We start from the raw sequence: 49,877 nt of genomic DNA, 5'->3' as shown, positions 1-49,877 counted from the left end.
GGCGGCGGAACGGCAATCGCCCGCCTTGCGGCCAAGCGCCGCCGGGTCTAGACCCGCCGCCATCTTCCCCTTTTCGCAATCGCAACACGACCCGGAGACACCCCATGGCTCGCGCGAAGATCGCCCTCATCGGCGCCGGTATGATCGGCGGCACCCTGGCCCACATCTGTGCGCGCGAGGCGCTGGGCGACGTGATCCTGTTCGACATCGCCGAGGGCACGCCCCAGGGCAAGGCGCTGGACATCGCCGAGGCCACCGCCGTGATCGGGACCGACGTGGCCCTGAAGGGCGCCAATGACTATGCCGACATCGCCGGGGCCGACGTCTGCATCGTGACGGCGGGCGTGCCGCGCAAGCCGGGCATGAGCCGCGACGACCTGATCGGCATCAATCTGAAGGTCATGAAGGCCGTGGGCGAGGGCATCAAGGCGCACGCCCCCAACGCCTTCGTCATCTGCATCACCAACCCGCTGGACGCCATGGTCTGGGCCTTGCAGAAGTTTTCGGGCCTGCCGAAGGAAAAGGTCGTCGGCATGGCCGGGGTGCTGGACTCGGCCCGCTTCGCCTATTTCCTGGCCGAGAAGACCGGCGTGTCGGTGCAGGACATCCACGCCTGGACCCTGGGCGGTCACGGCGACGACATGGTGCCGATGGTGCGCCACTCGACCATCGGCGGCCTGCCCCTGCCCGACGCGGTCGCCGCGGGCCTGATGAGCCAGGCCGAGCTGGACGCCATCGTCGACCGCACCCGCAAGGGCGGCGGCGAGATCGTGGCCCTGCTGAAGACCGGTTCGGCCTTCTACGCCCCGGCGGAATCGGCCGTGGCCATGGCCCGCTCCTACCTGCTGGACCAGAAGCGCGTCCTGCCGTGCGCCGTCTGGGTGTCGGGCGAATACGGCCTGAACGACCTCTATGTCGGCGTGCCCGCCCTGATCGGCGCCTCGGGCGTGGAGAAGGTGATCGAATTCACCACAAACGCCGACGAGAAGGCCATGCTGGCCAAGTCGGTGGACTCGGTGAAGGGGCTGATCGAGGCCTGCAAACAGGCCGACCCGTCGCTGGCCTGACCGGCCGCGAGGATCGAACGGATCGGGGGCCGCGGCGACGCGGCCCCTTTTTCGTGCGCGGTTACTGCGCCGGGGCCGGGGCGGGCGCGGCCGTCGGGGCGGCGGTGGAGAAGCCCATGGCGTTGGCGAACTTGTCCAACTGATTGGCCCAGGTCGCGGTGGGGTCGTTGATCTGCTCGACGCCGGTGGTGGTCAGAAGAACGTCGTACTGGGCCACCGCGCGGGCCGGGGTGTCGCCGACGGGGGCGATGTAGAAGGCCTTGATGAAGCGATTGTCGCGGTTCCAGTCGTTGATCTTCTCCGGGGTGATCTGGGCGCTGGTGAAGATGCTGGAGAACTGGATGTCGTCGCACAGCTCGGCCCCGCAGGTGTAGAACCACAGGGTCCAGTCCAGGCGGCCGTCATTGACGGGGATGAAGCGGCGGCCGGCGACTTCCTGGGTTTCGCCGACGATGGCGCCGATGCTTTTCAACCAGTCCGAGGCGGCCGAGGGCGCGACGCCGATGCCGGCCGCCTGGGCGGGCGCGGGGGCGGCGGGGGTCTCTTGCGCCAGGGCGGGCGCAGCGAGGATCGACAGGGCGGCGGCGAGGGGGATCAGGCGCATTCTGAAGGACTCCGGTTTCACGTCGTTTCTAACCCTCAAGCGGCCGGGTGCGCCAGCCAGTCGGCGCCTGACATTTCCGCCAGCCGGGACGCGGTGCGTTCAAACTCGAAGGCGCCGACGCCGCTGGGATACAGGGCGTCCGGCGCGGTCTCGGCCAGGACCACCAGCCGGGTCTTGGCCTCGTACAGGGCGTCGATCAGGGTGACGAGGCGGCGCGCCTCATGGTGGCTGGCGGGCGACAGGCGCGGAACCCCGTCCAGGAACAGGGTGTGAAAGCGCGCGGCGATCGCCAGATAGTCGCGCGGTCCCAGCGGCCGGGCGCACAGTTCGGCGAAGGTCGCGCGGGCCAGGCCGCCGACGGTGCGCGCGATGACGACGTCGCGGCCCATGACGGCCAGGTGGGCGGCCTCTTCGGTCTCTTCGCCCTTCAGTTCGGACCACAGGGATTCAAAGGTGGCGCGGTGGTCGGCGTCGTCGGGGCTGAACCAGACCCGGCGGCCCTGAAGCCGCTCGCGGCGCCAGTCGCGCTCTCCGGCCACGGCCACGACCTCGCACTTGTCGCGGATCAGATCGATGAAGGGCAGGAAGAGCTGGCGGTTGATGCCGTCGCGATACAGGTCGCCCGGCTCGCGGTTCGAGGTCACGGCCAGCACCACCCCCTGCTCGAACAGGGCCTGGAACAGCCGGCCCAGGATCATGGCGTCGGCGATGTCGGTGACCTGAAGCTCGTCGAAACACAGCAGGCGCGATTCCGAGGCGATCAGGGCGGCGACGGGGGCGATGGGGTCGTCGCCCTTGGATTGGCCGAAGACCGCCTGGCGGGTCTTTCTGTCGCCCTTGCGCCACTGGCCGATCAGGTCGTGGACGCGGGCCATGAAGGCGTGGAAATGGGCGCGGGACTTGTTCGGTTCGGGCGCGCAGGCGAAGAATAGGTCCATCAGCATGGACTTGCCGCGCCCCGGCGGTCCCCACAGATAGACGCCGCGCACATCGGGCCGGGCGCCGAACAGGCCCTTCTTCGTCAGGTCGGCCTCCAGCCGCTCCAACGCGCCCAGCGCCGCCGTCTGGGCCGGGTCCAGGCTGAGGCGCCCGTCTTTCAGACGCTGATCGAAGGCGCGGCGGATGCGGGAGGGCATATCCTTCGCATTAAAGGCGCCCGCGCGGGCTGAAAAGCGATTGCTTCGCGCCTGCGAAGGCCTACATCGAAAGCCTCACATTCATCGCGTTCAAGCCGCAAGGGACCGCGTCCCGAGCGGCAGCGCGTCCGAAGGACCAGCAAAGATGAGCTATCGCGTCGCCGTCGTGGGCGCCACCGGCAATGTCGGCCAGGAGATGATGAACATCCTGGAGGAGGTGCGTTTCCCGGTGTCGGAAATGCACGCCATCGCCTCGCGCAAGTCCAAGGGCGTCGAGGTGGCCTTCGGCGACCGGACCCTGAAATGCCAGGACCTGGAAAGCTTCGACTTCTCCACGGTCGACATCGTGCTGATGAGCGCGGGCAAGGAGGTGTCCAAGGCCTGGTCCGAGAAGATCGGCAAGGCTGGTCCCATCGTCATCGACAACTCTTCGGCCTTCCGCATGGACCCGGATGTGCCGCTGATCGTGCCCGAGGTGAACCCGGACGCGGTCAAGGACGCGACCAAGAAGAACATCATCGCCAATCCGAACTGCTCGACCATCCAACTGGTCGTGGCGATGAAGCCGCTGCATGACGCGGCCGGGATCAAGCGGGCGGTGGTCTCGACCTATCAATCGGTCTCGGGCGCCGGCAAGGCGGGGATGGACGAGCTGTGGACCCAGACCAAGGCCATCTACGGCCTGGGCGACGCCACGCCGAAGAAATTCCCCAAACAGATCGCCTTCAACGTCATCCCCTACATCGGCGACTTCCGCGACGACGGCTACACCGACGAAGAAGCCAAGATGTGGGCCGAAACCCACAAGATGCTGGACCCGAACATCAAGCTGACGGTGACCTGCGTGCGCGTGCCGGTGTTCGTCGGCCATTCGGAGGCGGTGACGCTGGAATTCGACCGCCCGATCGCGCCGGACGAGGCGCGGGCCATCCTGCGCGATGCGCCGGGGGTGCAGGTGATCGACAAGCAGGAGCACGACGGCTACGTCACCCCGATCGACGCGGCCGGCGAATTCGCCGTCTATGTCAGCCGCATCCGCAAGGACCCGACGGTCGAGCACGGCCTGTCGCTGTGGGTGGTGTCGGACAATCTGCGCAAGGGCGCGGCCCTGAACGCGGTGCAGATCGCCCAACTGCTGGATGAGACCGGGGTCATCAAGCCCGCCGACGGCTATCGCTCGATCGCGGTGTGATGTCGCGTCCTTCTCCCCTTCGGGGGAGAAGGTGGGCGCCGGAGGCGCTCGGATGAGGGGGCTGGTCGCCGCCCACCTCGTCCAGAGAAGAGGTCGCGACCGGCATCCCCCTCATCCGTCATGCGCCGCATGACACCTTCTCCCCCGAGGGGAGAAGGAGCCGAAGCTTTAGACAGTCGATGACCGCTTCTCCGTCCGACAATCCTCGCGCCGCCCTGTTCTCGGCCTTCGGCTGCTATGTGCTGTGGGGGCTGATGCCTCTGTTGTTCATGGGTCAGCACGCGGCCGGGTTCGACGCGCTGGAGATCCTGGCCCATCGCACGGTGTGGGCGGCGCCGGTGGCGGCCCTGCTGGTGCTGGCGGCCAGGCAGGGCGGACAGGTCGCGGCGGTGTTCCGCGATCCGAGGACGCTGGGCTGGCTGGCCCTGTCGACGGTGCTGATCGGGACCAACTGGGGCGTCTATGTCTGGGCCACGACGCATCAGGCGACGCTGGAGGCCAGCCTGGGCTATTACATCAACCCGCTGCTCAACATGGTGGTGGGGCTGTGGCTGTTCCGCGAGCGGATCGACCGGTTCGGCTGGATCGCCGTAGGCCTGGCGGCGGTCGGGGTGCTGTTGCAGGCCCTGGCCCTGGGGCGGCCGCCATGGATCTCGCTGATCCTGGCGGTGTCGTTCGCCACCTATGGCGTGATCCGAAAACGCGTGCCGGTCGAGGCCCAGGCCGGACTGCTGGTGGAATGCCTGTTGCTGGCGCCGTTCGGGGTGGTGTGGCTGTTGTGGCTGGCCCAGACCGGCCAGGGCGTGGCCTTCGACGATCCGGTCCATTGGCTGTGGGCGCTGGCCAACGGCCCGGCGACGGTTCTGCCCCTGGCCCTGTTCGCCTGGGCGGCGCGGCGGATGCCCCTGTCGACCCTGGGCTTCATCCAGTTCCTGGCTCCGACGCTGCAATTCGCCGTCGGCGTCTGGGCGGGCGAGGCGCTGACGCCGCTGAGGGTCGTCAGCTTCGCCTTCATCTGGGGCGGGGCGGCGGTGTTCGCGGCGGGCGCCCTGTGGCGTCGTCGGGCCGAGCGGCGGGCGCTGGCGGCCAGCGCGGAGCCGATCTAGCTAGAGCGCGGCGTACAGGGCGTCGATCAACCGCTGCGCCCTGGGGTCGCCGATCAGGTGGGGCGACTGGCGGGTCATGACATAGGCGGCCGAGACGCCCGTCGTCGGATCGGCGAAGGCGCAGGACCCGCCCCAGCCGCAGTGGCCCAGCGCGCCGTCGTTCGGGCCGAAGATGTCCAACCCCCGGTTCATCGTCCACCCGGCGGTCCAGCCCATGACGAAGGGCAGCACCCTGTCCTGGCCGTGGATGCGTTCGCGCCTGGCGGCGTCCAGCGCCGCTTCGGACAGGACCCGGCGCCCCTCGAAGGTCCCGTCGGTCAGCACCGCCAGGATGCGGGCCAGGTCCAACGCCGTGCCGTGCAGATTGGCCGAGGGGATCTCCATCATCCGCCATTCGGTCGAGCCGCGCCCGCCGGGGGCCGAGCCGCGATCCAGGAAGGCGGCCTTCTTGATGGGGTCGATGACGCCCAGGTCGGGCGCGGCCGAGGGCTTGCGAAGCTGGGCCACGCGGCCGTGTTCCGCCTCGGGCAGGCCGATCCACAGGTCCAGGCCGGGGAAGTCCTGACGCAGGGCCGTCCCCATGGTGCGGCCGTCGACGATGCGGAACAGTTCGCCCGCCAGATAGCCGATGGTGATGGGGTGATAGCCGCTGGCGGTTCCGGGCGGCCACATCGGCGCCTGGGCGGCGAGGGCGTCCAGCACCGCCTGGCGGTCGAACCAGATGGTCGGCTCGACCCCGTCGGAAAAGCCCGGCAGGCCCGACTGGTGCGACATCAACTGGCCGACCGTCAGCCGGTCTTTTCCGGCCTGGCCGAAGGCGGGCCAATAGGCGGCGACGGGCGTGTCGTAGTCCAGCAGGCTGCGCTCGACCGCCGTGGCGATCAGCAGGCTCATCACCGCCTTGCCGGTCGAAAAGACCGGGACCAGGGTGTGTTCGGTGAAGGGCTGGGTCTTGGCCGTGTCGGCGTGACCGGCCCACAGGTCCAGCACCGGTTCGCCGTCGATGCGGACGGAGAACCGCGCGGCCAGCTCGTTCAGACCCTCGGGCGCATCGGTGAAATTGGCGGCGAAGGCGGCCTTCACCGGGGCCAGCTTGGGGGGGCAGACGCCTTGGATTTCCATAGCCGTCTCCATACCCCATCCCTCTCCCGTTGGGAGAGGGCTTGAACGCCCAAGAGCCTGCAAAGGCGATTGGCGGCGTGAAAGGGTGAGGGTCGACTGGTGGGGGATGATCGGCGAACAGCCGACCCTCACCCTTTCGGCTGGCGCATCGCTATGCTCCGCGAGCCTCAAGCCCTCTCCCACCGGGAGAGGGGTCGGGTTGTTGGACCAGCCAGTCCAACGCCCCCGCCGCCGCGACGGCGCCCGAGGCGAAGGCGGCCTGGAGCAGATAGCCGCCGGTCGGGGCCTCCCAGTCCAGCATTTCGCCGGCCGCGAAGACGCCGGGCAGGGCGTTCAGCATCAACCGCGCATCGACCTGGTCCAGCCGTACCCCCCCGGCCGAGGAGATGGCGCGATCCAGCCCCTGCACGCCGATGATCGTCAGCCGCACGGCCTTGATGCGGCGGGCCAGCTTGTCGGCGCCGGCCGGGATGTCGCCGGGGATTTCGCGCAGCAGGGCGGCGGCGGCGGGCGACAGGCCGCCCGCCTTCCTCAGCCAGTTGGAGACGCTGTCCTTGCCGCGCGGTTTCGCCAGGCGGGCCGCCAGCGCCTCGACCGTCAGGTCCGGCCGCAGGTCGATCGTCAGGGCGGCCGCGCCGTCGCGGGCCACGGCTTGGCGCAGATCGGCCGACAGGGCGTAGATCGCCCCGCCCTCAAGCCCATAGCGGGTCACAATGGTCTCGCCGCGCACGGTGCGCGCGCCGTGGCTCAAGGCGACGGTCTTCAGCGGCAGGCCCGCGAACCGTTCGACCAGCACCGGCGACCAGGCGATGTCGAAGCCGACGTTGGATGGGGCGAAGGGGGCGACGGCCACGCCTCGTTCCTCCAGCCAGGGGCGCCAGCCGCCGTCGGAGCCGAGGCGCGGCCAGGCGCCGCCGCCCAGGGCCAGGATCACCGCCTCGGGACGCTCCAACCGTTCGCCGTCCGGCGTCTGAAAGACCAGGGCGCCGTCGCGCCAGCCCGCCCAGCGCGAGCGGACGCGGATCTCGACCCCCTGTTCGGCCAGCCGCGCCAGCCAGGCGCGCAGCAGGGGCGAGGCCTTCATGGCCTTGGGAAACACCCGGCCCGAAGAGCCGACGAAGGTCTCGGCGCCCAGGCCGTCGGCCCAGGCGCGCAGATCGGCGGCGGAAAAGGCGTCCAACCAGGCCGCCACGACCCCTCGCGCCTCGCCGTAACGGCCGAGGAAGCGTTCCGGCGGCTCGGAATGGGTCAGGTTCAATCCGCCGCGGCCGGCCATCAGGAATTTGCGCGCGACCGAGGGCATGGCGTCGTGAACCACGACGCGCGCGCCGCCGTGCGCCAGCCGTTCGGCCGCCATCAGCCCGGCGGGACCGGCGCCGACGACATGGACGGTGGGGGCGGGGGCGTTCATGCCCCTCTCCTAGAGCCTGATCGGTTAAGGAGGAAACGCGAAGCGTTTCCGCCGACGCCGTGAATCAGGCTCTCGCATGATGCGGGACCGAAATCTGAGCCGAGTTGGACGGCGTCCAACTCGGCCGATTTCGGTCTGGCCTGGAACGGTGCGCAACGGCATAGACTGTCGCCCATGAGCGTCGCCTTCACACGCGAAGAGGATCTGGAGGCCACGGCGGCGGACCTGCCGGATCGGCCCGTCTCGACGCATCCGAACCTGGTCACGGCCGAGGGGCTGGCGGCCATCGAGGCGGAGCTGGCGTCCGCGCGGGCGGCCTATGCGGCGGCCCAGGCCAAGGGGTCGATCGAGACGGACCGCACGGCCATGGCCCGGGCCACGCGCGATCTGCGCTATTGGTCGGCGCGCCGGGCCTCGGCGCAGTTGATCGAGACCCAGCCGGATGGCCGGGTGCGTTTCGGCGGCTCGGTGACCCTCTTACGCGAGGACGGCCGCACCCAGACCTGGCGCATTGTCGGCGAGGATCAGGCCGATCCGGCCAAGGGCAGCGTCAGCCACGTCTCGCCCCTGGCCCGCGCCCTGATGGGCAGACAGGTCGGGGACGAGACCCTGGTGGCGGGCCAGGCGGTCGAGATCACCGCCGTCGACTGAGACCGCTCAGCGTCCGCCCGCACCCTCGCCGCGCGGGATCGGGGTCCAGTCGCGCACGAACCGGTCCAGCAGCCGCACGCTGAAACCGGCCGAACCGGCGGGCTTCCAGTCGTTGGGACCGCCATAGGCCATGCCGGCGATGTCCAGGTGCGCCCAGGGCGTGTCGGGCCGCACGAAATTGCTGATGAACCAGCCGGCGGTGCCCGCGCCGGGACCGTCGCTGGAGTTCTTGATGTCGGCGATGGTCGAGCTGATGTCCGAGGCGTAGCTGGGGTGCAGCGGCAGGCGCCACAGGTTCTCGCCCGTCGTCCGGCCCGCCGCCGTGAGCTGGTCGGCCAGGGCGTCGTGGCGGGTCAGAAGCCCGGCGTAGTCGTCGCCCAGCGCCCCGACCACCGACCCGGTCAGGGTGGCGACGTCGACGATGGCGGCGGGCTGAAGGTTGGCCTCGGCCCAAGACAGGGCGTCGGCCAGGACCAAGCGGCCCTCCGCGTCGGTGGACAGGACCTCGATGGTCTTGCCGTTCATCGCCGTCAGCACGTCGCCGTTCCTGAAGGCGGCGCCGTCGGGCATGTTCTCGGCCAGGGCGGAAATGGCGACGACGTTCACCGGGGCGCCCGATTTGGCCAGGGCCAGCACCGCGCCGGTGACGCTGGCGGCGCCGGACATGTCCATCTTCATGTTCGCCATGCCCGCCGTCGGCTTGATCGACAGGCCGCCGGAATCGAAGGTGATGCCCTTGCCCACCAGGGCGATGGGGGGACCCTCGGGCGCGCCCTGGCCGCGATAGCGCACGATCAGCATGCGCGGCGGACGCGGCGAACCCTGGCCGACGCCCAGGATGGCGCCCATGCCCAGCCGCTCCATGGCCGGGACGTCCAACACTTCGATGGTCACGCCGGGCACGCCGCGAAAGGCGGCCTGGGCGCGTTCGACGAAGGTCTCGGGATAGACGATGTTGGCGGGTTCGTTGGAGATGTCGCGCGCCCAGGTCATGGCTTCGACCAGGGCCGCGCCGCGCCGCGCATACAGGGCCTGGGCCGCCGTCGCCTGGCCGGTGACCATCAGCACGGGACCGCGCTCGGCCGTGTCGCGCCCGCCGGTGCGGTACAGGTCCGACCGATAGTCGCCGATGCCCAGGCCGGCGGCGAAGTCCGAGGCTTGGGCGGGGGTCAGCCCCTCGGCCAGGACCGCGACCTGGCCCGCGTCGGACTGGACCGCGCGCCCGGCGACGGCGCCCGACATCTGAACGTCGTTCTCGGTCGGGGTCGCGCCTAGGCCGACGACCAGCACCCTGTCCCATTCGCCGACGCCGCGCAGCGACAGGGTCTGGCGCGCGCCATAGCCGAAACGGGCCGAGGTCAGGGCGCGGCCCAGGGCGGCGCGCCCTTCGGCGGTCAGGACGGCGCCGCGCGTCTCAAGCTCCGCCGCCGCCGACAGGGGCAGGACCAGGACGCCGCCCACGATCGGGGCGTCGGCGGCGAAGCGCACCGGCCGCTGGGCCGGAGCGGCGGCCACGCGCGCGTCGGCGACGACGGGAACCGGGCCGCGGCGAGCCTGGGCCTCGGCGGACGGCGCGGCCAGGACCAGGGCGAAGGCGGCGGGCGCGGCGGCGAAGGCCAGGCGGCGCAGGGCGACGGTCATGTTGAAACTCCCCTCGAAAATGAAACGGATCGGACTATGGCCAAGGTCGATGGCCGGGGGCAATGCGACCATCCGCGCCGATCAAATGCGACGGCGGCGGCGTTCACCGCGCATCCACCTTCGCCGTGCCTTGATGCGGGCCATGAGTTGGTTTTCGTCTGATCGCCCCGAACGCCGCGCCGAGCCGCGACGCGGCGCCAATCTGGCCGGGGTGGTGGTCGCCTCGGGGCTGGAGGTCGGCTGCGTGATCGTGGACGTGTCCGACAACGGCATGCGGGTCCGTCTGAGCCGCAACCTGTCGCTGCCCGAACAGGTGACGGTGGTCGAGATCGGCGCGGGCCTGGCGCACGAGGCGCGGGTGATCCGACGCGACGGCCATGAGGCGGGGCTGAAACGCCAGGGCCAGACGCGCCTGGGCGGCCTGGTCCCGGCCCGGCTGACGGCGGCGCGCGAAGCCTGGATCAGGGCGGGCGGCCGCTAGACGCAGCCCATCCTCCCCCGCGAGGCGGGAGAGGATGTCGCGGCCGGATCTGAACCGATCAGATCTTAGGGGTTCAGGGTCTGGGCCAGGAAGGCGACCACCTTGGGCCAAGCGTCCTGACGGGCGGCGGCGTTGGCTTCGGGGGTCCCGCCGCTGCGGTGGGCGTCGCGCGGCCCGCCGTCGCCGATCAGGTCGTGACCGGCCTCGGGATAGATCAGGGCGACGGTCGCGCGGCCCGCCGCCGCGCGCGACGCGACGATGTTCTGGGCCTGGCGAACCGAGTTCCACTGGGCGTCCTGGCCGCCCGCGATCAGCATCAGGGCGCCGCAATAGGCTTCGACCGGAATGCGGGCCTCGGCCTCTTTTTCGGGATGATCGGCGCGGCCGTTCTCATGGATGGCGCGCAGGTCGGCGGCGGGACCGGCCAACAGCCCCTCGACGAAGCCGCGATAGGGCATGAAGGGCAGGGCCTGGCCGTCGAACGCGAACGAGGAGCGCGTGCCCTCGGCCTCGACCGTCTCCAGACCCCAGCCCTCCCAGACGACGTCCGAGGGCGTATAGGCGACGACGGCGTCGATCCAGTCGTAACGACTGGCCGCGATCAGGGCGAATTCGGACCCCTTGGAGCCGGCGAACAGGCCGAACCGTTCGACGTCGGCGCCGGGCATGGCGGCCACGGTCTGGCGCAGGCGGGCCAGTTGATCGACCGGAATGTCGACGAAGCTGCCGGCCAGTTCGGGCAGGGCCTTGGGCGGGCCGTACTGGCCCCAGTCGGGCGAATAATAGGGCAGGCCGACCGCGACATAGCCCAGCCGCGCCAGGATCGGGCCGAACCGTTCGCCCGCTTCGGTCCCGCCGTCGGCGCCGTGCAGGATGACCACCACCGGCCGCGACCGGTCGTCGTCCAGCCGCCAGGCGGCGGCGTGCGGGAAGCCCGCGATCGGCGTCTTGGTCACCTCTTGCGCCAGGGCGGGCGCGGCGACGCCCAGCATCAGGGCGGCGCCTAGGGCGCCGAACAGGCGGCGGGTCGGATGAAGCATTGGGGTCTCCCGTCGGCGGACAATCCGCCGTTTCAGGAGTACAGTCGTCGCCGATGCGCCGTGTGGATGCAGGCCGCGTTCAGATCACCCTCAGGCCGCCGGCATGGCGCCTTCGTTGATGGCGATGCGGCCGATCAGCCCCTTGACGATCAGGTCCAGGGGCGAGCCTTCGCGATAGTCGGCGGCGGCGACGAAATTGACCCGGTCTTCCGAGATCAGGCCGTAGATCTTGTCCTGGTCACGCTTGGAATTGCGCGGATCATAGACGGCGATCGAGAAGCCGCCCTTGGTGTGCATCATCTTCATGGTCGGCACGTCGGTGTCGCCGTCGCCCAGGAAGATCATCCGCTCGAACGGCACCGGCCGGACATCGTCGGGGGTGAAGCGGTTGATCCGCTCGTGCTCGTAGTGGTTCAGCACGCCCTTGTTGATGCGGAACAGATACTGGGTCTTGGTGGTGTAGTTGACGCCCACCGCCGGCCAGATGGCGACGCCGTCGCGGTCATAGACGAATTTCGACGCGAAGACGTGGCGGAAGGCGTCGCGGATCGGGCAGCCGTCGATCATCTCCTCCAGACCGGCCGAGACGATGTAGTGCTCGATCTCCAGGCCGTATTGGGCGCCGAAGGCGTCGATGCGCTCGAACCAGCCGGGACCGGTCAGATCGGTCTTCAGCCCGTCGAACAGCTTCACGTCCTGGCCGTGCTCGCGCAGCATCTTCTTGGTGATCGGCTCGCCGTTCTCACGCGCGCGCTGCAACATCAACTGCATGTACATCAGGATGTTGTCGCCGTCGGATTCACGCGTCAGCCGGTCGGCCTCGCCCCAGAAGTCGCCGATGCCCATGCCGACCGAGGGGATGAAGGTCACCTCCTGCATGTTGCCGCGCGCCAGGGTGCCGTCGAAATCGTAGATCAGGGCGGTCTTGAGGGGGGCGGCCATGGGAGGCTCCGAGGGGGTTAGGGTTTAGGGCTTAGGGCTTAGTGAAGTTCGGCTCAAGCGGCCGAGCGCTCCCTAAGGCCTAAGTCCTGCCTCCTAAGCCCTAGCCCAGCCGCGCCTCCGGCGTCGCCGCGTCCGAGGCGGCGTTCAGCGGCAGATGCAGGATGAAGGCGGCGCCCTTGCCCGGTTCGCTCTCGACCTCGGCCCAGCCGCCGTGCAGCTCGGTCAGGGCCTTGACCAGGGCCAGGCCGACGCCGGGACCGCCGCGTTCGCGCCGCACGAAGCGGTCGAAGACGTGGGGTTGCAGGTGATAGGGGATGCCGCGGCCGGTGTCGGCGACGCGGATGCGCGCCTCGCTGGACGAGGCCTCGGCCGACAGGGTCACGGCGCCGCCCTCGGACACGGCGCGGGCGGCGTTGTCGAGCAGATGGTCCAGGGCCTGGCGGATGCGGGCCGCGTCGGCGCGGATCGACGTCAGGCCGGGGTCGCTGGTCACCGTCAGGGTCGCGCCGCGCCCCTCGATCCGGGCGCGCACCGCCTCGGCCGCCTGATCCAGAAGGTCGCCGAGGCGCACGTCGTGCAGGCCCAGCTCCATCTCTCCGGCGTCGATCTGGGCCATGTCCAGGACGTCGTCGATCGAACGGGCCAACTGGCTGGCGGCGATGCGGATGGCGCCCGCGTGCTGGCGGCTGCGCTCGGGCAGGTCGCCCATGGATTCCAGCAGTTCGGAATAGCCGACGATGGTGGTCAGGGGGGTGCGCAGCTCATAACTGACCGAGCCGACGAACTCGCGCTTCAGGGCCTGGCTTTCGGCCAGGGCCGCCTCCTTGGCTGACAGGGCCTGCTCCAGCTCGCGCCGGGCGGTGACGTCGGAAAAGGCCACCAGGGTGGCGCCGTCGGGCAGGGGGCGGGTGCGCCAGGCGGCGATGCGGCCGTCGGCGGTGCGGCCCTCTCCGGCCACGGCGACGCGGCTTTCGGGATCGGGATCGGCGACGCGCGCCTTCAGCCCCATCCACAGGCCGGGATCGGGCAGGACCGCCTTGCAGGCCTCGGCCACGGCGCCGAAGTCGCCGGCCTGCTCCAACTGGTCGGCGGTGAGACCCCAGAAGGTCTCGAAGGCCTCGTTGTGCAGGCGCAGGCGGCCGTCCGAACCGAACACGGCGACGGCGTCGTTCAGCTTGTCCAAGGTCGCGGTCTGGACCTGGATCTGGGCGTTGTAGCGGCTGCGCAGTTGCAGCTCGTCGGTGATGTCCGAGAACAGCAGCAGGATGCCGCCCAGGGGGTGCGGTTGACGCACCAGGCGCAGGGTGCGGCCGTCGGGCAGGGACCAGCCGTCGTCGGGCGCGGCCTCGGCCGCTTCATAGAAGGCCAGTTCGCGCGCCTTCCAGCCGGCGTAGTCGATGACCTCGGGGATCTGGCGGCGCTGGCGCAGCCGGTCCAGCAGCTCGGCGTGGGTGGGGCGGTCGTCCAGCCAGGCCGGGTCCAGGTTGAACAGGGTCTGGAAGGCGGTGTTGTGAAAGGCCAGCCGCTTGGACGGGCCGAAGATGGCCACGGCGTCGGCCAGGTGGTTCAGCGTCTCGTCATGGGCCTCGACGTGGCGGCGCAGGGTGTCGCGCGTCTCTTCGGCGTCGGTCATGTCGATGGCGAAGGCGATGACGGCGCCGGTCCCGCCGGGCGCGGGTTCGGCGACGACCTTCCAGGCGCGGCGACGGCCGCCCGAGGAGGTCCAGCGGAAGCCCTCCTGGCGCATGCCGCTGCGGCCCGCCTCGGCGGTCAGGTTTTCGACGCCGCGATCGAAACTGAGATTCCTGTCGCGGGCCGCGTCCAGGTCGGCGGCTCCGACCTCGGCCAGCCAGGCGCGGTTGGCCCAGGCCAGGCGTCCGGCGGCGTCGACCACCCAGGTCGGCGAGGGCGAGGCGTCGGCCAGCAGGCCCAGGCCGCTTTCGACCGCCCCGGCCAGGGCGCCGACGCGCGGCTCGGCGCCGACGGCGTCCAGCGGCGACAGCTTCAGCCAGGCCTGACCCGCCACGGCGCGGCCCGAGACGCGCCACGGCCCGTCCTCGGCGGGCAGGACGGCGTCGAAGGATTCGCCCCGTTCGATCAGGGCGGCCATGGGTTCGGCGTGCAGACGCGACAGGGTCTGACGGGCGATCTCGGGGTCCTGGACCCCCAGGGCCGCATAGAGGGCGGCGACGCGCTCGGGCGGTCCCAGAGGATCGGCCGGGCCGTCCAGCGGCAGGCGCACCTCGTCGAAGGCGGCCAGGGCGCCGTCGCGGCGGGCCAGGGCCTGGCGGGCGTCGGCGGTCTCGGTCTCGGCGACGGCCTCGCGGGTCAGCAGGCGCGCGCGGGCGCGCCACGCCCAGACGCTGAGCGCCAGGGCCAGGCCGCAGGCGCCCGCGGTGGCTGCATAGGCGATGTCGGCCTCGGCCATCTCCTCACCCGCTAGACCGATCCGGCTCGATACGAATCGAATTCACCATACGGCAATTCGGCTCCGCGCCGAGGGGCTAAGCCGCCGCATTGCGGCGGGGCGCGTCGCCGCCGATATGTCGGACATGAGCACGGACTGGACCGACTGGGCGGCGCCCTCTCTCGACGATTTCGCGGCCCTGGCGCGACGGGCCTTCGACGACCTGCCCCGGGTGTTCCGCGACGCGGCGGGCGAGGTGGTGATCCGCGTCGACGACTTTCCCGACGATAAGACCCTGGACGAGATGGAGATCGACGATCCGTTCGGCCTGACGGGTCTGTATTCCGGCGTGGACATCGGCCGACGCGACGCCATGGGACCGGCGGCCGAGCCGTCGCGGGTGTTCCTGTACCGGCGGCCGATCCTGGATGAATGGTGCGAGCGGGGGAATGTGGGCCTGTACGACCTGATCGCCCACGTCCTGATCCACGAGATCGGCCACCACCTGGGCCTGTCCGACGACGACATCGACGCCATCGAGGCGGCCGCCGGAGAGTAGAAGACGGCCGCTGGCGCTTCGTGAACGACGCCGCCTGTTCGTTGGCGAAGACGGGGCGGTTCTCGCCGAATGCGCGGTGGCGGGGCGGCGGGGCGGCGGCCAGGGTCCGGTCATCGGGACCCGGCGGTCGGGTTCCTTCACGGATCAAAGAACACCTGCCATGAAGACCTTCGCTTTCGCCGCCGCCCTGGCCCTGCTGGCCGCCCCGGCCCTGGCGCAATCGGCCGCCCCCACGCGCATCGCCCTGACCTTCGAGGTCGGCGCCGAGACCGGCGCGGTCATGGTCGCCCTGTATGACAGCGAGGCGGCCTATTCCGGCGGTCGTCCGGTGCGCGCCGTCAAGATCGATGTCGCCGCCGGGGATCGGGTCGCGGCCTTCGACGGCCTGCCCGCCGGCGACTACGCCATGAAGGCCTTCCACGACGTCGACGGCGACGGGACCATGGACGTCAATCCGTTCGGCATGCCGACCGAACCCTACGCCTTCTCGAACAACGCCGTGGGCAACATGGGTCCGGCCGGTTGGGACCGGGCGCATTTCGCGGCCTCGGGCGACACCGCCCAGACCATCCGCATCCGGTGATTTTTCTTGTGGCCTAACGCTCGCGTCGCGGACGCTCGCTGCTTGAGGTCGCTTTTCTTGGCCTAACGCTCGGCTCACGGAGCCTCGCTGCTTGAGGCCATTTTTCTTGGCCTAACGCTCGCGTCGCGGACGCTCGCTGCTTGAGGCCATGTTTCTGAATTTAACGCGCGGCCCGCCAGGCCGATATCCGAGGACCCGCCATGATCCCGTCCCGCCGTTCCGTCCTGCTGGGCGCCGCCGCCGTTTCGGCCGCGATCGTCACCCCCGAGAAGAGCTTCGCCGCCGCCGCCCTGCGCGCGGTCGAGACCGGAGCGCCCGACTGGTCCCTGGCGACCGCCGACATCGAGACCGATGTCGCGCCGCGCGCCCTGACCCTGGTCCGGGGCCGTGCGCCCGATGGGCTGAAGGGCGTGCTGTACCGCAACGGGCCGGCCAAATTCCGTCGGCCGGGCGGCAGCGCCGCCCATTGGTTCGACGGCGACGGTCTGATCCGCCGTTTCGGCATCGAGGACGGCCGCGCCACCCTGGCCGCCCGTTTCGCCGACACGCCCAAGCGGCGCCAGGAAACGCGATTGGAGGCCATGGTCATGCCGGGCTTCGGCACACTGCCTGATCCACGCGCCCAGATCGGTTCGGCCGACGACGCCAGCGCCGCCAACACCTCGATCCTGCCGGTCGGGGACGCCGTCTGGGCGCTGTGGGAGGCGGGATCGCCCATGGCCCTGGACGCCGCCACCCTGGAGACGCGCGGCTTCGTCACCCTGAGACCCGACCTGAAGGCCATGCCTTTCTTGGCCCATCCGCGCATCGAGCCGGACGGCCGGGTGTGGAACCTGGGCCTGGGCGGCGCCCAGGCCGTCGTCTGGCGTCTGGCGGCGGACGGAGCGTTGGAGGACGCCCAGGTGATCCCCTTGCCGCGCGCCAGCTATATCCACGACTTCACCGCCACGGCGCGCCATCTGGTGATCGTGCTGCAACCCTGGGTGCATGCGCGCGACGTCATGCCTTTCTCGGCCGGCTTCGACTGGCGGCCCGAGACCGGGACCCAGGTGCTGGTGATCGACAAGGACGACCTGAGCCGCCGCCGCGTGCACGAACTGCCGGCGTTCGGCTTCTTTCATGTGGGCGACGCCTGGGAGGAGACGGACGGAACGATCCGCTTCGATGTCTGCGCCTATAAGGACATGGACTTCGCCGCGCGCGGCGCCCAGCAGATTCTGAACGGCGTGCCGCTCGGGGGAGAGCCGGCCGAATTGGCCATGGCGGTGCTGCCGCCGTCCGGGCCGGGGCGGTTGGAGCGAACCGGCGTGGCGGCCGAGTTCCCGCGCGGCGACGCGCGGCGGGCGGGCCAGGCGCGGCGCTTCACCCTGCACACCATCGGCGATACGCCGAACCGTCCGCTGGCCAGCGGTACGGGGGTGACGGACTGGGTCAGCGGCCGCACCCACGCCTTCGATTTCGGCGCCGATCACGTGGCCGATGAGATGGTCTATGTCCCCAAGGCGGGCGCGAGCGACGAGGCCGAGGCCTGGCTGGTCGGCTCGACGATCAATCTGAAGACGCGGGCGACCGAGCTGCACGTGCTGGACCTGGCCCGGATCGAGGACGGGCCGGTCGCCACCTGGACCGCCGACGTGGCGCTGCCGGCCACCTTCCACGGGACCTGGGTCGGGGGTTAGATCACCACCAGCCCTCGGCGCGCAGGCGCCGGGCGTGGACGCGGCTGACCGGGACCTTGAGATCGCCCTCCAGCGTCAGGACGGCGCGGCCGTCGCCCCGGCTGACGTCGCGCACGGCGTCCTTGGCGGCCCACCAGCTTCGATGCACCTGGGCGCCTTCCAGCCCTTCCAGTTCGGCCACGGCGTCGGACAGGCGCATCAGGATCAGGTCCGAGCCGCGATCGGTGTGCAGGCGCAGATAATGGTCCTCGGCTTGGACGGCGATCAGCCGCGCGCCGCGCAGCTTGGACGGCAGGCGATCCAGGAAACGGGCGGGCGGGGCGCCGGGCGCGGCGGCGTGGGTCTGGACCGTGCGGCCGCGCGCCAGGAAGACGTTCAGCACGCACATGGTCACGCTGACCACCGTGACGGGCAGCAGGAAGGCGGGCAGCCATTCCAGCGGATAGATCCGGTCTTCATAGACCAGGCCCGTGACGGCCCAGACCACCACGGTCATCGGCAGGCTGATCATGGTCGACATGACGGCCGAGGCCAGCCACGGCCGCTCAGCCGGGTCGATCCAGCGGCAAGTCAGCAGCGAACACAGATGCCCCCACAGTCCGCCGGTGACCATCAATGGAACCCAATAGGCCAGGCGCAGGGCCAGCGGCGGCTGGCCGTCGGTGAAGGCGTTGGACAAGGCCAGGAAGACGCCGGCGGTCACGGCGATCAACAGGCCCTGGACCATCTCTTTCAGCGACTGGATCAGCTTGGGGGTCATGATCGCTTGAGACCATGATTTGCCGACGAGCGAAACGGGGGCGCCGTTCGCGCTTCGTCAACGACACGGGCGACCGTTCACGAAGCCGGAACGGCCGTGGGCGAAGCCTCGGATGACGGCGGCCGCGGCGCGGGGCGAAAGGATGGTCCTCAACCGAGGGGAGCCGCCATGACCGACCAGACCGAAACCGCCCGCCGCCGCCGGATCACGCCGGGCGCCGTCCTGGGACTGCTGGCCGTGGGCGGCATCCTGGGCTGGGGCGTGTTGAAGGGCTACGCGATCCAGATGATGCGCGACCCCTCGGCCCTGGCCGGGACGATGCACGCGCCGGACTTCGGCCTTCTGGCCGAGGCGCCGGTCATGATCCAGGTCCATGTCGCGGGGGCGATGACGGCCCTGATGATCGGCACGGTGCTGTTGCTGGGAGTGAAGGGGAACCGGCTGCACCGGACCCTGGGCTGGATCTGGGTGATCGCCATGGCGACGACGGCGGTCAGCAGCCTGTTCATCCGCCAGATCAACGGCGGGAGCTTTTCCTTGATCCACCTGCTCAGCGGCTGGACCATCGTGGCCCTGCCGATGGCGGTGTACGCCGCGCGCCGCCACAAGGTGGCCGTGCACAGGAAGGCCATGACGGGCATGTTCGTCGGCGGCCTGCTGGTCGCGGGCGCTCTGACCTTCCTGCCCGGACGGCTGATGTGGCGGATGTTCTTCGGCTGAAAATTCCTTCTCCCCCGGAGGGGAGAAGAGGATTCAGCCCTCTTCGTCGCCCGACAGGCCCATCATGTGGAAGCCGGCGTCGACGTGGACGACCTCGCCGGTGGTCGAGAAGCCCAGGTCCGAACACAGCCACAGGGCGCAACCGGCGACGCCCTCCATGCTGGTGTCCTCCTTCATCGCCGACATGGCGCGGCCCTGGGCGATCATGCCCCGGCCGCCCGAGATGCCGGCCAGGGACAGGGTGCGCATGGCCCCGGCCGAGATGGCGTTGACGCGGATGCCCTTGGGTCCCAGGTCGCGGGCGATGTAGCGGGTGGCGGCCTCCAGCCCGGCCTTGGCCACGCCCATGGTGTTGTAGTTGGGAATGGCCCGCTCGGCGCCCAGATAGGTCATGGTGATCATCGCGCCGCCGTTCGGCATCAGCTTGGCCGCCCGTTTCGCCACATCGACGAAGCTGAACACCGAGATGTTCATGGCCAGCAGGAAGCTGTCGCGGGTGGTGTTGTCGATGAAGGAGCCTTGCAGCTCGTTCTTATTGGCGAAGGCCACCGAATGGACCACGAAGTCGAGGGTCCCGAAGGTCTTTTCCAGCTCGGCGAAGGCGGCGTCCATGGAGGCGTCGTCGGTGACGTCGCAGGGGATGATGGCCTTGGCCCCGACGCTCTCGGCCAGGGGGCGCACCCGGCGCTCCAGCCCCTCGCCCAGATAGGTGAAGGCCAGCTCGGCCCCTTGGGCGGCCAGTTGAGCCGCGATGCCCCAGGCGATGGAGTTGGCGTTCGCCACCCCCATGATCAGGCCCTTCTTGCCCTTCATCAGGGTTCCGGTCGGCATGTTCCAGGCGGATTCGGCGGCCATGGGGGGTGTCTCCGTTCGTGAGTACGGTCGTTCTGAACGCTCGCGCTCTCGGGGGCAAGATCAGTGCGCGGGCTTGTCCCGCTTCAGGCCGCGCCGCGGGATTGCCGCCTTCCGAGACCCTTGCGTGGCGGTTAACCAGGTCCGCTCATCACGATTTAAGCGGCCGGGCCTAGGGTCGGGTTCAGTCAACATGGACGGAACCGCCCGATGACCCGTTTTCTGCAACGCTTCGCCGCCGATGAACGCGGCGCGACCGCCATCGAATACGGCCTGATCGCGGCTCTGATCGCGGTGGTGATCATTTCGGCCGTGACCGCGCTCGGCTCGACCCTGAAGGTCAAATTCAACCGCGTCGTGACCGGAATGGGCGGCACGGCGGGGGCCTAAGCCTCTCCCAGAACCTGATTCATCGACGCGATCCAAGCCCGGTCGGACCTGTATCCGGCCGGGCCGATTTCGGTTCGGCGTCAGACCTTGGACAGGATCAGCGTGCCGTTGGTGCCGCCGAATCCGAACGAGTTGGACATGACGTGCTTCAGCGCGCCGTCGTGGCGTTGGCGCAGGATCGGCATGCCCTCGAACTCGGGGTCCAGGTTCTCGATGTGGGCGCTCTCGGCCGCGAAGCCGTGCTTCATCATCAAGAGGCAGTAGATGGCCTCCTGCGCCCCCGCCGCGCCGAGGCTGTGGCCGGTCAGGGACTTGGTCGAGGAGATCATCGGAAGGTCGTCGCCGAAGACGTTGCGCACCGCGCCCATTTCTTTGGAATCGCCGACCGGGGTCGAGGTGCCGTGCGGGTTCAGATAGTCGATGCGCGGGTTCCCGGCCATCTTCAGGGCCAGCCGCATGCAGCGTTCGGCGCCTTCGCCCGAGGGGGCCACCATGTCGTAGCCGTCGGAGTTGGCGGCGTAGCCGGTGACCTCGGCGTAGATGTGGGCGCCGCGCGCCACGGCCCGCTCGTATTCCTCCAGCACCACGATGCCCGCGCCGCCGGCGATGACGAAGCCGTCGCGGTCCTTGTCATAGGCGCGTGAAGCGACCGAGGGCGTCTCGTTGAAGTTGGACGACATGGCGCCCATGGCGTCGAACATGTTGGACATGGACCAGTCGATGTCCTCGCAGCCCCCGGCGAAGACCAAGTCCTGCTTGCCCCAGGCGATCTGTTCGGCGGCGGCGCCGATGCAGTGGGCGGAGGTCGCGCAGGCCGAGCTGATCGAATAGTTGATCCCCTTCAGCTCGAACCACGTCGCCAGCACGGCCGAAGGACCCGAGGCCATGGCCTTGGGCACGGCGAACGGGCCGATGCGCTTGGGCGAACCCTTTTCGATCGTGGTCTGGGCCGCTTGCAGGATGACCTGGGTCGAGGGACCGCCCTCGCCGACGATCAGGCCGATGCGCTCGTCCTTGATCTCGTCGGGGGTCAGGCCCGAATCCTTCAGCGCCTCCTCGAAGGCGATGTGGCCCCAGGCGGTGCCGTTGGCCAGGAAGCGGGCGGCGCGGCGATCGACGCGCTCGGCCCAGTCCTCGGCCGTCGCGCCCATGGACGGCGGCGCCCAGACCTGGCTGCGGAAGCCGTGGGCGATGTGATCGGGGGCGGATCGCACGCCCGACCGGGTTTCGCGCAGAGAGGCCGAGACCTCGTCCTGGCCCGTGCCGATGGAGGAGACGATGCCCAGTCCGGTGACGACCACACGCCGCATGGAGAAACCCTCTTAGTCCGTGTTCGCAGTCTAGGCTCAGTCGGCGCCGGGTTCGGCGCCGTCTTTCGTCGCACCGAACAGGCCGACGCGCATGTCGGTGGCGGTGTAGATGACCTCTCCGTCGGCCTCCAGCACGCCGTCGGCGATGCCCATGACCAGGCGGCGGTTGATGACCCGCTTCAGGTGGATCTTATAGACCACCTTCTTGACGTTCGGCTGGACCTGGCCGGTGAATTTCACCTCGCCGACGCCCAGGGCGCGCCCCCGGCCCGGCCCGCCGATCCAACCCAGGAAGAAGCCGACCAACTGCCACATGGCGTCCAAGCCCAGGCAGCCGGGCATGACCGGGTCGCCGATGAAGTGGCACTGGAAGAACCAAAGGTCGGGATGGATGTCCAACTCGGCCTCGACATAGCCCTTGCCGTGGTCGCCGCCGTCAGCCGAGATCTGGGTGATCCGGTCGAACATCAGCATCGGCGGGGCCGGAAGCTGGGCGTTGCCGGGTCCGAACAGCTCGCCCCGGCCCGAGGCCAGAAGGGCGGCGTGGTCGAAGGACGAGGGATATCGCGACGTCTGGGTCAAGCGCGGGCGCTCCGGTTGTTCGACAGCGGCCTACACGCTCGCGGCGGATGGCTCAACACACACGACACTCTCCCTCCCCTTTATGGGGAGGGTGGCTGAGCCTGTAAGGCGAAGACGGGTGGGGTGGAGGAGGCCGTATACGGCCGACGACGGGAGCGGCGCATCGCGCCGCGAGGATGATGGCTGTGGCCGCCGCCCCCCACCCGTCCGCTTCGCGTCCACTCTCCCCACAAGGGGGAGGGAGACTTTGTCAGATCAGCGCCTTCAGACGGTCGACCAGATCGGTCTTCTCCCACGAGAAGCCGCCGTCGGCCTGGGCGTCGCGGCCGAAATGGCCGTAGGCGGCGGTGCGGGCGTAGATCGGCTTGTTCAAGCCCAGGTGTTCGCGGATGGCGCGCGGGGTGGCGCCGCCGATCATGGCGGGCAGTTCGCGCTCCAGCACCGTCTCGTCGATCTTGCCGGTGCCGTGCAGGTCGACGTGGACCGATTGCGGCTCGGCCACGCCGATGGCGTAGCTGAGCTGGATGGTGCAGCGGTCGGCCAGGCCCGAGGCGACCACGTTCTTGGCGAGGTAGCGGGCGGCGTAGGCGGCCGAACGGTCCACCTTGGTCGGGTCCTTGCCCGAGAAGGCGCCGCCGCCGTGCGGAGCCGCGCCGCCATAGGTGTCGACGATGATCTTGCGGCCCGTCAGGCCGGTGTCGCCGTCGGGTCCGCCGATCTCGAAGATGCCGGTCGGATTGATGTGCCAGACGGTCTCATTGGTGATGAAGCCGTGGGGCAGGACGGCCTCGACCACCGGCTTGACCACGGCGGCCACCTCGGCCTGGGTCTTGCCCTTGGCGTGCTGGGTCGAGACGACGATGGACGTGGCGCGCACCGGCTTGCCGTTCTCGTAGAACAGGGTGACCTGGCTCTTGGCGTCCGGCTCCAGGATCGTGCCGCCCGCGTGGCGCAGATCGGCCAGCTTCTTCAGGATGCCGTGGCTGTAGGCCAGGGTGGCCGGCATCAGCTCGGGCGTCTCGTTGGAGGCGTAGCCGAACATGATGCCCTGGTCGCCCGCGCCCTCGTCCTTGGTCTCGGTGGCGTCGACGCCGACGGCGATGTCGGCCGACTGGCCGTGCAGGTGGTTCTTGAACTTGAAGCTTTCCCAGTGGAAGCCGTCCTGCTCATAGCCGATGTCGCGCACGACCTTGCGCACGATGGCTTCGATCTCGTCCTCGACGCCCGGCTCCCAGGCGTCCTTGCCGCTGTTCCACACGCCCTTGCCGCGGATCTCTCCGGCCAGGACCACGCGGTTGGTGGTGGTCAGGGTCTCGCACGCCACCCGCGCCTCGGGATCGCGGGCCAGGAAGAAGTCGACGACGGCGTCGGAGATCTGGTCGGCGACCTTGTCGGGGTGACCCTCGGAAACGCTTTCCGAGGTGAAGTGGAAGGAGGTGCGGGACAAGGGAACGGCTCCTGAAGCGGGAAGGCCGCCAGACATATAAAGATATGCTTATATGTTCAAGAGAGCTGTGACCCCACGGCCGTGCGCGTCAGACGCGGATGTCCAGCAGGGCGCCCGGCCGTTGTTCGCGGCGCGGTTCGGCCTGGGCCGTCGCGGCGGCATTCGGCGTGGCGGCGGGGGCCGTGACGGGCGCCTGGGCGCGGTCCAGGGCGGCGCGGAAGAAGGCGGCCTGGGCGGCCTTGACCCCGGCGGGGGCTGGGGCGGCGGTCGGGGGCGTCAGAGGCAGGTCGGGGCGCACGGCGGTCATGGGCCGAGGGTTAACGTCCGTGGTGGATAAAGTCTTAACGGGCGGTCGGCAGGGCGCGCGGCGGGGCCTGGATGGCGGCGGCCAGGCGGTCGGCCTCGGCCGGATCGATCAGGGGACCGGAGGCCTTGGCCACCACCTTGCCCATGGCGTCGACGGCGAAGCTCTCGGGCACGCCCGAGACGCCCAGGTCCAGCCCGGCGCGGCCCTCGCGGTCGACCAGCACCATGCGGTACGGATCGCCCAACTCGTCCAGGAAGGCGCGGGTGGCGATGGGATCGTCCTTATAGGCGACGCCGACCACGGCCACGCCCTGAGCCTTGAGCCGCATCAGTTGCGGATGCTCGGCCCGGCACGGCGCGCACCAACTGGCGAAGACGTTGACGATCATCGGCCGGCCGACGCCCGCGGTCTTCAGATCGACCTGGCCGGGTCCCGCCGCATCGCCGGTCAGGATCGGCAGGACGGTCTCGGGAATGGGCTTGCCGACGATGGCGTCGGGCTTGAAGGCCGGGTCGCGCTTCAGCGACCAGCCCACGAACAGGACCGTCAGGGCGACCAGGATGGCCAGCGGGATCAGGGCGAACCAGCGGTTCATTCAAAATCGTCCTCGATGGCCGTCAAGGCCCGGCTCCAACGTCGGGCCGCGATCAGGGCGCGCGCCGCGACCACGCCCAGCACCAGGGCGCTGATCCCCCAGGCGGGCCAGACGAAGGCGGCGTAGGGCGACATGTCCAGATCGAGCATGGTGTCAGGCCTCCATCGCGGCGCGGGCGCGCAGCGACAACACGCGACGGCGCGTCACCTCGGTGCGGATCGCCGTCACCCAGATCGCGCCGAACAACATTCCATAGGCGGCCATCATGGTCAGCAGCGGCCACAGATAGGCCGGGTCCAGGCTCGACCCTCCGGCCCGCAGCAGGGAGGCGGGCTGGTGCAAGGTGTTCCACCAGTCGACCGAGAATTTCACGATCGGCAGATTGATCAGCCCGACCAGGGCCAGCACCGCCGCCGCGCGCCCGGCCTTCTGCTCGTCGTCGATCGAGGCCCTCAGGGCCATGTAGCCGAGGTAGAACAGGAACAGCACCAGGACGCTGGTCAGGCGCGCGTCCCAGACCCACCAGGTTCCCCACATCGGCTGGCCCCACAGGCTGCCGGTGATCAGGGCCAGGGCGGTGAAGGCCGCGCCGGGCAGGGCCGCCGCCCGCGCCGCCGCATCGGCCAGCGGATGACGCCAGATCAGGGCGAACAGGCTGGCCACGCCCAGGGCTGCATAGGCGCCCAGCCCCATCGTCGCGGCGGGAGCGTGGACGAACATGATCCGCACCGTGTCGCCCTGCTGATAGTCGGCGGGGGCGGCGAAGGACAGCCAGGTCCCGACGGCCAGCAGCCCGACGGCCAGCAGCCACAGCACCGGCTGCAGCGGCCGGGTGAAGGCCATGAACTTCTGCGGATTGGCGAGACCGAACATCGAGCGCTCCCTTACCGGCCCTTGGAGCAATGCGCCATGCCGCGCCTCATCCTTGCGCGTTGCGGATCGCCGCGGCCCCGGCGAAGGGGGTGATCACGGCGGCGAACAACACATAGGCGCCCAGAAGCGCGACGGCCGGCCAAGGGTCCGCCCCATCGACGGCGCGCGCCAGGGCGCCCGAGCCGAACACCACCGGGGGGATGTAGAGCGGCAGCACCACCACGGCGATCAACAGGCCGCCGCGCTTGGACCCCAGGGCCAGGGCCGCGCCCAGCGCCCCGGTCAGGGCGAAGCCCAGGCTGCCGATCAGGGCGGTCAGGACCGTCAAGGGCGCCAGGGCGGCCGGCAGGCCCAGGGCGATCGCCGCCACCGGCGCGCTGAAGGCCAGGGGGACGCCGACGGCCAGCCACTGGGCCTTGGCCTTGGCCACGACCACCAGCTCCAGCGGCGCGGCGCCCAGGGCGATCAGGTCCAGCGCCCCATCCTCGAAATCACGCTCGAACAGGCGCTCCAGCGACAGGGTCGAGGCCAGGGCCAGGGCCAGCCAGGCCACGCCGCCCGACAGGGGCGTCAGGGCCTCGGGCGCGCCGCCCACCGTCAACGGCACCAGGGCCGTCAGGGTCAGGAAGAAGCCGCAGGCCAAAAGGGGACCCCCGCCCCCGGCCCAGGCCAGGGCCAGCTCTCGCCGCCACAGGATCGTCAGGGCCTTCACGCCAGCCCCCCCAGGTCCAGGGTCGCGGCCGGGATGGGCAGGGGGTCGTGCACCGCCGCCACCACCATGCCGCCGCCCGACAGATGGTCGTTCAAGACCTGGCCCAGCACGGCGCGCCATTTGACGTCCAGCGGGGCGAAGGGTTCGTCCAACAGCCACAGGGCGCGCGGCGCGGCCATGAGGCGGGCGAAGGCCAGGCGCCGTCTCTGCCCCGCCGACAGCTTGCGCACCTCCAGGTCCAGCAGCGGCTTCAGCCCCAGCCGTTCGGCCGCCGCCGCGATTCCGGCCTCGTCCGCGCCCAGAAAGCGCGCCTGAAAGGCCAGTTCGTCGCCCGCGCGTCGTCCGCCCTTCAGCCCGTCCTGATGGCCCAGCAGATGCACCTGGGCGCCGCGCGCCGTCTCAGGCTCCAGATCGCCGAAGCCGACGGTTCCGGCGTCCGGCCGGACGAAGCCCGCGATGGTGCGCAGCAGCGAGGTCTTGCCCGCCCCATTGGCCCCGATCAGGACCAGCGCCTGGCCCGCCGGGACCGTGGCCGACAGGCCGCGGAACAGCGTCCGCTCGCCGCGCCGCACCGTCAGCCCGTCCAGGGTCAGGGCGGCGATCAAACCGGCAACCCATTGAGAATCATTCGCAACTTCGCGGCGACATGGACGACCGATGCGACCGGGGCTATATGCGGCCTCGCCGCAGCGGACGTTCCGCGCGCGCGCCGGGGACCTGTGCGCCCCGTCGTCTGTCGCGCGAGCGTGCAACCGGATGGCCGGGCGGCGAACACCAGAGGAACCCTCTCCATGCCGTCAATCGACAGCCTTTCCACCCGTCGCGATCTTTCCGTCGGGCGCAAGAAATACGCCTATTACAGCCTTCCGGCCGCCGAGGAAGCGGGTCTGACGGGGATTTCTCGTCTGCCGCGCTCGATGAAGGTGCTGCTGGAGAACCTGCTGCGCAACGAGGACGGCGTTTCGGTCAATGACGCCGATCTGAAGGCCCTGGCCGCCTGGCTGGAGAACAAGGGCGCCGTCGAGCACGAGATCGCCTTCCGCCCGGCCCGGGTGCTGATGCAGGACTTCACCGGCGTGCCCGCCGTGGTCGATCTGGCCGCCATGCGCGACGCCATGACGGCCCTGGGCGCCGACGCGACCAAGATCAATCCGCTGAACCCGGTCGATCTGGTCATCGACCACTCGGTCATGGTCGACCATTTCGGCGACGCCAAGGCCTTCGCCCAGAACGTCGAGCGCGAATATGAGCGCAACATCGAACGCTACCGCTTCCTGCGCTGGGGGTCGTCGGCGTTCAATAATTTCCGCGTCGTGCCGCCCGGCACCGGCATCTGCCACCAGGTCAATCTGGAGAATCTGGCCCAGACCGTCTGGACCGCCGATGAGGGCAAGAAGACCGTCGCCTATCCCGACACCGTGGTCGGCACCGACAGCCACACCACCATGATCAACGGCCTGGCCGTGCTGGGCTGGGGCGTCGGCGGCATCGAGGCCGAGGCCGCCATGCTGGGCCAGCCGATCCCGATGCTGATCCCCGAGGTCATCGGCTTCAAGCTGACCGGCCGTCTGCCGGAAGGCGCGACCGCCACCGACCTGGTGCTGACCGTCACCCAGATGCTGCGCAAGAAGGGCGTGGTCGGCAAATTCGTGGAATTCTTCGGTCCCGGCGTCACCGCCCTGACCATCGAGGACCAGGCCACCATCGCCAACATGGCCCCGGAATACGGCGCCACCTGCGGCTTCTTCCCCGTGTCGCAGGCGACCATCGACTATCTGACCGCCACCGGCCGCGACAAGGCGCGCGTGGCCCTGGTCGAAGCCTACGCCAAGGCGCAAGGCCTGTGGATCGACGAAGGTTCGGAAGACCCGGTCTTCACCGATGTTCTGGAGCTGGACATGGCGTCGGTCGTGCCGTCGCTGGCCGGTCCCAAGCGCCCGCAGGACAAGGTCGCCCTGACCGAGGCCGCCTCGGCCTTCCAGACCGCCCTGGCCGACACCTTCGCCCGCCCCGCCGACGCCCCGCGCGCGGCCGTCGAAGGTGAGAAATTCACCGTCGGCGACGGCGACGTGGTGATCGCCGCCATCACGAGCTGCACCAACACCTCCAACCCCTCGGTCCTGATCGCCGCCGGCCTGGTGGCGCGCAAGGCCAACGCCCTGGGCCTGAAGGTCAAGCCGTGGGTCAAGACCTCGCTGGCCCCCGGCTCGCAGGTGGTCACCGACTATCTGACCGACGCGGGCCTGCAAAAGGACCTGGACGCCCTGGGCTTCAACCTGGTCGGCTATGGCTGCACCACCTGCATCGGCAACTCGGGTCCGCTGCCGGAAGCCATCTCCAAGGCGATCAACGACAACGATCTGGTCGCCTGCTCGGTCCTGTCGGGCAACCGCAATTTCGAGGGCCGGGTGAACCCGGACGTGCGCGCCAACTATCTGGCCTCGCCGCCGCTGGTGGTGGCCTACGCCCTGGCCGGTTCGATGCATGTCGATCTGACCACCCAGCCGATCGGCCAGGACAAGAAGGGCAAGGACGTCTTCCTGAAGGACATCTGGCCGACCTCGAAAGAGATCGCCGACATCCAGAAGAAGTCGGTCACCCCGGCCATGTTCGCCAAACGCTACAAGGACGTGTTCAAGGGCGACAAGCACTGGCAGTCGATCGCGGTCGAGGGCGGCCAGACCTATGCCTGGGACGACGCCTCCACCTATGTGCAGAACCCGCCTTATTTCGACGGCCTGTCGATGACCCCGGCGCCGGTGACCGACATCGTCGAGGCCCGCATCCTGGGCATCTTCGGCGACAGCATCACCACCGACCACATCAGCCCGGCCGGTTCGATCAAGAAGGCCTCGCCCGCCGGGACCTATCTGACCGACCACGGCGTCGACGTGCTGGACTTCAACAGCTACGGCGCGCGTCGCGGCAACCATGAAGTCATGATGCGCGGCACCTTCGCCAACATCCGCATCCGCAACAAGATCACCCCGGACATCGAGGGCGGGGTGACCAAGCATTTCCCGTCGGGCGACACCATGTCGATCTACGACGCGGCCATGCGGTACCAGTCCGAAGGCCGTCCGCTGGTCGTGTTCGCGGGCAAGGAATACGGCACCGGCTCGTCGCGCGACTGGGCGGCCAAGGGCACGCGCCTGTTGGGCGTGCGCGCCGTCATCGCCGAAAGCTATGAGCGCATCCACCGCTCCAACCTGATCGGCATGGGCGTGGTGCCGCTGCAGTTCAAACAGGACGGCTGGACCAAGCTGGGCCTGACCGGCGAGGAGATCGTGACCATCCGCGGCCTGACCGACGCCAACGTCGGCCGCCTGCGTCCGCGCCAGGACCTGTGGGTCGAAATGTTCCGCCCGTCGGACGGTAAGATGGCCCGCTTCCCGGTTCGCTGCCGCATCGATAACCAGACCGAGCTGGACTATCTGAAGGCCGGCGGCGTCATGCCGTACGTCCTGCGCAACCTGGCCGGCGGCGCGGTCGAGGCGGCGGAGTAGGTCTCGGTCTCAAACAGCGAGGCTCCGCGAGCCGAGTGTTAGATCAAGATACAAGGGGCCGATGGAGCGATCCGTCGGCCCCTTTCTTCATGAAGATTTTTGTTCGCTATGCGGTTGGACTGCCTCCGTTTCCCCGGCGGATAGGGGGCGCTGACGCCCACAGGGAAAATTCACCCCTTCATTCCAGCGTCATGGCCTCGGCCAGCAGCTTGGCCTCGGCGGCGCGGCTGGAGCCGGCGCGCCAGGCGACCACGATCTCGCGGTTCGGCGGCGAGCCTTTCTTGCGGCCCTCGATGCGGCGCACGGCGACCGAAGGGGTGCTGGCCAGGCCCGCCTTGACCGCCATCTCGGGCAGGAAGCTGACGCCCAGGCCCGAACCGACCATCTGCACCAGGGTGTGCAGGCTGGTGGCCGCGAAGACGTCCTCGCCGCGCGGGGCCTCCAGGTCGAAGGCGGTCAGGGCCTGATCGCGCAGACAGTGGCCGTCCTCCAGCAGGATCAGATCGGCCGCGTCCAGGGCGCCGGGCTTCAGCACCTCGGCCTGGGCCAGCGGATGGGCGGCGGGGGCGGCGGCCAGGATCTCGTCGAAGCCGATGCGGGCGTGGCGCAGGCCCGGCGTGTCATAGGGCAGGGCGATGACGGCGGCGTCGAGCTGGCCCGCCTTCAGCGCCGCGACCAGGCGCGGGGTCAGATCCTCGCGGATGAACAGCCGCAGATCGGGATAGGCCGTCTTCAGCCCCGGCAGTTTGGCGGGCAGCAGGAAGGGGGCGATGGTCGGGATGACGCCCAGGCGGAAACGGCCCGACAGGGGCTTGCCCGCGTTCTTGGCCGCCTCGACCATGTCCTCGGCGCGGGCCAGCACGTCCTCGGCGCGGACCACGGCCTCCTCGCCGACTGCGGTCAGGATGACGGCGCCGCGCGTGCGCTCCACCACCGGCGCGCCGAGAATCCGCTCCAGCTCCTGGATGCCGGTCGACAGGGCCGGCTGGCTGACGTGCGCCGCCTCGGCCGCGCGACTGAACGAGCCGTGCTCGGCCAGCAGTTTCAGATATTGCAGTTGGCGCAGGGTCGGCAGCATGAGACCGATCTAGCAATGACCGCGCCATAAGTCCAGCTTATGAAAAATGTCATAACGATCCATTTGACTTTAACCCAAAACCACGCCATCTGAGCGCCACGGCGGCGGCTCCCCATCGCGGCCGACAGATTCAAACCCCATGCGGACTGGAGACAATAATGCTCGGCGTTGGCGAAAAACTTCCTGAATTCAAAATCATCGGCGTCAAGCCGGGCTTCAACACCCACGAAGAGAACGGCGTCTCGGCCTTTGAGGCCGTGACCAACGACAGCTTCCCCGGCAAGTGGAAGGTCATCTTCTTCTATCCGAAGGACTTCACCTTCGTCTGCCCGACCGAGATCGCCGAATTCGCGCGTCTGGGCCGCGAGTTCGAGGATCGCGACACCGTGGTCCTGGGCGGTTCGACCGACAATGAGTTCACCAAACTGGCCTGGCGCCGCGACCACGCCGACCTGAACAAGCTGCCGATCTGGCAGTTCGCCGACAACGGCGGCAAGCTGGCCCGCGCCCTGGGCGTGTTGGACGAGAACGAGGGCGTCGCCCTGCGCGCCACCTTCGTGGTCGATCCGCACAATGTCGTGCAGCACGTCTATGTCACCAATCTGAACGTGGGCCGCGCCCCGGCCGACACCCTGCGGGTCGTCGACGCGCTTCAGACCGACGAGCTGTGCCCGTGCAACCGCCCGGTCGGCGGCGAGACGCTCGCGGCGTAAAAGCGGCGTCCGAGGTTGAGGAAGGCGGCGGCGTCCGGTCGCCGCCTTTCCGCTTCTCGCTTCATTCTCGTGCGCTAACGCTCACCGCGCGGCGGATCGCTGCATGAGCGCGGCGCGCGCATCCCGGCCTCAGGCAGCGAGCGACCGCGTCGCGAGCGCTAGGGCCAACAAGGAGTCATCATGTCCATCGACGCCCTGCGCGACCTGATCCCGTCCTACGCCAAGGACATTTCGCTGAACCTGTCGTCCCTGGCCAATGAGACACTGCTGAACGACCAGCAGAAATGGGGCTGTTTCGTCGCCTGCGCCCATGCGGTCGGAACCCCGTCGGTGGTGCGCCGGATCGAGACCGCCGCCTCTGAGGCCGGCCTGTCGCCGGAAGCCGCCGACGCGGCCCGGGCCGCGGCCGCCATCATGGGCATGAACAACGTCTATTACCGCGCGCTGCACCTGATGAAGAACCAGGAGTACGCCACCCTGCCGGCGCGCCTGCGCATGAACGTCATCGGCAATCCGGGCGTGTCGAAGGTCGATTTTGAACTGTGGTGCACGGCGGTCTCGGCCATCAACGGCTGCGGCGCCTGTCTGGACGCCCACGAGGCCGAGCTGCGCAAGCACGAGGTCGCCAACACCCAGATCCAGGCGGCCCTGCGCATCGGCGCGGTGGTTCACGCCGCGTCCAAGGTCGTCGCCTCGGCCGAGGCCCTGGCCTAACCGTCGAAGGCGGGGGCGAGCGGGATCAGTCTTTTCGGCGCCTGCGCCCGATAGCTTTCGTCGATCCAGGCGCGGAACAGGGCCAGGGGGTCGATGACGTCGTCCGGCCATGAGGCGGTGACCCAGCCGCTCTTGCCCAGGCCGTAGCCGGTCGGCGCGGTGAAGGCTTGCTCCAGCGCCTCGGGACCGCTGAAGGGCAGTTTGACCGACAGGCTGAACGGCTCGCCCGCCTTGCTGAGGTAGGCGAAGGTCTTGTCGCGCACGGCCAGATCGGCGTGACCCGGCCACGGGCTTTTCAAACTGACCTCGGGATAGGTCAGGCCGAAGGCGCGCAGGGCCTCGGCGGCGGTTTCAGCGCTCACCGTCACGACGCGGGGGCCGCCGACGCCTCGCCGTATTCGAGATAGCGCATCCAGCGCTGGAAGCCGTTGCCCATCACCCGGTCGACGCCGTCGGCCATGGCGCCCAGGCCCGGCCCTTCGACGACGAAGGTCCAGGTCGGCGTCCAGCCCCGGTTGGCGGGCGGCCAGGTGACGGTCAGCTCGGCCCGGGTCGCCTTGCCGCGCAGGGGACCGAAGGGGGCGTGAAAGACGATGCGGTCGGCGTCGACCGAGACGGTTCGTCCATGGTCGAAGGTCGGATTGTCCGGCAGTTTTTCGCACCAGCAGCCGCCCGGCGTCAGGTCGAGGCTGAGGTTCTTGGAATCGCCGCTGTAGGTGTGGGACGCCTCCCACCAGTCCGGCAGGGCCTGAAGGGCGCTGGGAATGTCGCCGGGATCGATCTCGGCCGCGGTCGAGAATCTCAGGGTGAAGCCGTTCTCGCCGCGCGACACGACCTCGGCGTGCGCCGGGGCGGCGGCGGACAGGACGGCGACGACAAACAGGATGCGGAACATGAACAGGTCCTCCCAGGCGCGATGAGCGCCCAAGCGGGATCGCCCGTCAAGCCGCCGCGAAGGTCAGGGGCGCGCCCCAGAACTGGGCGACCAGGTCCGACTGCGGTCCCGGCGTTCCCGTGGTCAGGAAGTCGCGACGGCCGGACGAACCCAGATCGTATTCGCCGTGACGTTCAAAATACCGCTCCAGGGCGTCGGCCACGGCGCTGGGCTGGTGGATCACCGAGGTGCCCTGGGGCAGGGCGGCGGCGAACAGATCGGCCACGATCTCATAGTGGGTGCAGCCCAGGATGGCCTTGTCCGGGTGGCGGCCGATGCGGCGGCGCAGGGCGTCGACATGCTCGTTGACGACGACCTTCAGCTCCTCGGCCGAAGCGCCCAGTTCGATCAGGCCGGCCAGGCCGGGACAGGGTTCGGAAAAGACCGCCAGGTCCTCGCGTCGCTTGTCGATCTCGATCTCATAGACCCGGCTCATGGCTGTGGCGGCGGTGCAGAAGACGCCGGTGATCTCGATCGCCTCGATCTTCTCGCCCGAGCGGTCGGCCTCATAGGTCCAGGGCAGGCCGGTCGCCGCCTCGATGGTCGGCACGATGATGCCCAGCACGTTCAACGGGCGGCCGAACCGTTCGCGCGCCTGGGGCGCCCAGGTCTGTTGCAGGCGGCGCAGGGCGATGGCCGAGGCGGTGTTGCAGGCCAGAACGACGACCGAGGCTCCGGCCTGGAACAGCCGCTCGCAGCCCGCGCGGGTCAGTTCGACGATGTCCTCGCCGCCGCGTCCGCCATAGGGGGCGTTGGCCTGGTCGGCCAGATAGACGAAGTCCCGTTCGGGGAATCGCCGCGTCAGTTCGCGGTGGACCGTCAGCCCGCCCACGCCGGAGTCGAAAACGCCAATCGCCATGGCGCGGCTTTAGAGGTCGCGGGCTTCCGGTTCAACGGCCGGGAAGGCTAAAGACGGCAAGATTACGGGCCTGTCATGTGACGACGCCGGAACATGGGTCTAAGGTCCGAACCGACCTATTTCCCAATCGAGGATGACCTTGATGCACAGACGCCAACTTCTGATCGCGGGCGGAAGCCTGTTCGCCCTGACCGCTTGCGCCTCCACGGGGAGCGCGGCGGGCGGCGGAGGCCAGTCGCTGGCCGCCGAGGCCGCCGAGGCCCGCGCCGTCCTGCCGAAACAGACCCCGCGCGCCGAGCTGTTGCAGGAATGGACCGGCCCGTTCGGCGGCGTGCCGCCCTGGGATCGGGTCACGGCCCCCAAATTGCGCGCGGCGCTGCTGGAAGGCATCGAGCTGCAACGCGCCGAGATCGCGGCCATCGCCGACAACCCGGCCCCGCCGACCTTCGCCAACACCTCCGTCGCCCTGCAAATGGCGGGCGAGCCTCTGGACCGGGCCGGCGCCCTGTTCGGGGTGATGACCCAGAACATCGGTTCGGACGACTATCAGGCCGTCGACACCGAGCTGTCGCCCCTGCTGTCGGCCGCCGGCGACGAGATCACCTTCAACGAAAAACTGTTCCAGCGCGTCAAGCACGTCGCCGACCACGCCGATGAGATGGGGCTGAACGCGCAGCAGAAGCGGATCGTCGAGCGCAGCCGCGACGGCTTCGTCCGCAACGGCGCGGCCCTGAACGCCGCCGGCAAGGCCGAGCTGGGCCGCATCAACACCGCCCTGTCGAACGCCTTCACCAGCTTCGGCCAGAAGGTGGTGGCCGATGAGAACGCCTGGACCCTGATCACCGACGAGGCGCGTCTGAACGGCCTGCCCGCCGACAACAAGGCCGCCGCCGCCGCCGCCGCGCGCCGCCGCAATCTGACGGGCTGGGCGATCCTGAACACCCGCTCCAGCGTCGATCCGTTCCTGAGCTATGCCGACGACCGCGCCCTGCGCGAACAGGTCTGGCGCAAATTCGTCAATCGCGGCGACAACGGCGACGCCAACGACACCAACGCCGTCATCGCCGAGATCGTGCGCCTGCGCGATCAGCGCGCCAAGCTGCTGGGTTTCCGCAACCACGCCGAATGGCGGATGCAGGACACCATGGCCAAGACCCCGGCGGCGGCGATGAGCCTGATGAACCGGGTCTGGGCGCCGGCCAAGGCGCGGGTCGCCGAAGAGGTGGCCGACATGCGCGCCATCGCCGGTCACGACATCGAGCCGTGGGACTATCTCTACTACGCCGAGAAGGTGCGGAAGGCGAAGTACGACCTCGATCAGAACGAGCTGAAACCCTATTTTGAACTGAACAACGTCCGCGCCGGCTCCTTCTATATGGCCGAGCGCCTGTACGGCTTCACCTTCGAGAAGCTGGCGGCGGGGACCGTGCCGGTCTTCCACCCGGACGTGACGGTCTATGAGGTCAAGGATCACGGTCGTCCGGTGGGTCTCTACTACACCGACGACTACGCCCGTCCGGGCAAGCGATCCGGCGCCTGGATGACCACCTATCGCTCGCACACCTCCTACGACGGCGACAAGAATGTGCTGGCGTCCAACAACAACAACTTCATCAAGGCCGAGGACAGGCCGATCCTGATCTCGCTGGACGACGCCCAGACCCTGTTCCACGAGTTCGGCCACGCCCTGCACGCCTTCTCGTCCAAGGTGGTCTATCCGGCCCTGGGCGGCAGCCAGCGCGACTTCGTCGAATATCCGTCGCAGGTGCACGAGCACTGGGTGCTGACGCGGCCGATCATCGAGGGCTTCCTGAAGCACGTCGAGACGGGCCGACCGATGCCCCAGGCCCTGGTCGACAAGATCGAGGCCGCCGACACCTTCAACCAGGGCTACGCCACGGTCAGCTATCTGTCCTCGGCCCTGGTGGACATGGACCTGCACACGCAAGGCTCGCCGCCGACCGACATCGACAAGTTCGAGCGCGACAGCCTGGCCCGCCTGGGCATGCCCAAGGAGATTGTGATGCGGCACCGCCTGCCGCAGTTCAATCACCTGTTCACGTCCGACAGCTATTCGGCCGGCTACTACTCCTACCTGTGGTCCGAGGTGATGGACGCCGACACCTGGGCCTATTTCAAGGACTCGGGCGACGTCTTCAACCCGGACATCGCCGCCCGCTACAAGGAGATCATCCTGTCGGAGGGCAATTCGTCGGATCGCGCCGACGCCTATCGCCGCTTCCGCGGCCGCGACCCGGACGTCGCCGCCCTGCTGCGCGTGCGCGGCTTCCCGACGTCTTAGTGTCGCTGACGCTCGCGGCTTGAGCGAAACGAGATAGGGGCCGGCGGAGCGATCCGCCGGCCCTTTTCAGTCCAGCTTCAACGTGACCTCGCGGCGCGCGCCGTCGCGAGTGAAGCCGACGACCAGCGGGGTGGCGCGCATGAAGCCGGGCAGGCGGTCGCCCAGCGCCCCCACCGGGACGCCGTTCAGCGACACGATCACGTCGCCCGCCCTCAGGCCGCTCGCCTCGGCGGGACTGCCCGGCGCGACGCCGCGCAGGGGCAGTTCGCTCTCGCCGCCCGACGGCGGGTTCATCATCAGGCCGTAGCGGCGCGGCGGCGGCGCGGCGGGCGCGGCGGGCGCGGCGGACGGGGTGAACCGCACCCGATGGCCGGCCAGGTCCAGCGTCGTCACCTGGCCGCGCAGGAAGTCGCCGCCCAGATTGCCGACCCGGAAATGCGGCACGATGCTGATCGTCGGTCGGACGAAGGTCTGGGCGCCCAGGGTCATGTCGCCCGCCAGCCGTCCCTGGCGGACCTCGAAGGCGCCCGAGACGGTTCGGGCCTGGCCCGCCGTGACCGGGGGCGCGGCGAAGACCAGGGCGTCCGCCGTCGTCTGACCCACGGCGATCCCGCCCATGGAGCCGGTGTCGATGTGCGCCCACACCGTCTGGCCGCCCAGGCCGATCTCGACGGTCGGGACCGGTGCGCCGGGGTCCAGCGCCAGCACGGCGCGGCCGTCGGCTTCGGGCAGGGCGCCCGGTTCGATCCTCAGCACGCCGCGGCCGTAGTCGAGGGTGAGCAGGCCGTCCCGGAACAGGTCGATCCCCAGAACGCCGTCTATGGGTCCGCGCCCGCCGCCGCCGCCCGCATTGTAGTCCCGGCTGACGACGTCGAGATCGTGAAAGACCAGGCCCGCGAACTCCAGCGTCTCGATCCGGTGCACGGCCAGTTCGCGCCGCGCGCCGCCGCCGCCGTCGGACGCCCCGGCCGTTCCGACGCGCGGCAGGTCCAGGGCCTGAACCAGGCCGATGTCCGCCCGGCCCGCGCCCTGGGCGCCGGTGTCCAGCAGGAAACGATAGGGACCCCGGCCGTTCACGCGCACGCCGTCGACCAGAATCTGGGTTCCGGCCAGGGTGATGGGAATCTCGACGGCCCTGCGCACCGTCGGCGCGTGAGGGGGCGACGGCGCGATCTGGGCGCGGACAGGGTTGGGCGACGCCCCCAGCACAAGCAGGGCGGCGATGACGGCGGCGGACTTCATGTGAGTTCACTCCCTTTTAGTGCGATATGCACTATTGGGATCGCCGCCGTATGTCAGGCTTGAAACGACCGCCGAGGCGGCGGCTTCAGTTGCGGCCGCCGCGACGGGCCTCGGCGCGGGCGCGGTTGTAGGCCTCGCGGGTCGGCTCATCCAGGCGGTTCATGACGCCTTCGCGGATCTGCGCGCGGCAGAAGGAGGTCTGGCTCATGTTCGAGCCGGTCGAACGCATGCCGCGGCAGGCGCGGCGGGCCGAGGCGTTGATGCGGGCGTCCAGCTCGGCGGCGCCTTCGGGGGTGGTGATGTCGATGTCGCTCCACTGCACCGGGCCGCTGGGGGTTTCGTCGGACTGGACCGAGGCCAGGGCGGGGGTCGAGACGGCGAAGACGGCGGCGGCCAAAACGGCGGCGAAACGAACGGCGGACATCAAGGCGAACTCCAGGACAGCCGCTCTCGCGGCGCACGGTCGACCGTGCGCCGCCGTTTCAGGGCGCGGACCATAGGATTTCACCGACAAATCGGTGAATGAATTCGCTGTTAGATTCCGCGCGGATAAGTCGCGGCTGGCGGAGCGTCGTTATGGGAGCGGCGGGCGACGCCGGGCCGCCCGCCCCCGGTTCGTCAGACGCGATCCGCGCGCGCCGAGGCGCGGGCTTCGGCGCTGGCCCGGCCATAGGCCTCGCGCGTGGGTTCATCCATCCGGCCCAAGACCGACTGTTTGATCTGCGCGCGGCAGAAGGCGGTCTGGCTCATGTTCGTGCCGGTGGCCCGCACCCCGCGACAGGCGCGGCGGGCGGCGGCGTTGATGCGTTGATCCAACTGGGCGGCGCCGGTCGGCGTGGTCACGTCCAGGTCGTTCCAGGCGACCGAGGTCGAGACTTCGCCCACTTCCTGGGCCGAAGCGGCGGCCGGGACGGTCAGGCTGACGGCGGCGGCGGCGATGACGGCGGCGATGCGGATGGCGGTCATGGTGGGCACTCCCCTTTGTGTAGGGCCGCGATGGGCGGCGAGACGGGGATTGAGCGCCGTCGTTGTCGCGACGGTGTGTGAATCCGGCGCCCTTTTCGAGGCGCGGGGTGAATTCGTCGTTAGTTTGTGACCAATTTTTCATAAAATAAATCAATATGTTCTACCGAGTATGATCGCGATTGCGGATATGTCGAAACCACCGGACGACGACGAGCGGACACGGTTAAGACGGTCTTAAACGGGGGCGCGTCATCCTGGGCGGACGCCGTTTCGAGAACCCGACGTGCCGCCTCGACCCGTTCCCGTCCGCTCCGTCTCCGTCCGCACGGCCCTGGCCGCCGCGGGCGTGCTGGCCGTCGCCGTCCTGTGCGGGGCGTCCAACACCATGCCGGACGGACGGCCGACGCCGACGGGGCTGGAGGTGCCGCGCTGGATCTCGCTGAAGTCGTCCGAGGTGCGGGCGCGCGGCGGACCCGGCCTGGATTATGAGATCCTGTGGGAATACCGCGCCGCGGGCCTGCCGGTGCAGGTGATCGCCGAGACCCGCCACTGGCGCAAGATCTGCGACCCCGACGGGGCCGTGGCCTGGATCCACCGCTCGGTCGCCTCGGGCCGCCGCCACGTCTTCAACGCCACGCCGCGCGAGATCCCCATCCGCGCCGCCCGCGCCGAGGACGCCGCCGTGCGCGCCCGGCTGCAGCCCCGGTCTCTGGTCTCGATCGACGACTGCGAGGACGGCTGGTGCCGGGTCCGCGCCCGCAAGCTGCGCGGCTGGGTGGCGCAAGGGGCGGTGTTCGGAACCCAGGCCCGCGCCCTGTGCGACGCCTCACGTCCGGCGGGTCCCGCCCGGCGCTAGTTCCGCTGCGCCGCCCCAGCGGCTATAGCGCCGCCCATGTCCACTTCCGACCACCGTCCCCTGCGCACCTTCGGGCGCATCAAGTCGCGGCCGATCAAGCCGCGCCAGGCGGCCCTGTTCGACACCCTGTTGCCGTCCATCGCCGTGCCGGACCCCAAGGCCGGGCCGGTCGATCCGCGCGTCCTGGCGCCCGAGGCGGCCGAGGCCTGGCTGGAGATCGGCTTTGGCGGCGGCGAGCATCTGGCGGCCCAGGCCGAGCGTCATCCGCACGCCGTGATCATCGGCTGCGAGCCGTTCCTGAACGGGGTCGGTTCGCTGTTGCGGCACGTCGACGAGCGGGGGCTGAAGAATGTGCGCATCCACGCCGACGACGCCCGCGCGGTGGTCCAGGCCCTGCCCGACGCCTCGCTGGACCGGGTGATGATCCTGTTCCCCGACCCCTGGCACAAGGCGCGGCACAACAAGCGACGGCTGGTGCAGGACGACTTCGCCGCCGAATTGGTGCGGGTGTTGAAACCGAGCGGAACCCTGCGCTTCGCCACCGACTGGGCCGACTACGCCGACTGGGCGCTGGAGCGGTTCGCGCGCACGCCGGGCCTGGCGCGGATCGGCGACGTCGAGGACTGGCACGCGGCGCCCGCCGACCACATCGTCACCCGCTATGAGGAAAAGAAGCTGGGCGACGTGGCGCCGATCTTCCTGGACTTTCAGCGCATATGAAGCAGGGGGCTGACAAGCCCCTTCGCCTGGCCTATATGGCCTCCCACATCGTTAGACCGGCGTCCTAACGGCGCCGTTTGAAGCGGCGGCCCGGATGGCCCGCCGCTTTTGTTTTGGACCAAGGCCTTGCGCGCAAAGACCGCTGAAGACCGCGCCCTGCTGGAGCTGCTCGACCCCGTCGCGGAGTCGGTCGGCCTGGAGATCGTGCGCGTGCGCCTGATGGGCGGCACCCTGCGTCGGCGGCTGCAGATCATGGCCGAACGGCCCAGCGATCACGACATCGCCGTGGAGGAATGCGCCCGCCTGAGCCGCGCGGTGTCCGAGGTGCTGGACGCCGCCGACCCGATCTCGGGCGAGTATCTGCTGGAGGTCTCGTCGCCGGGCATCGACCGGCCGCTGACCCGGCCGGTGGACTTCGAGCTGTTCGAGGGCTTCGAGGCGCGGCTGGAGACCGACCGGATGGTCGAGGGCCGCAAACGCTTCAAGGGCCTGCTGGCCGGCTATGAGGACGGCAGCGTCGCCATCGACCTGGACGGCGAGGCCGAGACCGCCCTGATCCCCTTCGACTGGCTGGCCGACGCCAAGCTGGTCATGACCGACGCCCTGCTGAAGCGCGGCGCCGAAATCCGCGCCGCGCGCGGCGAGCCTGAAGACGACGGCCTGCCTTCCGAAGGGCCGTCGCCCCTGAACACAACGACCACGACCTCTGAGGACAACGCCTGATGGCCGTCACCGGTATTTCCGCCAACCGTCTCGAACTGCTGCAGATCGCCGACGCCGTCGCCCGCGAGAAGCTGATCGACCGCGAGATCGTCATCGAGGCCATCGAGGAGGCGATCCAGAAGGGCGCCAAGTCGCGTTACGGCGCCCACCACGACATCCGCGCCAAGATCGACCCCAAGACCGGCGAACTGGCCCTGACCCGTCACGTCACCATCGTCGCCGACGACTGGCAGCCGGAAGATGAGCTGGAGGAGTTCAACGACAGCGCCATGGTGCGCCTGAAGGACGCCGCCAAGCGCGATCCCGAGGCCGAGGTCGGCAAGGAGTATGTCGAAGAGCTGCCGCCGTTCGAATTCGGCCGCGTCCAGACCCAGATGGCCCGCCAGGTCGTGACCGGAAAGGTCCGCGAGGCCGAGCGCGCCAACCAGTACGAAGAGTTCAAGGACCGCGTCGGCGAGATCGTCAACGGCACGGTCAAGCGCGTCGAATACGGCAACACCATCGTCGACCTGGGCCGGGGCGAGGGCGTGATGCGCCGCGACCAGTCGATCCCGCGCGAGGTGTTCAACATCGGCGACCGCATCCGCACCTACATCTATGACGTCCGCCCCGAGGCCAAGGGTCCGCAGGTGATGCTGAGCCGCGCCCATCCGGGCTTCATGGCCAAGCTGTTCGCCCAGGAGGTGCCCGAGGTCTATGACGGCGTGATCGAGATCCGCGCCGCCGCCCGCGACGCCGGTTCGCGCGCCAAGATGGCCGTGCTGTCGAACGACAGCTCGATCGATCCCGTGGGCGCCTGCGTCGGCATGCGCGGCTCGCGCGTGCAGGCGGTGGTCGCCGAGCTGCAAGGCGAGAAGATCGACATCATCCAGTGGAACAACGACGAGCCGACCTTCATCGTCAACGCCCTGGCCCCGGCCGAGGTGTCCAAGGTGGTGCTGGACGAAGAAGCCGGCCGCGTGGAGGTGGTCGTGCCGGACGAGCAACTGTCGCTGGCCATCGGCCGCCGCGGCCAGAACGTCCGCCTGGCTTCGCAACTGACTGGCTGGCAGATCGACATCATCACCGAAGCCCAGGATTCCGAACGCCGCCAGAAGGAGTTCACCGAGCGCACCGCCCTGTTCCAGGAAGCCCTGGACGTCGACGAGGTGATCGCCCAACTGCTGGTCACCGAAGGCTTCGCCACGGTCGAGGACCTGGCCTTCGTCGAGGCCTATGAAATCTCCGACATCGAAGGCTTCGACGAAGAGACCGCCGAGGAGCTGCAGGCCCGCGCCCGCGACTTCCTGGACCGCCAGGCGGCCGAGCTGGACGCCAAGCGCAAGGCTCTGGGCGTCGAGGACGGCGTGCTGGAAGTGCCGGGCGTGACCCTGGCCGTCGCCGTCGCCCTGGGCGAAGGCGGGGTCAAGACGGTCGAGGACCTGGCCGACCTGGCCACCGACGAGGTGCGCGGCGGCTATGAGGTTCAGAACGGCGAGCGCGTGAAGGTCGCCGGCGTGCTGGAATCCTTCAACCTGTCGCAGGAAGACGCCGAGATGCTGATCCTCCAGGCCCGCGTGGCCGCCGGATGGATCGACGCCTCGGAACTGCCGCAGCCGGAACCCGAGCCGGAATACGAGGACGAGGGCGAAGAGGCGTTCGACGCCGAAAGCGTCTTCGCGCCGCAGGACGCCGCCGAGACCGAGACCGAGACGGCCGACGAGGGCGACCTCGAACCGTCCGAAGCGTGATGGAGGGCCGGATCGTCCATGATGTCGCGCGAAGGAGCGATCGATAGGGAGCGCCGAGACCTGGTCACCCGCCAGGTCATGGATGAATCCTGTCTGATCCGCTTCGTCGCCGGCCCGGACGGTTCGGTGGTTCCCGACCTGGCGCGCAAACTGCCGGGCCGCGGCCTGTGGGTGGCGGCCGACCGCGCCTCGGTCGAGACGGCGGCGGCCAAGGGCCTGTTCGCCCGCGCCGCCAAGGCCCCGCTGAAGGCCGCGCCGGACCTGGCGGACATGGTCGAACGGCTGCTGACGCGCCGATGCCTGGAGCAGTTGGGCCTTGCCCGACGCGAGGGCGTGCTTATCTCGGGCTTTGAAAAGTCCGCCGCCGCGATCCGTTCGGGCCGCGCGGCCTGGCTGATCGAGGCCTCGGACGGGTCCGCCGACGGGCGCGGCAAGCTCTTGGCCCTGGCGCGGCATCAGGCGACGCGCGCATGCGGCGCCTTCACCGCCGAAGATTTGAGTTTGGCCCTGGGGCTGGAAAATGCGATACACGCCGTCCTGCTTACGGGCGGGCGCGCCGATCGCTGGACCCTAGAGGTCGAACGGCTGGCTGGATTTCGACCGCTCCGGCCCCCGGAATGGGGGCGGGATGCGACTGAAGGTTCCGACAGGGACTTGGACGGGCGGGGTTCTGCTCCCTGATCGGGGGCGGGGCGCCGCACGGCTTTTTGTGTTTTGACGACGACGCGGGCGGGTCTTTCCGCCCCGGATTTGAAGCGACCGGATGACCGACGAGAACGACAAGACCAACGACGGCAAGACGACCTCGACCCCTTCGGCGGCTCCCTCCGCCACGGGGCCGCGTGCGCCGCTGAGCCTGAAGCCGCGCACGGCGGGGGCGGTCGCCGCCGGAACCGTCAAGCAGAGCTTCAGCCACGGCCGCTCCAAGACCGTGGTGGTCGAGACCAAGCGCCGCGTCGGGGCGCCCAGCCCGGTCCAGCGTCAGACCGGCTTCGACGTCGCGCGTCCGCGCACCGAGACGCCGGCGCCCGCCGCTCCGCGTCCGGCCGCCTCGCCCTCGACCGGGGGCCTGTCGAACGAAGAACAGGAAGCCCGCCGCAAGGCCATCGAACTGGCCACCCGCCAGCAGGCCGAACGCGCCGAGGCCCAGGCCGCCGAACAGGCGCGCCGCGACGCCGCCGCGCGTGAACAGGCCGCGTCCGCCGCCCAGGCCGCCAGCGCCGCCCAGGCCGAGGCCGCCGCCGCCAAGGCCGCCGCCGAGGCCGCCCGCGCCGAAGCCGCCAAACTGGCCGCCGCCGCCCCGGCGCCCGCTCCGGCCAAGCCCGCCAAGACGGCGGTCCCCGCCGCCGCAACCCCCGCGCCCGAGGCTCCGCAGGCGGAAGCCCCGGCCCCGGTTCCCGCGGCCCCCGCGCGTCCGGCCGCCCCGGCCCGCCCGGCCGTCAATTTCGGCCAGCGCGCGCCCAAGCCCGGCAATCCGCAACGCGCCCCGATCGAGCGTCCGGCCTTCGGCGGCCGTTCGGCCCGCGAAGCCGCCATGGGCGGCGGCGAACGCAACTATTCCGACCGGCCGCAAGGCGCGGGCGCCGCTTCGGGCGCGCCCGCCGGCCGCGCGCCCGGCGCCCGCCCGGCCCAGCCCGTGCGCTATTCGGCCCTCGACCCGCGTCCGGCCCCCGGCGCGCGCGGTCCCGGCGGGCCGCGCACCGGTCCTGGCGCGCGCCCCGGCCCGAACCAGCCTCCGGCCGAGGCCAATGTGGCGCGTCCGGTGCGCGCGGGCTTCGGCCGTCCGGCCGGAACCGGCCGCGACGACGACCGCGACAAGCGTTTCTCGGACGCCGGGCCGGGCAAGGCCGTCAGCCGCACGCGCGGCGAACCCAAGCGCCGTGAAGGCCGCCTGACCATCCAGGCCGTGGCCGGCGGAGACGAGGACGCCGCCGAGCGGATGCGCTCGCTGGCTTCGGTGCGCCGCGCCCGCGAGCGCGAGCGCGAGAAGCGCAAGGGCGGCTCGACCGACGCGCCGAACCGTCCGCGCGAGGTCGTCATTCCCGACACCATCACCGTGGGCGAACTGGCCAACCGCATGGCCGTGCGCGGCGTCGACATCATCAAATTCCTGATGCGTCAGGGCATGATGATGAAGATCAACGACATCATCGATTCCGACACCGCCGAACTGGTGGCCGAGGAATACGGCATGAGCGTCAAGCGCGTGTCGGAATCCGACGTCGAGGAAGGCTTCCTGTCCGAGGCCGACGACGCCGAGGCCGGCGAGGTCCGCGCCCCGGTCGTGGCCATCATGGGCCACGTCGACCACGGCAAGACCAGCCTGCTGGACGCGTTGCGCACCACCGATGTGGCGGGCGGCGAAGCCGGCGGCATCACCCAGCACATCGGCGCCTATCAGGTGCGGCTGGAGGACGGCCAGAAGGTCACCTTCCTGGACACGCCGGGTCACGCCGCCTTCTCGGCGATGCGCGCGCGCGGCGCAAACGTCACCGACATCGTGGTGCTGGTCGTGGCCGCCGACGACGGCGTCATGCCCCAGACGATCGAGGCCATCCAGCACGCCAAGGCGGCCAATGCGCCCCTGATCGTGGCGGTCAACAAGATCGACAAGCCGGACGCCAATCCGCTGAAGGTCGTCAACGAGCTGCTGCAATACGAGGTCATCGCCGAAAGCCTGGGCGGCGACACCCAGATCATCGAGGTGTCGGCCAAGAACCGCACCAATCTGGACGGCCTGATCGAGGCCATCCTGGTGCAGGCCGAGGTCATGGATCTGCGCGCCAACCCCGACCGTTCGGCCGAGGGCGTGGTCATCGAGGCCAAGCTGGACAAGGGCCGCGGCCCGGTCGCCACCGTCCTGGTCAAGCGCGGCACGCTGAACCGCGGCGACATCGTCGTGGCCGGCGGTTCGTGGGGCAAGGTCCGCGCCCTGCTGAACGAGCGCAACGAACAACTGACCGAGGCCGGCCCGTCGGTGCCGGTCGAGATCCTGGGCCTGGACGAGGCGCCGTCGCCCGGCGACGTCTTCGCCACCGTCGAGAATGAGGCCCGCGCCCGCGAGCTGACCGAATATCGTCAGCGGGTGAAGCGCGAGAAGAACCAGGTCTCGGGCGGCTCGGCGTCGCTGGCCGACATGATGGCCAAGCTGGGCGCCAAGAAGATCAGCGAACTGCCGGTCCTCATCAAGTCGGACGTCCAGGGTTCGGGCGAGGCCATCGCCGGTTCTCTGGAGAAGATGGGCAACGACGAGGTGCGCGCGCGGGTCGTCTACAACGGCGCGGGCGGCATCACCGAGAGCGACGTCAACCTGGCCAAGTCGGCCGGTGCGCCGATCCTGGGCTTCAACGTCCGCGCCTCGAAACAGGCGCGCGACCTGGCCGACCGCGAGGGCGTGGAGATCCGCTACTATTCGATCATCTACGACCTTCTGGACGACATGAAGGGCGTGCTGTCGGGCATGCTGGCGCCGTTGCAGCGCGAGACCTTCCTGGGCAACGCCCAGGTGCTGCAGGTGTTCGACATCACCAAGATCGGCAAGATCGCCGGTTGCCGCGTCACCGAGGGCGTCGTGCGCAAGGGCGCCCGCGTCCGCATCATCCGCGAGGACGTGGTGGTGCTGGAGCTGGGCGTGCTCAACACGCTCAAACGCTTCAAGGATGAGGTCAACGAGGTGCCCTCGGGCCAGGAATGCGGCATGCAGTTCCAGGGCTTCCAGGACATCAAGGAAGGCGACTACATCGAGTGCTTCACGGTCGAAGAGATCAAGCGCACGCTCGACTAGGTCGGCCGCTCGAACCGGATGCGGCCCTTCTCCCGAGCGGGAGAAGGGTCACGCCGCCGGTCGCGGCGGAGCAGTGATGACCTCGACATTGTCGTTCAGCAGATAGGCCAGTTCGGACAGGGCGACGGCCTGTTCGCGCGGCGTGGCGGCGGCCGTGACCGCCTCGACCTTTTTCGACATGTCCTCGGAAATGCCGCGCAGGATGCATTTCAGATCGCCGTCGGTACCGCGTTCCTTCAGGATCAGGTGACCCTGCATGTCCAGGGCGGCCAGGGCCTCGGTCTCGGTCTTGAAGGCGGCGAAGGCGTCGGCGGCGGGCATGACGCCGGCCCAGCCGTCGACCAGGGCCTTCAATCGCGCCGAGCGGGCGACGATGTCGGCGAACAACGGCTCTGACGCCACCGAGACGGGCGCGTCGGCGGGCGGCGGCGGCAGGGCCGCGGCGGCCGCGACATCCGGGTTCGACAGCATCAGGGCGGCGGCGAGGGCGAGACCACAGGACATGATTAGGCTCCGGCGAAGGGATTCGCGGTTGAACCGGCTTACGCCCAGCCCGTAAACGAAGCGTTCACCATGAGAGACGCCGCCATGACCGATGCGACCGCCGCCGCCTGGACGACCCTGAAGACCGTGGCGGCCGAGGATGCGGGGGTGCGGATCGCCGACCGGTTCGCGGCCGAGCCGGAGCGTCTGACGCGGATGAGCGTCGAGGCGGCGGGCCTTTATCTGGACCTGTCGAAACAGGCGTGGAGCCTGAAGGGGTTTCAGGCGGCGCTGGACCTGGCGCGGGCGGCCGATGTCGAGGGGCGGCGCGCGGCCCTGTTCGGCGGGGCGGCGGTGAACGGGACCGAGGGGCGGGCGGTGCTGCATCCGGCGCTGCGGGCCGCAGACGGCGCGGACTTCCAGGCCCTGGGCGAGCCGGTGTCGGGCGAGGTCGAGATGGTGCGGGCGGCCATGCGCGACTATGCCGAAGCCGTGCGCTCGGGAACCGAGACCGGGGCGACGGGGCAGCGGTTTCAGGCCGTGGTGCACATCGGCATCGGCGGCTCGGACCTGGGACCGCGCGTGGTGTGGGACGCGCTGCGGCCTCTGAACCCCGTCCTCGACCTGCGCTTCGTCGCCAACATCGATCCGCGCGACATGGCCGAGGCCCTGACCGGACTGGACCCGGAAACGACGCTGGTCGTGGTCGTGTCCAAGACCTTCACGACGCAGGAGACCCTGGCGAACGCCGAGGCGGCCAAGGCGTGGCTGGCGGCGGGGCTGAAGGGCGCGGGGGTGGAGCGGCATTTCATCGGCGTGACGGCGGCGCCGGAGCGGGCGCGGACGTTCGGCTGCGGCCGCACCTTCGCCTTTCGGGATTGGGTCGGGGGGCGCTATTCGCTGTGGTCGGCGGTGTCGCTGTCGTGCGCCATCGGCCTGGGCTGGGACGTGTTCCAGGGGCTGCTGGACGGGGCGGCGGCGATGGACGCGCATTTCGTCGCGGCGCCGCTGGATCGGAACGCGCCGGTGCTGCTGGCCCTGGCCCAGGTCTATAATGTCGATGGGCGCGGCCGCCGTGCACGGACGGTCGCCCCCTATGCCCATCAACTGCGGCGGCTGTCGGCCTTCCTGCAGCAGTTGGAGATGGAATCGAACGGCAAGCGGGTGCGGCGCGACGGCGCGCCGGTGGAGCACGGCACCTGTCCGGTGGTGTTCGGCGAGCCGGGAACCAACGGCCAGCACGCCTTCTTCCAGCAGATCCATCAGGGACCCGAGGTGGTTCCGGCCGAATTCGTGGTCGTGGCCAAGACCCATGGCGATCAGACCGAAAGCCCGCTGTGGGCCAACGCCCTGGCGCAGATGCAGGCCCTGATGGTCGGCAAGACGGCGGATCAGGCGCGGGCCGAGATGATCGCGGGCGGCATGGATGAGGTTCAGGCCGAGCGGCTGGCCCCGCACCGGGCCTTCCCCGGCGACCGGCCCTCGACGGCGATCCTGATGGAGCGGCTGACGCCATCGACCCTGGGCGCGCTGATCGCGCTTTATGAGCACAAGACCTTCGTCGAGGGCGTGGTGTGGGACATCAACAGCTTCGACCAGTGGGGGGTCGAACTGGGCAAGGTGCTGGCCCAGGCCATATTGAAGGATGTCGCGGCGGGCGCGCCCTCGGCCGATCTGGACCCGTCGACGGCGGCCCTGATGCGGCGGCTGACGTGAAAAAGGCGGACGCGTGATGCGCCCGCCTTCTTCGGTCTGGGGATGACGCCGTCTTACCAGCGGCGCTCGTAGCGATAGTCGCGGTCGCGGTTCTGGCGGTTCTGATAGGAACGCCACTCGCCCTGGCTCCTCCAGAAGCGGCCGTCGCGGTAATAGCGGCCGTCATAGGTCCGGCCGTCCTGGTAACGGTTGTCCTGATAGCGGCCGTAGTCGCCGTAGCCGTAACCGTTGTTATAGCCGTTGTTGTAGCCGTAATCGCGATAGTCGCGGCTGTTGATGCCGTGCTCGCGCTCCCAATGGCCCTGGTTGCGCCAGCAGCGGCCGTCGCGCCAATAGCCGCAGTCGTCGCGCCGGTCGCCGTCGTTGGCGGCGGCCAGGGCCGCGCCGGCCAGGGCGCCGCCGGCGATATAGGCGCCGTCGCCATTGCCCAGGGCCGCGCCCGCCACGGCGCCGATGGCCGCGCCGACCAGAACGTCGCTGGAGCTGGAGCTGGAGCGGTCGCGGTCGCGATAGTCACGGTACGACTGGGCGGCGGCCGGGGCGGCGGCTCCGGCCGTCAGGGCCAGGGCGGCGGCGCCGACGGCGAGGGTCGTGAAGGTCTTCATGACGCATCTCCTTGCAGGGTCGACCGGAGGCCGAGCGTTGGGAAGGCGTGTACGCGGCTTCAGTTGAACGCCCTGGGGACGCGGCCGTTCATTTTCGGTTCATCGCCGGGCCAGCCTTGACGCGCCGCCTTGACGCGCCCGCCCTTGACGCGCCCCCCCGCCCCTCCTACTTGCCCCCTCGCGTTAGCACTCTGGCGCATCGGCTGCCAAAGCGCCGGTCGGGGTGTTGAACGAGACATTCGAGAGCTTCACTTCGGAGAACTACAGATGGCGTTTCGTCCGCTCGGCGATCGCGTGCTGGTCAAGCGCGTGGAAGAAGAATCCAAGACCAAGGGCGGGATCATCATCCCCGACACCGCCAAGGAAAAGCCCCAGGAGGGCGAAGTCGTCTCGGTCGGCCCGGGCGCTCGTGACGATCAGGGCAAGGTCAATGCGCTGGAGCTGAAGGCCGGCGACCGCATCCTGTTCGGCAAATGGTCGGGCACCGAGGTCAAGATCGACGGTGAAGACCTGATCATCATGAAGGAATCGGACGTCCTGGGCGTGCTGTCCTAAGCACCGGACGACTGACTTTCTTCCCCACGTATTCAGATAGATAGGAGCAGCCGCACATGGCCGCCAAGATCGTTCACTTCAACACCGACGCGCGCGACAAGATGCTGCGCGGCGTCAACATCCTCGCCAACGCCGTCAAGGTGACCCTGGGTCCCAAGGGCCGCAACGTCGTGATCCAGAAGTCCTTCGGCGCCCCGCGCTCGACCAAGGACGGCGTCTCGG

Annotated in this window: 50 protein-coding genes and 1 pseudogene; 23 read left to right on the top strand and 28 right to left on the bottom strand. The window is 69.6% G+C overall.

Annotated elements, in window-relative coordinates:
- Positions 1 to 104: 104 nt before the first annotated feature.
- On the top strand, positions 105 to 1,067 hold the full coding sequence (gene mdh, locus V7D63_RS08135; protein WP_333591767.1) for a malate dehydrogenase: 963 nt from the start codon (positions 105 to 107) through the stop codon (positions 1,065 to 1,067).
- A 61-nt stretch (positions 1,068 to 1,128) separates the two neighbouring features.
- Here the strand turns inward: mdh and V7D63_RS08130 are convergent, their stop codons facing one another.
- Both V7D63_RS08130 and zapE read right to left on the bottom strand, forming a co-directional pair.
- Entirely contained in the window at positions 1,129 to 1,671 is a 543-nt protein-coding gene (locus tag V7D63_RS08130) for a YbjN domain-containing protein (RefSeq protein ID WP_333591766.1), read from the bottom strand.
- Between the two features lie 35 nt (positions 1,672 to 1,706).
- Positions 1,707 to 2,807, bottom strand: coding sequence for a cell division protein ZapE (gene zapE / locus V7D63_RS08125; protein WP_333591765.1), 1,101 nt, complete (start codon positions 2,805 to 2,807; stop codon positions 1,707 to 1,709).
- 145 nt (positions 2,808 to 2,952) lie between these two features.
- Between zapE and V7D63_RS08120 the strand changes: the two genes are divergently transcribed.
- Both V7D63_RS08120 and rarD read left to right on the top strand, forming a co-directional pair.
- A complete protein-coding gene (locus V7D63_RS08120; RefSeq protein WP_333591764.1) occupies positions 2,953 to 3,999 on the top strand; it encodes an aspartate-semialdehyde dehydrogenase in 1,047 nt (348 codons plus the stop codon).
- Between the two features lie 179 nt (positions 4,000 to 4,178).
- On the top strand, positions 4,179 to 5,105 hold the full coding sequence (rarD, locus tag V7D63_RS08115; RefSeq protein WP_333591763.1) for an EamA family transporter RarD: 927 nt from the start codon (positions 4,179 to 4,181) through the stop codon (positions 5,103 to 5,105).
- Here the strand turns inward: rarD and V7D63_RS08110 are convergent, their stop codons facing one another.
- Both V7D63_RS08110 and V7D63_RS08105 read right to left on the bottom strand, forming a co-directional pair.
- Positions 5,106 to 6,227 carry a serine hydrolase domain-containing protein gene (locus V7D63_RS08110; protein WP_333591762.1) on the bottom strand — a complete coding sequence of 374 codons (1,122 nt, stop codon included), beginning with the start codon at positions 6,225 to 6,227 and terminating at the stop codon, positions 5,106 to 5,108.
- A gap of 151 nt (positions 6,228 to 6,378) precedes the next feature.
- Positions 6,379 to 7,638: a TIGR03862 family flavoprotein gene (locus V7D63_RS08105; protein WP_333591761.1), complete on the bottom strand. Its 1,260-nt coding sequence runs from the start codon at positions 7,636 to 7,638 to the stop codon at positions 6,379 to 6,381.
- A 174-nt stretch (positions 7,639 to 7,812) separates the two neighbouring features.
- Here V7D63_RS08105 and greA point away from each other — a divergent pair, with 174 nt between their 5' ends.
- Positions 7,813 to 8,289, top strand: coding sequence for a transcription elongation factor GreA (gene greA / locus V7D63_RS08100; protein WP_333591760.1), 477 nt, complete (start codon positions 7,813 to 7,815; stop codon positions 8,287 to 8,289).
- 6 nt (positions 8,290 to 8,295) lie between these two features.
- Here the strand turns inward: greA and V7D63_RS08095 are convergent, their stop codons facing one another.
- The gene (locus V7D63_RS08095) at positions 8,296 to 9,930 is read right to left on the bottom strand and encodes a leucyl aminopeptidase (protein WP_333591759.1); all 1,635 of its coding nucleotides are present in this window, start codon (positions 9,928 to 9,930) and stop codon (positions 8,296 to 8,298) included.
- Positions 9,931 to 10,072: 142 nt separating this feature from the next.
- Here V7D63_RS08095 and V7D63_RS08090 point away from each other — a divergent pair, with 142 nt between their 5' ends.
- Positions 10,073 to 10,411 carry a PilZ domain-containing protein gene (locus V7D63_RS08090; RefSeq protein WP_333591758.1) on the top strand — a complete coding sequence of 113 codons (339 nt, stop codon included), beginning with the start codon at positions 10,073 to 10,075 and terminating at the stop codon, positions 10,409 to 10,411.
- Positions 10,412 to 10,476: 65 nt separating this feature from the next.
- On the opposite strand, the gene V7D63_RS08085 is transcribed toward V7D63_RS08090, so the two are convergent.
- The 3 genes from V7D63_RS08085 to V7D63_RS08075 form a co-directional block, all read right to left on the bottom strand.
- Positions 10,477 to 11,451, bottom strand: coding sequence for an acyl-CoA thioester hydrolase/BAAT C-terminal domain-containing protein (locus V7D63_RS08085; protein WP_333591757.1), 975 nt, complete (start codon positions 11,449 to 11,451; stop codon positions 10,477 to 10,479).
- A 90-nt stretch (positions 11,452 to 11,541) separates the two neighbouring features.
- Positions 11,542 to 12,393, bottom strand: a complete 852-nt coding sequence (locus V7D63_RS08080) for an HAD family hydrolase (RefSeq protein ID WP_333591756.1) — start codon at positions 12,391 to 12,393, stop codon at positions 11,542 to 11,544.
- A gap of 100 nt (positions 12,394 to 12,493) precedes the next feature.
- Positions 12,494 to 14,821 carry a sensor histidine kinase gene (locus tag V7D63_RS08075; protein WP_333591755.1) on the bottom strand — a complete coding sequence of 776 codons (2,328 nt, stop codon included), beginning with the start codon at positions 14,819 to 14,821 and terminating at the stop codon, positions 12,494 to 12,496.
- Between the two features lie 124 nt (positions 14,822 to 14,945).
- Between V7D63_RS08075 and V7D63_RS08070 the strand changes: the two genes are divergently transcribed.
- The 3 genes from V7D63_RS08070 (at position 14,946) to V7D63_RS08060 (ending at position 17,621) form a co-directional block, all read left to right on the top strand.
- The gene (locus V7D63_RS08070; protein ID WP_333591754.1) at positions 14,946 to 15,359 is read left to right on the top strand and encodes a metallopeptidase family protein; all 414 of its coding nucleotides are present in this window, start codon (positions 14,946 to 14,948) and stop codon (positions 15,357 to 15,359) included.
- A gap of 160 nt (positions 15,360 to 15,519) precedes the next feature.
- Positions 15,520 to 15,942: a DUF2141 domain-containing protein gene (locus V7D63_RS08065; RefSeq protein ID WP_333591753.1), complete on the top strand. Its 423-nt coding sequence runs from the start codon at positions 15,520 to 15,522 to the stop codon at positions 15,940 to 15,942.
- Between the two features lie 200 nt (positions 15,943 to 16,142).
- Positions 16,143 to 17,621, top strand: coding sequence for a carotenoid oxygenase family protein (locus V7D63_RS08060; RefSeq protein ID WP_333591752.1), 1,479 nt, complete (start codon positions 16,143 to 16,145; stop codon positions 17,619 to 17,621).
- 1 nt (position 17,622) lies between these two features.
- On the opposite strand, the gene V7D63_RS08055 is transcribed toward V7D63_RS08060, so the two are convergent.
- On the bottom strand, positions 17,623 to 18,381 hold the full coding sequence (locus V7D63_RS08055) for a LytTR family DNA-binding domain-containing protein (protein ID WP_333591751.1): 759 nt from the start codon (positions 18,379 to 18,381) through the stop codon (positions 17,623 to 17,625).
- 285 nt (positions 18,382 to 18,666) lie between these two features.
- Between V7D63_RS08055 and V7D63_RS08050 the strand changes: the two genes are divergently transcribed.
- The gene (locus V7D63_RS08050) at positions 18,667 to 19,101 is read left to right on the top strand and encodes a DUF2306 domain-containing protein (protein WP_442882126.1); all 435 of its coding nucleotides are present in this window, start codon (positions 18,667 to 18,669) and stop codon (positions 19,099 to 19,101) included.
- A gap of 33 nt (positions 19,102 to 19,134) precedes the next feature.
- On the opposite strand, the gene V7D63_RS08045 is transcribed toward V7D63_RS08050, so the two are convergent.
- Complete coding sequence (locus V7D63_RS08045; protein ID WP_442882125.1) at positions 19,135 to 19,932, bottom strand: enoyl-ACP reductase FabI; 798 nt, start codon at positions 19,930 to 19,932, stop codon at positions 19,135 to 19,137.
- Between the two features lie 231 nt (positions 19,933 to 20,163).
- Between V7D63_RS08045 and V7D63_RS08040 the strand changes: the two genes are divergently transcribed.
- A complete protein-coding gene (locus V7D63_RS08040; protein ID WP_333591748.1) occupies positions 20,164 to 20,343 on the top strand; it encodes a Flp family type IVb pilin in 180 nt (59 codons plus the stop codon).
- A gap of 80 nt (positions 20,344 to 20,423) precedes the next feature.
- Here V7D63_RS08040 and fabB read toward each other — a convergent pair whose 3' ends face one another.
- The 9 genes from fabB to ccmA form a co-directional block, all read right to left on the bottom strand.
- On the bottom strand, positions 20,424 to 21,653 hold the full coding sequence (fabB, locus tag V7D63_RS08035; RefSeq protein ID WP_333591747.1) for a beta-ketoacyl-ACP synthase I: 1,230 nt from the start codon (positions 21,651 to 21,653) through the stop codon (positions 20,424 to 20,426).
- Positions 21,654 to 21,689: 36 nt separating this feature from the next.
- Entirely contained in the window at positions 21,690 to 22,235 is a 546-nt protein-coding gene (gene fabA, locus V7D63_RS08030) for a 3-hydroxyacyl-[acyl-carrier-protein] dehydratase FabA (RefSeq protein WP_333591746.1), read from the bottom strand.
- A gap of 250 nt (positions 22,236 to 22,485) precedes the next feature.
- The gene (metK, locus tag V7D63_RS08025; protein ID WP_333591745.1) at positions 22,486 to 23,682 is read right to left on the bottom strand and encodes a methionine adenosyltransferase; all 1,197 of its coding nucleotides are present in this window, start codon (positions 23,680 to 23,682) and stop codon (positions 22,486 to 22,488) included.
- 88 nt (positions 23,683 to 23,770) lie between these two features.
- Complete coding sequence (locus V7D63_RS08020; RefSeq protein WP_333591744.1) at positions 23,771 to 23,989, bottom strand: hypothetical protein; 219 nt, start codon at positions 23,987 to 23,989, stop codon at positions 23,771 to 23,773.
- Positions 23,990 to 24,023: 34 nt separating this feature from the next.
- The gene (locus V7D63_RS08015) at positions 24,024 to 24,584 is read right to left on the bottom strand and encodes a DsbE family thiol:disulfide interchange protein (RefSeq protein WP_333591743.1); all 561 of its coding nucleotides are present in this window, start codon (positions 24,582 to 24,584) and stop codon (positions 24,024 to 24,026) included.
- Positions 24,581 to 24,733 (bottom strand): heme exporter protein CcmD, encoded by a 153-nt coding sequence (ccmD, locus tag V7D63_RS08010; protein WP_333591742.1) that lies wholly within the window; start codon positions 24,731 to 24,733, stop codon positions 24,581 to 24,583. Before ccmD ends, V7D63_RS08015 begins: the two co-directional genes overlap by 4 nt.
- Positions 24,734 to 24,737: 4 nt before the next feature.
- The gene (locus V7D63_RS08005; RefSeq protein ID WP_333591741.1) at positions 24,738 to 25,457 is read right to left on the bottom strand and encodes a heme ABC transporter permease; all 720 of its coding nucleotides are present in this window, start codon (positions 25,455 to 25,457) and stop codon (positions 24,738 to 24,740) included.
- A gap of 46 nt (positions 25,458 to 25,503) precedes the next feature.
- Positions 25,504 to 26,169 (bottom strand): heme exporter protein CcmB, encoded by a 666-nt coding sequence (gene ccmB / locus V7D63_RS08000; RefSeq protein WP_333591740.1) that lies wholly within the window; start codon positions 26,167 to 26,169, stop codon positions 25,504 to 25,506.
- Positions 26,166 to 26,774, bottom strand: coding sequence for a heme ABC exporter ATP-binding protein CcmA (gene ccmA / locus V7D63_RS07995; protein ID WP_333591739.1), 609 nt, complete (start codon positions 26,772 to 26,774; stop codon positions 26,166 to 26,168). The genes ccmB and ccmA overlap by 4 nt, the downstream gene beginning before the upstream one ends.
- A 186-nt stretch (positions 26,775 to 26,960) precedes the next feature.
- Here ccmA and acnA point away from each other — a divergent pair, with 186 nt between their 5' ends.
- A complete protein-coding gene (acnA, locus tag V7D63_RS07990) occupies positions 26,961 to 29,675 on the top strand; it encodes an aconitate hydratase AcnA (protein ID WP_333591738.1) in 2,715 nt (904 codons plus the stop codon).
- A gap of 178 nt (positions 29,676 to 29,853) precedes the next feature.
- Here acnA and V7D63_RS07985 read toward each other — a convergent pair whose 3' ends face one another.
- Positions 29,854 to 30,753, bottom strand: coding sequence for a hydrogen peroxide-inducible genes activator (locus tag V7D63_RS07985; protein WP_333591737.1), 900 nt, complete (start codon positions 30,751 to 30,753; stop codon positions 29,854 to 29,856).
- A gap of 158 nt (positions 30,754 to 30,911) precedes the next feature.
- Between V7D63_RS07985 and V7D63_RS07980 the strand changes: the two genes are divergently transcribed.
- Both V7D63_RS07980 and V7D63_RS07975 read left to right on the top strand, forming a co-directional pair.
- Positions 30,912 to 31,466: a peroxiredoxin gene (locus V7D63_RS07980; RefSeq protein WP_333591736.1), complete on the top strand. Its 555-nt coding sequence runs from the start codon at positions 30,912 to 30,914 to the stop codon at positions 31,464 to 31,466.
- 180 nt (positions 31,467 to 31,646) lie between these two features.
- The gene (locus V7D63_RS07975; protein ID WP_333591735.1) at positions 31,647 to 32,180 is read left to right on the top strand and encodes a carboxymuconolactone decarboxylase family protein; all 534 of its coding nucleotides are present in this window, start codon (positions 31,647 to 31,649) and stop codon (positions 32,178 to 32,180) included.
- Here V7D63_RS07975 and V7D63_RS07970 read toward each other — a convergent pair.
- From V7D63_RS07970 to V7D63_RS07960, 3 genes are read right to left on the bottom strand one after another with little or no spacing between them, the layout of a single operon-like run.
- Complete coding sequence (locus V7D63_RS07970) at positions 32,177 to 32,542, bottom strand: MmcQ/YjbR family DNA-binding protein (protein ID WP_333591734.1); 366 nt, start codon at positions 32,540 to 32,542, stop codon at positions 32,177 to 32,179. The genes V7D63_RS07975 and V7D63_RS07970 overlap by 4 nt on opposite strands.
- Positions 32,543 to 32,544: 2 nt before the next feature.
- Positions 32,545 to 33,108 (bottom strand): hypothetical protein, encoded by a 564-nt coding sequence (locus V7D63_RS07965; protein ID WP_333591733.1) that lies wholly within the window; start codon positions 33,106 to 33,108, stop codon positions 32,545 to 32,547.
- Positions 33,109 to 33,121: 13 nt separating this feature from the next.
- Positions 33,122 to 33,973: a glutamate racemase gene (locus V7D63_RS07960; protein WP_333591732.1), complete on the bottom strand. Its 852-nt coding sequence runs from the start codon at positions 33,971 to 33,973 to the stop codon at positions 33,122 to 33,124.
- 142 nt (positions 33,974 to 34,115) lie between these two features.
- Between V7D63_RS07960 and V7D63_RS07955 the strand changes: the two genes are divergently transcribed.
- Positions 34,116 to 36,275, top strand: a complete 2,160-nt coding sequence (locus tag V7D63_RS07955) for a M3 family metallopeptidase (RefSeq protein WP_333591731.1) — start codon at positions 34,116 to 34,118, stop codon at positions 36,273 to 36,275.
- 66 nt (positions 36,276 to 36,341) lie between these two features.
- On the opposite strand, the gene V7D63_RS07950 is transcribed toward V7D63_RS07955, so the two are convergent.
- The 3 genes from V7D63_RS07950 to V7D63_RS07940 all read right to left on the bottom strand — a co-directional run bounded on the left by V7D63_RS07950 (position 36,342) and on the right by V7D63_RS07940 (position 38,483).
- Complete coding sequence (locus tag V7D63_RS07950) at positions 36,342 to 37,517, bottom strand: aspartyl protease family protein (RefSeq protein WP_333591730.1); 1,176 nt, start codon at positions 37,515 to 37,517, stop codon at positions 36,342 to 36,344.
- An 85-nt stretch (positions 37,518 to 37,602) separates the two neighbouring features.
- Positions 37,603 to 37,941: a UrcA family protein gene (locus V7D63_RS07945; protein WP_333591729.1), complete on the bottom strand. Its 339-nt coding sequence runs from the start codon at positions 37,939 to 37,941 to the stop codon at positions 37,603 to 37,605.
- Positions 37,942 to 38,135: 194 nt separating this feature from the next.
- Positions 38,136 to 38,483, bottom strand: coding sequence for a UrcA family protein (locus V7D63_RS07940; RefSeq protein ID WP_333591728.1), 348 nt, complete (start codon positions 38,481 to 38,483; stop codon positions 38,136 to 38,138).
- 283 nt (positions 38,484 to 38,766) lie between these two features.
- On the opposite strand from V7D63_RS07940, the gene V7D63_RS07935 reads away from it, so the two are divergent.
- The 6 genes from V7D63_RS07935 to infB all read left to right on the top strand — a co-directional run bounded on the left by V7D63_RS07935 (position 38,767) and on the right by infB (position 46,296).
- Positions 38,767 to 39,339: an SH3 domain-containing protein gene (locus V7D63_RS07935; RefSeq protein WP_333591727.1), complete on the top strand. Its 573-nt coding sequence runs from the start codon at positions 38,767 to 38,769 to the stop codon at positions 39,337 to 39,339.
- 36 nt (positions 39,340 to 39,375) lie between these two features.
- Complete coding sequence (gene trmB, locus V7D63_RS07930; protein ID WP_333591726.1) at positions 39,376 to 40,059, top strand: tRNA (guanosine(46)-N7)-methyltransferase TrmB; 684 nt, start codon at positions 39,376 to 39,378, stop codon at positions 40,057 to 40,059.
- 126 nt (positions 40,060 to 40,185) lie between these two features.
- A complete protein-coding gene (rimP, locus tag V7D63_RS07925; RefSeq protein WP_333591725.1) occupies positions 40,186 to 40,782 on the top strand; it encodes a ribosome maturation factor RimP in 597 nt (198 codons plus the stop codon).
- Positions 40,782 to 42,512, top strand: a complete 1,731-nt coding sequence (nusA, locus tag V7D63_RS07920; protein WP_333591724.1) for a transcription termination factor NusA — start codon at positions 40,782 to 40,784, stop codon at positions 42,510 to 42,512. Before rimP ends, nusA begins: the two co-directional genes overlap by 1 nt.
- 18 nt (positions 42,513 to 42,530) lie before the next feature.
- The gene (locus tag V7D63_RS07915; protein ID WP_333591723.1) at positions 42,531 to 43,193 is read left to right on the top strand and encodes an RNA-binding protein; all 663 of its coding nucleotides are present in this window, start codon (positions 42,531 to 42,533) and stop codon (positions 43,191 to 43,193) included.
- 82 nt (positions 43,194 to 43,275) lie between these two features.
- A complete protein-coding gene (gene infB, locus V7D63_RS07910) occupies positions 43,276 to 46,296 on the top strand; it encodes a translation initiation factor IF-2 (protein ID WP_333591722.1) in 3,021 nt (1,006 codons plus the stop codon).
- 48 nt (positions 46,297 to 46,344) lie between these two features.
- Here infB and V7D63_RS07905 read toward each other — a convergent pair whose 3' ends face one another.
- Positions 46,345 to 46,800 (bottom strand): hypothetical protein, encoded by a 456-nt coding sequence (locus V7D63_RS07905; protein ID WP_333591721.1) that lies wholly within the window; start codon positions 46,798 to 46,800, stop codon positions 46,345 to 46,347.
- Between the two features lie 69 nt (positions 46,801 to 46,869).
- On the opposite strand from V7D63_RS07905, the gene pgi reads away from it, so the two are divergent.
- On the top strand, positions 46,870 to 48,495 hold the full coding sequence (gene pgi / locus V7D63_RS07900; RefSeq protein WP_442882124.1) for a glucose-6-phosphate isomerase: 1,626 nt from the start codon (positions 46,870 to 46,872) through the stop codon (positions 48,493 to 48,495).
- A 53-nt stretch (positions 48,496 to 48,548) separates the two neighbouring features.
- Here pgi and V7D63_RS07895 read toward each other — a convergent pair whose 3' ends face one another.
- A complete protein-coding gene (locus tag V7D63_RS07895; RefSeq protein ID WP_333591720.1) occupies positions 48,549 to 49,100 on the bottom strand; it encodes a hypothetical protein in 552 nt (183 codons plus the stop codon).
- Between the two features lie 267 nt (positions 49,101 to 49,367).
- On the opposite strand from V7D63_RS07895, the gene groES reads away from it, so the two are divergent.
- Both groES and groEL read left to right on the top strand, forming a co-directional pair.
- Positions 49,368 to 49,655, top strand: coding sequence for a co-chaperone GroES (gene groES / locus V7D63_RS07890; protein ID WP_017505470.1), 288 nt, complete (start codon positions 49,368 to 49,370; stop codon positions 49,653 to 49,655).
- A 56-nt stretch (positions 49,656 to 49,711) separates the two neighbouring features.
- Positions 49,712 to 49,877, top strand: a pseudogene (gene groEL, locus V7D63_RS07885) (chaperonin GroEL); the annotation flags it as partial.

The organism is Brevundimonas sp., from assembly GCF_036732845.1.
GTDB lineage: Bacteria > Pseudomonadota > Alphaproteobacteria > Caulobacterales > Caulobacteraceae > Brevundimonas.
The sequence above is the reverse complement of the archived record's forward strand: the minus strand, read 5'-3'. Positions and strand labels throughout refer to the sequence as shown.

What these genes read in the sequence shown, in the direction of transcription:
- V7D63_RS08005 (WP_333591741.1), bottom strand. Translation starts at nt 25,457, where the DNA reads ATGTTCGGTCTCGCCAATCCGCAGAAGTTCATGGCCTTCACCCGGCCG.
- V7D63_RS07980 (WP_333591736.1), top strand. Translation starts at nt 30,912, where the DNA reads ATGCTCGGCGTTGGCGAAAAACTTCCTGAATTCAAAATCATCGGCGTC.
- V7D63_RS08065 (WP_333591753.1), top strand. Translation starts at nt 15,520, where the DNA reads ATGAAGACCTTCGCTTTCGCCGCCGCCCTGGCCCTGCTGGCCGCCCCG.
- V7D63_RS07905 (WP_333591721.1), bottom strand. Translation starts at nt 46,800, where the DNA reads ATGTCCTGTGGTCTCGCCCTCGCCGCCGCCCTGATGCTGTCGAACCCG.
- V7D63_RS07985 (WP_333591737.1), bottom strand. Translation starts at nt 30,753, where the DNA reads ATGCTGCCGACCCTGCGCCAACTGCAATATCTGAAACTGCTGGCCGAG.
- V7D63_RS08090 (WP_333591758.1), top strand. Translation starts at nt 10,073, where the DNA reads ATGAGTTGGTTTTCGTCTGATCGCCCCGAACGCCGCGCCGAGCCGCGA.
- infB (WP_333591722.1), top strand. Translation starts at nt 43,276, where the DNA reads ATGACCGACGAGAACGACAAGACCAACGACGGCAAGACGACCTCGACC.
- mdh (WP_333591767.1), top strand. Translation starts at nt 105, where the DNA reads ATGGCTCGCGCGAAGATCGCCCTCATCGGCGCCGGTATGATCGGCGGC.
- V7D63_RS08055 (WP_333591751.1), bottom strand. Translation starts at nt 18,381, where the DNA reads ATGACCCCCAAGCTGATCCAGTCGCTGAAAGAGATGGTCCAGGGCCTG.
- acnA (WP_333591738.1), top strand. Translation starts at nt 26,961, where the DNA reads ATGCCGTCAATCGACAGCCTTTCCACCCGTCGCGATCTTTCCGTCGGG.
- V7D63_RS08080 (WP_333591756.1), bottom strand. Translation starts at nt 12,393, where the DNA reads ATGGCCGCCCCCCTCAAGACCGCCCTGATCTACGATTTCGACGGCACC.
- V7D63_RS08015 (WP_333591743.1), bottom strand. Translation starts at nt 24,584, where the DNA reads ATGAACCGCTGGTTCGCCCTGATCCCGCTGGCCATCCTGGTCGCCCTG.
- nusA (WP_333591724.1), top strand. Translation starts at nt 40,782, where the DNA reads ATGGCCGTCACCGGTATTTCCGCCAACCGTCTCGAACTGCTGCAGATC.
- V7D63_RS08120 (WP_333591764.1), top strand. Translation starts at nt 2,953, where the DNA reads ATGAGCTATCGCGTCGCCGTCGTGGGCGCCACCGGCAATGTCGGCCAG.
- V7D63_RS08050 (WP_442882126.1), top strand. Translation starts at nt 18,667, where the DNA reads ATGATGCGCGACCCCTCGGCCCTGGCCGGGACGATGCACGCGCCGGAC.
- V7D63_RS08060 (WP_333591752.1), top strand. Translation starts at nt 16,143, where the DNA reads ATGATCCCGTCCCGCCGTTCCGTCCTGCTGGGCGCCGCCGCCGTTTCG.
- V7D63_RS08020 (WP_333591744.1), bottom strand. Translation starts at nt 23,989, where the DNA reads ATGACCGCCGTGCGCCCCGACCTGCCTCTGACGCCCCCGACCGCCGCC.
- V7D63_RS07975 (WP_333591735.1), top strand. Translation starts at nt 31,647, where the DNA reads ATGTCCATCGACGCCCTGCGCGACCTGATCCCGTCCTACGCCAAGGAC.
- V7D63_RS07915 (WP_333591723.1), top strand. Translation starts at nt 42,531, where the DNA reads ATGATGTCGCGCGAAGGAGCGATCGATAGGGAGCGCCGAGACCTGGTC.
- pgi (WP_442882124.1), top strand. Translation starts at nt 46,870, where the DNA reads ATGAGAGACGCCGCCATGACCGATGCGACCGCCGCCGCCTGGACGACC.
- V7D63_RS08130 (WP_333591766.1), bottom strand. Translation starts at nt 1,671, where the DNA reads ATGCGCCTGATCCCCCTCGCCGCCGCCCTGTCGATCCTCGCTGCGCCC.
- V7D63_RS08110 (WP_333591762.1), bottom strand. Translation starts at nt 6,227, where the DNA reads ATGGAAATCCAAGGCGTCTGCCCCCCCAAGCTGGCCCCGGTGAAGGCC.
- V7D63_RS08070 (WP_333591754.1), top strand. Translation starts at nt 14,946, where the DNA reads ATGAGCACGGACTGGACCGACTGGGCGGCGCCCTCTCTCGACGATTTC.
- zapE (WP_333591765.1), bottom strand. Translation starts at nt 2,807, where the DNA reads ATGCCCTCCCGCATCCGCCGCGCCTTCGATCAGCGTCTGAAAGACGGG.
- V7D63_RS07950 (WP_333591730.1), bottom strand. Translation starts at nt 37,517, where the DNA reads ATGAAGTCCGCCGCCGTCATCGCCGCCCTGCTTGTGCTGGGGGCGTCG.
- fabB (WP_333591747.1), bottom strand. Translation starts at nt 21,653, where the DNA reads ATGCGGCGTGTGGTCGTCACCGGACTGGGCATCGTCTCCTCCATCGGC.
- V7D63_RS08095 (WP_333591759.1), bottom strand. Translation starts at nt 9,930, where the DNA reads ATGACCGTCGCCCTGCGCCGCCTGGCCTTCGCCGCCGCGCCCGCCGCC.
- V7D63_RS08040 (WP_333591748.1), top strand. Translation starts at nt 20,164, where the DNA reads ATGACCCGTTTTCTGCAACGCTTCGCCGCCGATGAACGCGGCGCGACC.
- V7D63_RS07945 (WP_333591729.1), bottom strand. Translation starts at nt 37,941, where the DNA reads ATGTCCGCCGTTCGTTTCGCCGCCGTTTTGGCCGCCGCCGTCTTCGCC.
- V7D63_RS07940 (WP_333591728.1), bottom strand. Translation starts at nt 38,483, where the DNA reads ATGACCGCCATCCGCATCGCCGCCGTCATCGCCGCCGCCGCCGTCAGC.
- V7D63_RS08045 (WP_442882125.1), bottom strand. Translation starts at nt 19,932, where the DNA reads ATGCCGACCGGAACCCTGATGAAGGGCAAGAAGGGCCTGATCATGGGG.
- groES (WP_017505470.1), top strand. Translation starts at nt 49,368, where the DNA reads ATGGCGTTTCGTCCGCTCGGCGATCGCGTGCTGGTCAAGCGCGTGGAA.
- ccmD (WP_333591742.1), bottom strand. Translation starts at nt 24,733, where the DNA reads ATGCTCGATCTGGACATGTCGCCCTACGCCGCCTTCGTCTGGCCCGCC.
- trmB (WP_333591726.1), top strand. Translation starts at nt 39,376, where the DNA reads ATGTCCACTTCCGACCACCGTCCCCTGCGCACCTTCGGGCGCATCAAG.
- V7D63_RS08085 (WP_333591757.1), bottom strand. Translation starts at nt 11,451, where the DNA reads ATGCTTCATCCGACCCGCCGCCTGTTCGGCGCCCTAGGCGCCGCCCTG.
- V7D63_RS07960 (WP_333591732.1), bottom strand. Translation starts at nt 33,973, where the DNA reads ATGGCGATTGGCGTTTTCGACTCCGGCGTGGGCGGGCTGACGGTCCAC.
- V7D63_RS08075 (WP_333591755.1), bottom strand. Translation starts at nt 14,821, where the DNA reads ATGGCCGAGGCCGACATCGCCTATGCAGCCACCGCGGGCGCCTGCGGC.
- V7D63_RS07895 (WP_333591720.1), bottom strand. Translation starts at nt 49,100, where the DNA reads ATGAAGACCTTCACGACCCTCGCCGTCGGCGCCGCCGCCCTGGCCCTG.
- rarD (WP_333591763.1), top strand. Translation starts at nt 4,179, where the DNA reads ATGACCGCTTCTCCGTCCGACAATCCTCGCGCCGCCCTGTTCTCGGCC.
- greA (WP_333591760.1), top strand. Translation starts at nt 7,813, where the DNA reads ATGAGCGTCGCCTTCACACGCGAAGAGGATCTGGAGGCCACGGCGGCG.
- V7D63_RS07955 (WP_333591731.1), top strand. Translation starts at nt 34,116, where the DNA reads ATGCACAGACGCCAACTTCTGATCGCGGGCGGAAGCCTGTTCGCCCTG.
- V7D63_RS08105 (WP_333591761.1), bottom strand. Translation starts at nt 7,638, where the DNA reads ATGAACGCCCCCGCCCCCACCGTCCATGTCGTCGGCGCCGGTCCCGCC.